The following is a 48,780-nucleotide window of genomic DNA, read 5'->3' on the forward strand; positions in this document are numbered from 1 at the left end:
GGAGCACCGCTTCGACGTGCTGATCGGCGGCGCCCGCCGCGACGAGGAAAAAGCCCGCGCCAAGGAACGCATCTTCTCGCACCGCGACAGCTTCGGCCAATGGCAGCCCAAGGAGCAGCGTCCCGAGCTGTGGACCCTCTTCAACACGCGCATCAAGCCGGGCGAGCACATGCGTGCCTTCCCGATCAGCAACTGGACCGAACTCGACGTCTGGCTCTACATCGCCCGCGAGAACATCCCGCTGCCGCACATCTACTACACGCACCAGCGCGAGGTGATCCGCCGCAAGGGCCTGCTGGTGCCGCTGACCGACGTGACGCCGGTGCAGCCGGGCGAGACGGTCGAGACCGCGCAGGTGCGCTTCCGCACCGTGGGCGACATGACCTGCACCTGCCCGGTGGAGAGCCCGGCCGCAACCCCGGCCGAGATCGTCGCCGAGACGCTCACCGTGACTGTCAGTGAGCGGGGCGCCACGCGCATGGACGACCGCACCTCGGACGCTTCGATGGAGCGCCGCAAGAAAGAAGGATATTTCTGATGTCTGCCGCAGTACAAACCACTCCCCAGGCGGCGCAGCAGGCCGACCACCGCGCCCTGCGTTTCCTCACCGCCGGCAGCGTGGACGACGGCAAGAGCACGCTGATCGGCCGCCTGCTGTTCGACAGCCGCGCCATCCTGGCCGACCAGCTCGACACGCTGGAGAAGCGCGCCGCCGGCCAGCCCATCGACCTGTCGCTGCTGACCGACGGCCTGGAGGCCGAACGTGAACAGGGCATCACGATCGACGTGGCCTACCGCTACTTCGCGACCAAGACGCGCAAGTTCATCATCGCCGACGCCCCCGGTCACGAGCAGTACACCCGCAACATGGTGACGGCGGCCGCCGGCAGCGATGCCGCCGTCGTGCTGGTCGACATCACCAAGCTCGACACCGCCGCGCAGCCGGTGGCGCTGCTGGCGCAGACGCGCCGTCACGCGCTGCTGGCCCACCTGCTGCGCGTGCCCAGCATCGTCTTCGCGGTCAACAAGCTCGACGCCGTCGAGCAGCCCGGCCCCGCCTTCGAGGCGGTGCGCGAGGCCTTGGTGGGCTTTTGCGCACAGGCGGGCATCCAGGTCGCCGGCATCATCCCGGTGTCTGCGCTGCGCGGCGACAACGTCACCGCCCCGCTCGACGCCGACTGGTACGACGGCCCCTCGCTGCTGCAGCTGCTCGAATCGCTGCCCACCACCCAGGAGCGCAAGACCGGCAACCTGCTGCTGCCCGTGCAGTACGTGGCGCGCGAAGGCGAAGGCACCGGCAACCAGCCGCGCACGCTGTGGGGCCGCATAGCCCACGGCAGCGTGAAGGCCGGCGACACCGTGCAGCTGTTCCCGAGCGGACAGATCGCCACGGTCGCCGAGGTGCGCCGGGCCGGCGAAGTGGTCGCCAGCTGCGAAGCCGGCGAATCGGCCGGCATCGTGCTGGACCGCCAGATCGACGTCTCGCGCGGCGACTGGATCGCCACGCCGCAGTCGGTCAAGGAAAGCAACCGCTTCTCGGCCACGCTGGCCTGGCTCGACACCGAGCCGGCCGTGGTGGGCCGCAAGTACTGGGTGCGCCACGGCAACCGCTGGGTGCAGGCGCGCATCGCCAGCATCGAAAGCCGGCTCGACATCCACACGCTGTCGGCCACCGACACGCACGAGCTCGCGGTCAACGACATCGGCAAGGTCGTCGTCGAAACCCAGCAGCCGCTGCCGGTCGAGGCCTACCAGGAGAACCGGGTCGGTGGCTCGCTGATCATCGTCGACCCGAGCAGCAACCGCACCAGCGGCGCGCTGCTGGTAAGCTCGGCGCTCTGAGCCGCCAGGGCGGTCTGCAAAGGAGCAGGGCATGGGCAAGGTCGCGTTCATCGGTGCCGGGCCGGGGGCAGCCGACCTCATCACGCTGCGCGGCGCGCGCCTGCTGGCGCAGGCCGACGTGGTGCTGTTCGACGCCCTGACCGACCCGGCCCTGCGCGAGCTGGCCCCAGGCGCGTGCTGGCTGCATGTCGGCAAGCGCGGTTATTCCGACAGCACCGGCCAGGCGGCCATCAACGCCCTGCTGGTTCGCCATGCGCGCGAGGTCGCCCTGGTGGTGCGCCTCAAGGGCGGCGATCCCAGCGTATTCGGCCGGCTGGAAGAGGAACTCGAAGCAGTCGCCGCCGCCGGCCTCGAGGCCGAAGTGGTGCCCGGCGTCACGGCGGCCCTCGCGGCTGCCGCCGGCTCGCAGCGCCCGCTGACCCGACGCGGCAGCGGCCGCAGCGTCAGCTTCGCCACCGCCATGACACGCAGCGGCGAGCTGCATGCCAGCCGCAGCGCCGACACCGAAGTGTTTTACATGGCCGGCAAGCAGCTGGCCGCGCTGTCGCGCCGCTTGCGTGAGGCCGGCTGGGCCGCCGACACCGCGGTCAGCGTGGTCTCGCGCGCGGGCTGGCCCGACCAGCTGCAAAGCGATCACAGCGTCGCCACCCTGCCCGAGGCCAGCGTGCTGCATGTCGGCCGGCCCACGGTGGTGATCGTCGGCGCCGGGGCCCGCGCGGTGCCGCCAGCGCCGGAACATGGTCCCGACACGCCGGCCGAAGAGGCCGCCTGCGACGTCATGAGACACCAAGGCGACCCCGTGAAATCCCTCAAGCTTTAAAATCGCCGGCTTGCTCGGGCGAATGAACGGCGACCGGCCCAGCCGGCGGCCGCACCGCCTGCGCCCAAGACGCCCCCGAAGGGCGCCGGCAACCCACTGTCAACCACAGACGAGACCCGTATGACCCACGTAGTGACCGAGGCCTGCATCCGCTGCAAGTACACCGATTGTGTGGACGTGTGCCCGGTGGACTGTTTCCGGGAGGGCCCCAACTTCCTGGCGATCGACCCGGACGAGTGCATCGACTGCGCGGTGTGCATCCCCGAGTGCCCCGTCAACGCCATCCTTCCCGAAGAAGACGTCCCCGGCGACCAGCAGCACTTCATCAAGCTCAACGCCGACCTGTCCAAGCAGTGGCCCAGCATCACCAAACGCAAGGCCGCTCTGCCTGACGCCGAGGAGTGGAAGGACAAGACCGGCAAGCTGCCGGAACTGCAGCGCTGATCGAAGGCCGGGGCACCCGCGATGGCGACGCCTGAGGATGCTGCCCTGCCCGTCGCCGCGGCCAGCGCCGCCGGCGCGCCACAGGGCGACCCGGTCGAGACCGACGCCGTCATCGTGGGCGCCGGCCCGGTGGGCCTGTTTCAGGTCTTCGAACTGGGCTTGCTGGAGATCAAGGCCCATGTCATCGACTCGCTGGGCTACCCCGGCGGGCAGTGCATCGAGCTCTACCCCGACAAGCCCATCTACGACATTCCGGCGCTGGCCCGCTGCACCGGCAAGGAGCTGACCGAGCGCCTGCTCGAGCAGATCGAGCCCTTCGGCGCCACCTTCCATCTGGGGCAGGAAGTCACCGGGCTGAACCGGCGCGAGGACGGACGCTTCGACATCGAGACCTCGCGTGGCAGCCGCTTCGTCAGCAAGACGGTGTTCATCGCGGCCGGCGTCGGCGCTTTTCAGCCGCGCACGCTGAAAGTCGAAGGCATCGAGCGCCATGAGGGCTCCCAGCTCTTCTACCGGGTCAGGAACCCGGCGCAGTTCGCCGGCAAGCACCTGGTGATCATCGGCGGCGGCGACTCGGCGCTGGACTGGGCGCTGACCTTCGCGCAGGACGGGCCGCACCGCGCCGCCAGCGTCATCCTGATCCACCGGCGCGACGACTTCCGCGCCGCGCCCGCCTCGGTCTCGCGCATGCGAGCCTTGTGCGAGGCGCACGAGATGCAGCTGATCATCGGCCAGGCCACCGGCCTGCAGGAGCAGGACGGGCGGCTCACAGGACTCAAGATCACCGGCAGTGACGGTGTCACCCGCCTCGTGCCGCTGGACATGCTGCTGGTGTTTTTCGGGCTCAGCCCCAAGCTCGGGCCGATCGCCCAGTGGGGCCTGGCCTTGGAGCGCCGCCAGCTGGTGGTGGACACCGAGAAGTTCGAGACCAGCGTGCCGGGCATCTTCGGTGTCGGCGACATCAACACCTACCCTGGCAAGAAGAAGCTGATCCTCTCGGGCTTCCACGAGGCCGCGCTGGCCGCCTTCGGCGCCGCGCCCTATGTCTTCCCGGACCGGCGCGTGCAGCTGCAGTACACGACCACCAGCCCGAAGCTGCACAAGGTGCTGGGCGTCGAGACCCCGGTCTTCGACGATTGAAGCTCAAAGCTCGGGGAAATCCCGACTGAGAGAACCACGAGCTGCCAGGCAAGACAGGTTCACCCCCCCAGCCCGCCGAGAGCGGGCTTTTTTGCCTTCAGGCGTGGCAGGATGTGCGGCACCACGACGATAATCCGCGCTGCGCCGGCCGCCTCACTAGCGGCCGGCGCACTTTGCTGGGGGTGTTGGGCCTTCGCCTGCGGGCGAACGAGGGTCCGACTGAGAGAGACCCTTCGAACCTGATTGAGGTAATCCTCGCGCAGGGAAGCTGTCTGCACGCGGCCTGAGTGACACCCGGGCGTCTGCCGACGCCGCCCTGCCATCGAACAAGGACTGCACGATGGCATCCCAACCAAGACCGACCTACCGCCTCAGCCCCGTGGCGCTCGTCTGCCTGCTCGGCCCTGCGGCCGCCCTGGCCCAGGAGAGCACGCCGGGCCAGACCGAGTTGCCCGGCGTCACGGTGCGCGGCCAGGCACCCACCTCGCGCTCCGGCGTCGCGGGGTTCGGCGACGTTCCGCTGGTTCGCACGCCGCTGCAGGCGAGGACGGTGCCGCTGGACGAGCTGAAGGACCGCGGCCTGACCCGCCTGTCCGACCTGACCCAGCTCGATGCGAGCGTCAGCGACTCGTACAACTCCGAGGGCTACTGGGACTATCTGAGCGTGCGCGGCTTCGTCCTGGACAACCGCTACAACTACCGCCGCGACGGCCTGCCCATCAGCGGTGAGACCTCGATCCCGCTGCAGAACAAGGCCGCGATCGAGCTGCTCAAGGGCACCAGCGGCATCCAGGCCGGCACCAGCGCCCCGGGCGGCCTGGTCAACTATGTCGTCAAGCGGCCCGAGGGGCGCGTGCGCAGCATCGAGCTCGGGTATGAAAGTCCCGGCACCGTTGGCGTCGCGGCCGACGTCGGCGAGCGTTTCGGCGACAGCCAGCGCTTCGGCCTGCGCGTCAATGCCGCCTTCGAGCGCCTGGACAGCCACCTGCACGACGACCAGGGCCACCGCAAGTTGCTGGCGGTGGCCGGCGACTGGCGCCTCACCCCCGACACCGTGCTCGAAGCCGAGTTCGAGACCAGCAAACGCAGCCAGCCGAGCCAGCCGGGGTTCAGCCTGCTGGGCGACCGGCTGCCCGAGCCGGTGAACCCGCGCATCAACCTGAACAACCAGCCGTGGACGCAGCCGGTGATCATGGAGGGCAACACTGGGTCGCTGCGCTTGCAGCATCGATTCAGTCCGCAATGGCGCTTCACCGCGCACTATGGCGTGCAGCGGCTGGAGACGGACGACCGGCTCGCGTACGCCTTCGGATGCACCAGTGAGGTCGTGTGGCACCGCTACTGCTCCGATGGCAGCTTCGATCTCTATGAGTTCATCAGCGACAACGAAGTGCGGCGCACCGATGCATTGAACTTGTTTACCGACGGTCGCTTCACGACCGGTCCGCTGAAGCATGAACTGGCGACCGGCGTGCTGCTGACTCGCTTCAAGGCCCGCTTCGAACCGCAGATCTATACCCCATCGCGTGATCCGGCGGCACCAGACGACCCGGACATCATCGGCAAGGGCACCGTCGACGGCAACACCATGGTGCTGCCCTCCAACGGCGCGACCTCCCCTAACACCAACCGCACGGAGCGCTCAACCGAGTTCTACGCCCGCGATGCCATTCAGCTCTCGCCCCAGTGGAGCGCATGGCTGGGCCTCCGGCACACGCGTATCCACCGCGAGAGTATCGGCACCGACGGGTCGAACCCCACGGACTACAAGCAGTCCTTTACGACTCCTTGGGCAGCCCTCAGCTACGAGTTCCTGCCGCACCATTTCGGTTATGTCAGCTGGGGCCGCGGCGTTGAGTCCAAGGTGGTACCGAATCGAACAGACCGCTACACCAACCCGGGGCAGTCGCTTCCTCCGATGAAGAGCCGGCAAGTCGAAGTGGGGTTCAAAGCCAGCACGCCCGGTTTCGACTGGGGAGTGAACCTGTTCGATATCGACCGCCCCCGCACCGCGTGCATCGAAGAAGAGGGAGGCTGCGCCGAACGCTTCGACGGCAGCGACCGCCATCGCGGGCTGGAAGCCACCGCCGGTTTGCGCTGGCGTCAGTGGCAATTCGACGGCAGCCTGATGCTGCTCGACGCGGAGATCCAGGGCAGCCAGACAGCCAGACTGAACGGCCGCGAACCGATCAATGTGCCGAAGCGGACCTTCAAGGCCCAGGCGCGCTACCGAGTGCCCGGCGTCAATGGCCTGAGCCTGCTGGCTAGCCTTACCCACGAAGGCAAGCGGCTGGCTGCCGACGATCGGGTTCCGGAGGACCTCCCCGAGATTCACCTCCCCAGCTGGACCCGCTACGACCTCGGCCTGGTGCACGAGCAGAAGTGGCAGGGCCAGCAGCTGCGCTGGCGCGCCGGCATCCAGAACGTGACGGACAAGAAGGCCTGGCGCGAGTCGCCCTTCATGTTCGATCACGTCTACCTCTACCCGATGGCGCCCCGGACGTTTTTTGTTTCGCTGCAAACTGACTTGCAGTGATGAAAACATTCTGTCTATAATCTCGGACTCGATTCCCCGATAGCTCAGTCGGTAGAGCGCCGGACTGTTAATCCGTAGGTCCCTGGTTCGAGCCCAGGTCGGGGAGCCAAACATCGAGAGCCTTGCCAGCCGAAGGCAGGGCTCCAGCACAGGCCTTGCGGCCGCTTCTAACTCAAGCGATCCGCAGGGCTTTTTCTCTCCTGGGGCGGTAGAGCGAGAGAAAGAGCACAGAGCCGGGATTCACGCCTCCTTCCCCGATAGCTCAGTCGGTAGAGCGCCGGACTGTTAATCCGTAGGTCCCTGGTTCGAGCCCAGGTCGGGGAGCCAAGAACAGCTTGGTAAAAAGGCCTCGCAGCGATGCGAGGCCTTTTTACTGGCCGGGCCGGATCCACATCCCTCTGCTGCGAGCAGAGGCTGATCCGGCGTACCATGATGCGAACGAGCGAGCCGCGACTCGGACCGCGGCCACGCCACCGCATCAAGGCCACCTCCCTACGGACACGATCAAGCTCCTGCTCGCCGGCGACGTGATGACCGGCCGCGGCATCGACCAAGTGATGCCCGAGCCGGTGTCGCCCGAACTGTACGAACCCTGGGTGCTCGATGCACGCGGCTATGTGCGGCTGGCCGAGCGGGCCAACGGGCCGATCGCCGCACCGATGAGGCCTCAAGACCCCTGGGGCGATGCCTTGGCCGAGATCGAAGGCCTCGCCCCCGACCTGCGTATCGTCAACCTCGAAACGGCGATCACCGTATCCGGTACGCCGTGGGCAGGCAAGCGCATCCACTACCGCATGAATCCCGCACACATCGCTTGCTTGTCAGCCGCAGGCATCGACGCATGCGCCTTGGCGAACAACCATGTGCTCGACTGGAGTGCCGAAGGATTGAAGGACACCTTGCAGACGCTGCAGGCGGCCGGCATCGCAAGCGCCGGCGCCGGACTGGACGCGCTGCAGGCCCGGGCCCCTGCCGTCCTGCCGCTGCCCCATGGCGAGCGCCTCCTGATGTTCGCCTTCGCCACACCCAGCAGCGGCGTAGCGCCCGAGTGGGAAGCCACGGCCGAGCGCCCCGGCATCGCCTTGTTGCCGCAGTTGAATGAAAGCGACGCACAAGGCGTCCGTGCCTGCGTGGAGCGCCATCGCCGCCGAAACGACCGTGTGCTGGTGTCGCTGCACTGGGGCGAGAACTGGGTCGAGGACCTCCCCGAACTGCACCGCGGCTTCGCACACCGGCTCATCGATCTTGGCGCCGCGGACGTGGTGCATGGGCACTCGTCGCACCATCCGCTGCCGATCGAAGTGCACGCCGGCAAGCTGATCCTCTACGGCTGCGGTGACCTGATCAACGACTACGAAGGCATCGCCCCGCGCGGCCGGCTGCGCTCGGACGTCGGCTGCCTGTATGCCGCGACGCTGTCGGGCGCAGACGGCCGCGTGCAGGGGCTGGAGATCCTGCCGTTCGAGCTGCGCCGCTTCCGGCTGAGGCAGCCGACGGCCGAGACGCTGCAGTGGCTGCACCAGCTGCTGGCGCCCGGCTGCCGGGCCCTCGGCACCCGTCTGGAAACGGCTTCGCAGACGCGCTGGCGTCTCCTGTGGCGCTGAGATGTCGACGCTGCCGCCCTCCCTGTATGCAGGGGCAGCCGCTGCGGTCGTGCTGCTGCACCTCGCCTTCATCGCCTTCGCCGTGGTCGGCGCGGGGTTGCTCTGGCGTTGGCCCCGCCTGGTCTGGATCCACCTGCCGGCCGTGCTCTGGGCCGCCTATGTCGAACTCTGGGGGCAGGGGTGTCCGCTCACGCCGCTGGAGAACCGCTTGCGCCGGCTGGGCGGGGGGCAAGGCTACGGGAGCGACTTCATCGAGCACTACCTGCTGCCTCTCATCTATCCGGCGGCGTTGACCCGGGAGCTGCAGATCGTCCTCGGCGTGACGGTCGCCCTCATCAACCTGGGCCTGTATGCGGCCTGGCTTTTCACGCGCCGGCACGGCCGGCATTGAACGGGAGGCAAGGCGACGCGCACCTGGTACACCCCGTCCCCAGCCGCGAAATAGCCCGAAAGGCGCGCCAGCGGCAACCGCGGTGCAGGCGCCGGCCGGCCGCGCTCACTCCTCCAGCAAGGCGTCCAGGTCCAGCGTCGAGCGTTTGCCCAGATCGTCGCGATGGGCCGTGATGAAGGCGTCGGCCGAGAGGCGGCCCTCGGCATGCAGCAGGGTCAGGAACGGCTGCTCGGCGTTCAGCTGCGAAGAGAAACCCAGCTCGGCGAGTGCCGGGCTGGTGATGCGGTGGATGCGCATCTCGGCCCAGGCCGCCCCCTCGCAGACACCGGGATTGGCCACACCGCGCAGCACGGCGATCATGCGCAACTCCTTCAGCAAGGTGGCGTTGAAGGACACCTCATTGATCCGGTTGGCAATCTCGCGTGCGTCGCGCGGCGTGCCGGGACGCTCCACCGGGTTGATCTGCACGATCACCGTGTCGCGCGCGCCGCACTGGCGCACCAGCGGCGTCAAGGTCGGGTTGCCGGAGTAGCCGCCGTCCCAGTAGGACTCGCCGTCGATCTCCACGGCCTGGAACAGATTGGGCAGGCAGGCCGAGGCCAGCAGCACGTCGGGCGTCAGCTCCGCGTTGCGGAAGATGCGGCCCTGGCCGGTGCGCACATTGGTCGCGGCGATGAACAGCTTGATCGGCCCCCGCATCAGGCGCGCGAAATCGATGGTGCGGTCGAGGATGGCGCGCAGCGGGTTCAGGTTGCCGGGATTGACCTGGTAGGGCGACACCAGGCGCGCCGCGATGTCATAGGCAAGGTAGCCCGGTGAGCTGTCCACGGTCCAGCGGCCCCGCAGGATATCGAGCAGGCCACGGCGGAACGGGCTCAGCAGCGCGGCATGACCGATCTCCAGCCAGAAGGCGTCGAGCGCCGCGCGCGCGCCCGCCGCGCCGCCTTCGGCCCAGCCACTCGCGAGGACCGCCGCATTCATGGCTCCCGCCGAGGTGCCCGAAATGCCTTCGATCTGAAGGTCGGGGTCTTCCAGCAGGCGATCCAGCACGCCCCAGGTGTAGGCCCCGTGCGAACCGCCGCCCTGCAGGGCCAGATCAATCATCAGGGCGGGCATGCAGTTCCCTCGGGTCAGCGGCGTCAGAGCACCGGGTCGGCAAAAAGCCGAAGTTCGAAGTCCTCCGCCCGGGCGGCGTCGGGCGAGGGATCCGCCAGCAGCGCCTCGATCTGCTCGCTGGCACCGAAACCTTCCACATAGCCCATGGTCCAGGCGCCGTAGCGACGCTGTTGCACCGGCTGGGTAAAGACGACCTTCAGCTCGCGATGGCGGGGATCGGCGACGATCGAAGCCATCAGCGTCTCGATCGCATCACGCCGGCCTTCCAGCACCTGCGCGAAATGACGCCCGGACCAGGCCAGCGCACCGGTCACATCGCCGCGTCGATTGCGCATGCGCGACTGCGCCAGCAGGAGCTTCAGCTGCGGTTCCGAGAAACCGGCAGCGACGCGGCTCACGTAGAAGAGGCGCTGTAGATCTTTCATCTGTGTGCAAGGTCTCCCTCGGCACTGGAGAGGGCGCTGTCACGGTGCTGCGGCGGCCCGCGCTCGTGCAGGTCGTCGCGCGATGCGGCGCGGCTCCGTAGCGGAGCAAAGGATGCGCCGGCCCGCGGGGCGCCCCGCCGATACCTGCGGCTGCCCGAGGGGCCTGAGGGGACAGCGCCTTACCAGCTGGCGCCCAAGGTCACCTTCACGGTGCGGGGTGGTCCCGCCAGGGAGCCGTCCGGCCGGCCGAATTCCTCCGCCGTCGTCTTGTAGCGGGCGTAGTTGCGCGCGTTGAAGAGGTTCAGGACATCGGCCCGCAGGCGCAGCTTCATGCCCTCTCGCACCGGAAATTCCTTGCCGAGCGCGACGTCCACCTGTCGGGTGCTGCCGCGCTCCAGCTGGTCGATGAAAAACTGCCCCTCGCCGCGGCTTTCGTTGATGTAGTACTGGGGCCGGCCCGACGCATAGCTCAGCCGCACCGAGCCCTCCAGGCCCCACCACGGCAGGTCCTGGACCAGGGCCGCAACCAGCTTGTGCTTGGACACCGAGGAGGAAGGCTTCCAGCCGTAGCCCTTCAGGTCGGGGTAGTCGAGCGAGTAGTGCTGCTCGAAGTCACGGTTTTCACGCGCATGGGCGTAGGTGTAGGCCACCGTCAGGCCCCAGCCGCTCAAGCGCGTGTAGGGCTTCTGAGCCTGCAGGAACAGGGCGGTGGTGCGGGTTTCGAGGCCGGAGGTGCCGAGGATCAGGGATCCGTAGCCCGGGACGTGATAGGTGGACGGCGCCCCCCAAACGGTACCCGGGTCGAAAAACCGCCCCCCGTCTCGACGGTTGCCCAGCAGGAAAGTGAAGCCGTTTTTGCTGCGCACATGCGAAACGCCGATGTCGGTGTTCCACTCGCCCAGCGCCTTGCGGAAACCCAGGCTGAACTGGTCGGAGTGCGGCACCTTGAGCTTGTTGTGCATCAGCACGATCTCGCGCGCGCCACCAGAGCGGCTGGCCAGCAGCTCGGCCAAGCCCTCTGGGGTGTAGTACTCTGGTTTCCATTCGCCGGGGCCGAACACGATTTCCTGCTTTGCATACGTCCCCTTGGTCCGCTCCAGCTGCAGGAAGTCGAAGATGTTGCGGTCGTAGGCGCGGCCGTACCCGCCATAGAGGACGCTGCGCTGGTCGCCCTCGAAGTCCCAGGAGAACCCCAGCCGCGGCTGGAAAGCCTTCTTGAAGGGCTTGCGCTGCCCTCCGTCGCTGATGTAGTCCTGCACGTTCACGCCGCCGGCAGCGAGATTCGCAGCATACGGGGTCTGTGTCAGCGCGGTGACCACGTCGGCCGGCGTCTTGTAGTCCAGATAGCTCGGGCTGCGCTCGTAGTCCCAGCGCAGGCCCAGGTTGAGCGTCAGGTGCTCGTTGACCTCCCAGTCGTCCTGCACATAGAGGCCCAGCTGCAGGTTGCGCGAGCGTGCCGAGCCGTCGCCCACGCCGGTCAGCGGCATGCCGGCGTGCACCTTGTAGGGATCGCCGTTGCCGTTGACGTCGATGAAGTACTGCGGGTTATAGGGTTGCTGCTCCTGCGCGTCGACGGTGATGGACTTGAGCTTGATGCCCGTCTTCACGATGTGGCGGCCGCGCCATTCGATGTCGGTGAAGGTGAGGTCGTCCTGCAGGGCGTAGCCCTTCTGGCCCTTCTTCTGGAAGTCCTCGCCGCCGCCCACGTTGAGCACCGGCTGCGCGTTGCCCTTGTCCCACCCGGTCGTGAATTGCAGGCCCGGCCCCAGGGTGGCCGCCTTGGGGTTCCAGTAGGAGCGCTCATAGCTGAGGCGCGCCTCGTTGACCCAATCGTCGGCGCTGTACTGGTGTTTCAGCGCCACCCGCGTCTCGTCGTTGTTCTTGTGCGTCGACCAGGGCTCGGTGGCCTGTCCCTTGAGGTTGGTCGTCTCGCGCTCGTCGCGGTACTTGAGCGACAGCTCCAGCTGGTTGGCGTCGTCCACGCTCCAGTCGAGCTTGGCGAACAGCAGGTCCTGTTTGAAAGGCACGTTCACCGGGCCGAGCAATCCGCGGTAGGCCGGCGGCACGTCCTCCACGGTGGCGTGCTCGCCCGGGGTCACCGCCTGCGGATCGCGGTTGTCCTTGCGCTCGAAGGCCATGAAGTAGTGCAGCTTGTCCTTCACGATCGGGCCGCCCAGGGTCAGGCCGGATTGCGTCTGCTTGCTGTCGACCTTCTTGCCGGCCTCCTTCTCGGCTGGCGTCGAGGCGCGCCAGCTGCCCTGGGAGTGATCGACGAACACGTCGCCGTGGAACTCGTTGGTGCCCGACTTGGTCACCGCGGTGATCGCGGCGCTGGTGAGCTGGTCGTACTCGGCCTTGTAGTTCTGCGTCAGGACCTTGTATTCGCTGATCGCCGACTGCGGGAAGGGGTTGCCGCGGCTGGAGTCCTGCCCGCTGATGCCGCCCTGGGTCACGTAGTTCTTCTGGCTCACGCCGTCGATGAACACGTTGACGCCGGTGGCACGCTGCGCCCCGCCCTGCAGCCGCGTGCTGCCGTCGTCGGTGGTCGTGAAGCTGACCCCCGGCGCCAGCTCCGCGAAGCTGAGGAAGTTGCGCGTCACCTGAGGCAGCCGCTCCATCTGGCGCGGCGTGACATAGGTGCCGACCTCCGAGGTCTTGTTCTCGACCAGGCGCGAGCCGGTCACCGTCACCGCCTGCAGCGAGACCGGCTGGGTCGAGACCTGCAGGTTCAGCGACGCCGCCTGTCCCACCTGCAGCACGACCCGCTGCGAGGTGCCGGGGAAGCCGCTGGCCTGCGCCTCGATGCGGTACTCGCCCGGCGCCAGGCCGGTCAGCACGTAGCTGCCGTCACTGCGGCTGGTGGTGCGCGCGGTCTGGCCGGTGGCGAGACGGGTGGCGGTGATGCCCGCCTGGGCCTGCGGTTTGCCGTCGGCGCTGACGACCCCTCGCAAGGTGGCGCTGCTGACCTGGGCAAGGGCCACCGGGGTGGTGCCGCCGCACAGCACGGCAACGCAGGCGGCCACGGCCCGGCCTTGGAATCGGGTGTTGTCTCTCATGGTGCAGCCTCTTCGATCAACCCAATCCGGGCCCATCCTAAAAGTGCACCCTGTCCATCCCGGTTACCTTGTGTGTGCCCCGTGACCCACGGATCCGCCGAGGCGCCTCAGCCGCCCTCCTCCGTCATCGCCTCGATGCGACCGGCCCGGACCGCGGCGACCAGTGCCGCATGGTCGGCCTCGGTCTGGTCGGCATAGGCCAGGGCGTAGGCAACCACCGCGTCGTCGAAGGCCTGGCCTTTGCCGATGTACCCGGCGATCCGGGCCGGATCGCCGGCCTTGGCCTGCGACCGTGCCAGCGCGTAGCCACAGGCGGCCGCGTACTCGCCCAGGTCGCCCGCGTCGAAGTCCTCCAGGTCCAGGCGGCCCTTCATGTCGCGCAGCTGGCGGACGTAAAACTCGGCCCCCAGCGCCTTGCTCGACGCCCAGCCCAGGAAGATGTCGCTGGCCGCCTGGCACAGGCGCTGCCCGAAGACGATACGCCGGCCGTTGTGCGGCTGGGCTGGCGCGCCCAGCCAGGGCGCCAGCGCGGATTCGCGCGCCTCCTTGATCTGCAGGAACAGCGGATGGTGGCCGTCGGCCGCGAACAGCGCGACAAAACACCGGCGCCCCACGCTGCCGACACCCGGCACCCGCACCGCCACGTCCATCAGCTCATAGCGGTCGAACAGCACCCGCCTGTCCTCGGCCAGGCTGCCGCGGTACTGCATCAGGAACTTCTCGATGCCCTGCTCGAAGGCAGAGATTTCGCGCTCGGTGGCACCGGCGTGGTGGTAGACCCAGGGCGGCTCGTCCTTGATGCGCATCTCCGGGCCGGCGGGCCCCGGCACCCAGTCCACCGCTTCCTTCACCAGCTGGCGCGACCCTTTACGCCGTGCCTTGTCAATGGCCTCGCGCTCGTGCCGGTTGACGCCGCCCAGGCGCAGCAGGCTCTCGGCAGTGTCCTGGGTGTACCAGACGTCGAGGGTGTCCATCTCGGCGAAGGCCAGGATGCGCTCGTGGTAGGTGTCGAGCAGCGTGCGCACGATGTCCTCGGCCTGGTCGCGCCGGCAACCGCGCTCCCGCGCCGCCACCACCGCGCTGGCCGCGAGGCGCCTCAGGTCCCAGTCGAAAGGGCCCGGCAAGGTCTCGTCGAAATCGTTCAGCCCGAACAGCAGGCGTCGCTCGGGGCTGGCGAAAAGGCCGAAGTTGCCCAGATGCGCATCGCCGCAGATCTGCTGCTCGATGGGGCAGCGCGGCCCTCGTGCCAGGTCGTGCGCCATCACGCCCGCGGCGCCGCGGAAAAACGCGAACGGGCTCGCCAGCATGCGGCCGTAGCGCAGCGGCAAGAGCTCGGCGACGCGGCCCGGGTCGGCCTGAGCCAGCAGTGCCAGTGCGTCGCGGCCCCCGGCCTCGTGCCGGCCCAGTGCCGAACGCGGGCACTGCTTGCGGGCGGCGCGGCCCTGCTCGCGGCGCTGCTGCAGGCTGCCGCGGCCGATCAGGTGGTCTGTGGTGTGTTTCATCGTGGATACATGGGGGCGGGGTTTGCCCGACCCCCGAGCTTGAAGGACGGGATTTGTCATCAAACAGTGCTAGTCTGCAGCAGGCTCGTTGCCGGGCGCGAATGCCCGGCGCGGACTGACGATCCACAGGCTTACACGAGGGAGGGAAGCCTCTTGAGCAAACCCGAGGTCACGCAGATCGCCGACAGCGGCCTGCGCTATCACTCCAAGTCCGCCGGCTCGCCGTTCAGCGGCCTGGGCCAGATCCGTTCCTGTTTCTTCTGCGGCCGGCACCGGCCACCGGCGGCCTTGATGACCCGCCGGCTGCTGGGGCGCACCGAGCAGGTCTGCAAGCCGCAGTGCGGCGCCGAAAGTTAAGCACCCGCCCACCGCGCGGGCCCGGCCCGCCTGGCCCCTTGCCCCGGCGCCTGCGGGCCCTGGCGGAGGAGCTCGGCATCCCGCCCTCCCTGCCTGCCGAACGCGGCTTGCAGGTTTTCGAGGAAGCGGGCGCCTTGGCCGTGGCCGAGGTCTCGGAGCAAGGCCGGGAGTTCCTGCTGGTACCCGCCGCCGCGGCAGCCTGGCAGCGCATGAAAGCCATGGCCGCGGCCGACGGCGTGGTGCTCTACCTGGTGTCCGCCTTCCGCAGCATCGAGCGCCAGGCCGACATCATCCGGCGCAAGCTGCACGCCGGCGCCTCCATCGAGAGCATCCTGGCGGTCAATGCGCCGCCCGGCTACAGCGAGCACCACAGCGGGCGCGCGGTCGACGTCGCGACGCCGGGCAGCCCGCCACTGGAGACGGCCTTCGAAACCACCGCCGCCTTCGGGTGGCTGGCCCGGCATGCCGAGGTCCACGGCTTCACCTTGTCCTACCCGCGCGGCAACGCCGGGGGCTACCTCTACGAGCCCTGGCACTGGTGTTACGTCGCCTCCGGCGACGGCTGCGCCTGAAACTCGCCCGACAGCAGCTCGGGCAGGCGCGTCACCTCCATCACGAATCCGGTGGCATTGCGGTGGCCGCCGCCGCCCATGCTCTCGGCCAGCGGGATGGTGTCGAACTCACCCACCGAGCGCAGGCCAACCTTGACCTTGCCGCTGCTGGCGATGTTCCAGAGCAGCGCGAAGCTGCCACAGCGCTCGGCCAGCAGGTTGCCGATGTCGCTGTGGAAGACACCCGGCGCGTTGACCATCAAGCCCTCGACCCCGTTGAAGCGGATGGGCAGTGCCGCCGCCGCGATGTCCTCGGCGAGCCGGTTGAACTTCTCGTCCATCGCGCGGCCGCGCTCGGTGAACTCGCGCAGCTGCTGCGGCGTGAAGTCGGCCATCTGCGACCAGCGGGCGAAGTCCTGCGGCTCCATGTCCAGCGCCGCCAGGAAGGCCCGGCTCTCCGGGAACTCCCACTTCCAGATGTCGCGGTCCTCGATGTAGCGCACCAGATCAGGCAGCGGCGTGTCGGGGCAGAAAAACTCCCAGGCCAGCCGCGAGCCCGACTTTTTCATGTCGAAATGGATCGCGCCGCAACGACAGGAAAAACCGCTCAGCTTGTCGGCCGCACTCTTGTGATGGTCCAACATCACCAACTTAGCGGCCTGGGCGTCGAGCTTCAGCATGGCCTCGAGCGGGAAGGAGAAGTCGAGGATGTAGACCGCGCGGCCGCTGACATCGGGCGGCTCCTGGCGGTGCTCGAAGCCCTGGAACTCGGCCTGCCCCTCGAAAAACCGCCATGCGGCGAGCGCCGCGCCGAAGCCGTCGGGACAGCGGCCGTGGTAGATGACGAGGGGGCGGGGGTCCTTGCGGTCGGGTGCCGCGGAAACGGGCAAGGTGTGCGTGAACAGCTTCATCTGTGCATGGTAGCGTCCGGCAGCGGCCTTCGCTGCCCGGCCCCGGCTTTGGTCTCAGCCGACGAAACGCAGCACCGCGACGTAGTGGCAGGCGGTGCCGCCGAGCACGAACAGGTGCCAGATGCCATGGGCATGCCGCCAGGCCTCACTCTTCGCGTAGAAGACCACGCCGATGCTGTAGAGCCCGCCCCCGCCCACCAGCCAGGCCAGCCCGCCGGACGACAGCCGCTCCGCCAGCGGCACCGCCGCGGCCACACCCAGCCAGCCCATCAGCAGGTAGAGCGGCACCCAGGGCTCGGTGTCCGGCCCCTTGCGCAGCTCCTTCACGATGCCGCCCAGGGCGAGCAGCCACACCAGCGCAAACAAGGTCCAGCCCCAGGGCCCGCGCAGCGTGACCAGCGTGAAGGGCGTGTAGGTGCCGGCGATCAGCAGGAAGATCGCGCAGTGGTCGGCCTTGGCGAGCCAGGCCTTGCTGGCGCCGCGCACGCTGTGGTAGAGCGTCGACGCTCCGTAGAGCAGCACCATGGTGGCCGCGAAGACGCTGAAGCTCACGAGCTTCCAGACGTCCCCCTGGTGCGCAGCCGTCTCGACCAGGGGGACGGCGCCGCCGCCGGCCAGCGCCAGGCCGGCCAGGTGGGTGTAGCTGTTGAGTCGTTCACCGGGGTACATCGCTGCTGCTCCTTCGACGGCCAGGGAGGGTCGGTGGGGTTCATTGAAGCGGCTCGAAGACGCCGAGACCATCCCCAAGAAGCAGGGTGCCCATCGTTTGTGTCATCCCTCTGAAGGGGCGGCTTGCGCCAGCGCCGCGGCCGGCGTGCCGCAGGCATGGCAGAACTTCGAGAAGGCGCTCTTGCGGGCGCGGCAATGGCCGCAGTGGTCGTGCAGGCCGATGCCGCAATGCGGGCAGAAGTCGTTGGCGGGATCCTTCAGGTCCACCGCGCGCTCGCAGCCCGGACAGACGCTCTTGGCCAGGCGCGCCAGCGCGAGGTCGTAGGGCAGCTCCTCACGGCGCTGCGAGTCAGGCAGTTGCTCGGCCTGGCGCTGGCGCTCCAGGTAACGCTGCAGCGCCACGATGGCCTGCCGGCCGATCAGCACGGTGACGATGATGCCGACGACGTAGCGGACGAAACCGCCGTAGCTCGGCAGGTAGGGCACCAGCTCGACGAAAAACGCGAAGCCGGCGAAAAACACGAAACCCCAGACGAAGGGCCAGTAGATGCTGCCGCGCTTGCGCGCCAGCAGCCAGCCGGCGACCACCAGCAGCGGCAGGGTCAGCGCCAGGCGGTACAGAAAGACCCGCAGCTCCTGCTGGCGCCAGGCCACCTCCAGCTGCTCGCGAGCGGCGTCTTCCAGGGCCTGCAACGCCTGGCGGGTGCGCTGCTCGGCCTGACGGGCGTCGAGCTGCACCTGCTGCTGCTCCTGCACGCGGGCCTGCGCGCGGCGCTCGGCGGCGCGCAGCTCGTCAAGCTTGCGGGTGCGGGCGAGCAGCTCCGGGTCCTGCTCGGCACGCTCGGTGGCACGCCGCGTCGCGAGCCAGTTGGTGAAGGTCTCGCGGGCGGACTGCACGTCACTGTGCGCCGCCTGGCGTTGCAGCTCCAGCTGCTCCAACTTCTGGCTGGCCTCCTCCTGGGCCGCCTGCGCATTCGCCAGCGCAGCGCGCGCCGCCTTGGCCGCCGCAGCATCGATGAAGTTTTCGGTGGTGTAGGTCTGCTCGACCCTGGGCAGGTTCTCGACCACGGTGCCGCCCAGGCCGATCAGGAAGCCGGCGAAGGCCAGCGCCACCAGCCAGAGGCCGCGACGGAACCACTTTTCGGACAGGCGCAGTGCCTTGCTCATTTTTCTCACCCCTTGCTGTGTGCCCGGGGGATTATGAGTGTGCCGCGACCCGCCCCTCGGTGGCACCGTCGGGGTGCGGCGGTGCCCGTCCGTCGTCCTCGGCCAGCACCTCCTGCATCAGGCGCGCGGTGATCGCGCGGGGCCGGCCCACCACGTCGAGCCTGTCCACCCAGTCGTCGAAGATCGCCGCGTTCAGGCACGGACTGTGGCGGTGGAAAGAGCGATAGGCGATGCCGGCCACCGGGGCGAAGGCCAGCGGATGACGCTGAACCGCGCTCCAGACGCGCCAGGAGACCTGCTGCCACAAGGCGTAGTTGCCGCGCTGGCTCTCGGGGCAGCGGAACAGCAGGGTGTTGTAGAGCGTGTCCAGGTGCACCAGCAGCAAGGGCGCGCGCGTGACCAGGGTGCAGAGCCGGCCGGGCGCGAGCGGCTGGCTCACCTCCAGGCCGTCGCTCAGGCGCGAGTGCACCAGCCGGCGTGCCTCCACACACACGCCCAGCCGGCTGCCGCCGGTGTACAGCACCCCATACCGCTCCTTGCGGCCTGCCGGCGGGTCCAGCCGGCCATCACGCCAGGCAGCGGGAGCGGGCGCCAGTGGCGAGGCGTCGGGGCGGCACACCCGGTGCAGGACGGATCCGGCCGGCAGCCCGACCAAGTCCACCCGGCGCCGCCCCAGCCAGGCCTGCGCTTCAAGCAGGCTGCGGGGGTCGAGGGCATCGGCCGGGGACGCGCGGCGCCGCTTGCTGCTGAGGTCGGCCTTCATGTCCTCAGGTCCGCCAGGTAGGCCCGCGCCGCCGCCAGCACGGCCGCCAGACGCTGCCCGGCCGGGGCCGCCAGCAGTTCGCCCTGGCGCGGTTCCGCGTCACTCAGGCGCAGCGCCTTCGCCGCCAGCACCTCGGCCGGGGACAGCCCCGCCAGGGCGGCATCGGCGGCCCGCAGGAAACTCTCCAGCTGAGGCTCGGCGCCCTGCCCCCGGAACAATGTGACCAGTGCCGATACGGCCTTGCGCGGCACCGCGAGCTCGAACTGGAAACGCGGCAGCTGCACCGACCTGGCACCCCGGCTCGGCCGCCACCCCAGCAGCTCGCCGGAGGCGAGCTGGCGGCGAACCGCCTCCGGACTCGTGCCGAGCGAGCGGGCAGCGTCCTGGGGCGACACCGCTTCGAGCAGCGCAGGCACCGCCTCGGGCACGACCCGGGCTGCCGGCCGCCGCTTCGCAGCCGCCGGGACCGGCAGCACCGCCCGCAGGGCGGCGGGAAACGACCGGCCACTGCCCGCCTCGGAGCCCAGGGCCTGCTGCGCTTCCAGTGCGCAGGCCCGCAGCACCGCCCGCCCGGCAGGAGGCAGGCGGGCGTCGAGGGCCACAAGGAAATCAGACCAGTGCCGCTCGTCGTCCTCGGCGGGTGACGCCGGAGCGGGGGCATTTTTTCGGGAGGAAACGGTCATGCTCGGCCTTTGCAGCCCACAGGCGCGGGCGGTCGGGGAAAGGAGCGCGGGCAGCGGCCCGCGGCACCAGCATGCCTGCCCGGCGAGACGCCGGGCCGTCACTTTGTAAGCGCCTGCCCTCCCCGGGCTTGCAGGCAGCCCTACCTGAGCCGCCCGGTGGTCTCCCGCACCACCAGGCTCAGGCCCGGCAGCTCGACCTCGGGCCGCTGACCCTCGATCAACTGCACCAGCACCCGGGCAGCCAGCCTGCCGATGTCGAACATCGGCTGCCGCACCGTGGTCAGCGGCGGCGTGGTGAACACCGAGGCCGGCAGATCGTCGAAGCCGATCAGCGAGACGTCCTCGGGCACCCGCACGCCGCGCCGGTAGAGCGCCAGCCGGGCGCCGTAGGCGGTCTGGTCGTTGGCGGCGAAAACCGCGGTGAAGCTGTGCCCGCCGTCGAGCAAGCGGTTCATCGCGAGCAGGCCCCCGGTCTCGCTGAAATTGCCCTGCATCACCAGCCGCTTGTCGTAGGGCAGGCCGAATTCCTCCAGGGCACGGCGGTAGCCGGCCACCCGATCGCGGGCATCGACGCTGTCGGCCTGGCCCTGGATGTGCGCGATCTGCCGGTGGCCCAGGTCGAGCAGGTGGCGGGTCGCGAGATAGCCGCCCTGCTCGTTGTCCAGCCGCAGCCCCCAGGCCCGCGGCGAGCGCAGGTGGCGGCCGGTCGCGACGATGGGCACGTCCTCGGCCAGGCGCAGCAACTGCGCATCCGGCAGGCTGCCAACCAGCACCAGCACGCCGTCCACCTTGCGCGCGATCAGCCGGCGGATACGGTCGGCCTCCTGCTTGGGATTCCAGTGCACGCTGGCGATCAGCGGCTCGTAGCCGGTGCCCTCCAGGGCCGACTCGGCGCCGAGCACGGTCTCGGTGAAAAACGGGCTGTTGACGTCCTGCGTCAGCACCCCCACCGTCATCGAGCGGCCGCGCTTGAGGCTGCGCGCCAGCAGGTTGGGCTTGAAGTCGAGCTGGGCGATGGCCGCCTCGATCGCTTCGCGCTTCGCTTCGGACACCGGGTTGGCGCCGCTCAGGAAACGCGACACGGTCGCCACCGAGACGCCCGCAGCCCGGGCCACTTCCACCGTGGTGACGGAGCCGGAGGCGGGGCGCGAGCGCGGGGCTTTGGTGTTCATGGTCGGGTGAGGCGCCGGCCACGAGCCGGTGCGGCGCGATTGTATCGACGGCCGCCGCGGCCCCGGCCCGGCCAGACGGAGTCAGGGCGCCCGGCCCGCTTGTCCACACCGACGAGGAACATGCAGACGTTTACCAGCCCTTCGAGACCCAACATCCGTGGCACTCACTGAATGGAAAGCTTTTGAGGAGGAAGATCTGCAGGTCTGCCGCCGCCTTCGCCTTGGTAGCCTTCGTCGATGTCGAGCCGGTAGCCCACGCCATAAGCGGCCTGGATACGCACCCCGGCGAGACCGGCGCGGGCGAGCTTGCGCCGGAGCTTGTAGACGTGCTGCTCGACGGTGCGCTTGCCCACCTGGGCGGAACGTCCCCACACCTGCGCGCCCAGTGCGGGCAGGCTGACGACCCGGCCGGTATTGGCAAACAGGGTCCATGCCAGTGCGAACTCCCGCCCGGTCAGCCCGACCTCGGCATCCCGGCTCGACAGCACCTGGGTTCGTGCGTCGAGCCGGTAGGTCGCCACCTCCAGGTGCGAGCGCTCGGCGCTGCTGCGCCGCCACAGCAGGTGGGCATGCAGGCGCGAGAGCAGCACGCTGCCGTCGGCATCGACCTCGGCATAGTCGCTCGCGCCGTGTTGCAGCGCACGCGCCAGCCCGTCGCCTCCCGGCGTTCCGACCACGATGGACGGCAGCACGCAGGCGCCCTGCGCACGGAGCATCGCGAGGCACAGCGGCGCCAGCTCCTCATCGTCCTGCAGCAACACGGCGTCGAAAGACTCACGCCGCAACGCGCTCAACAAGGCCGCGGTGTCGGGACAGGGCTCGCCCTGCAGCCCGGCGGAAGCCAAGGCATCCAGCACCAGGGCCTCGAGGGCGCGCTGCCGGAACAACAGGGCGATCCTCATGAGCTGCTGCCGCCGGGCGCCGTCATGGCGCCCCCTGCAGAGACGGCCTTCGGCACCCGTCTGGATGTTCGCTTCCACATCGCTCGTCCTCCGTGTTGCGGTACTCCCACCCGACAAGAATAGAAAACGTTTGCAAGATGGTTGTTGAAGGAAGGTTTCAAGCGTCTCACTGAACCGAAAGCTTTCCAGGAGAAACGTAGGCGGGCGTGACACCGGACGCGCGAGCTGCCGGACGGCCTTCGTCGATGTCCAGCCGGTAGCCGACCCCGTAGGCCGCCTGGATCCGCACGCCGGCCAGGCCCACGGCGCCCAGCTTGCGCCGCAGCTTGTAGACATGCTGCTCGATGGTGCGCTTGCAGACCTCCGCCGAGCGGCCCCAGACCTGGGCCCCCAGTGCCGGCAGGCTGACCGTGCGACCCGAGTTGGCGAACAGCGCCCAAGCGAGCGCGAACTCCCGACCGGTCAGGCCCACCTCGCCGTCCCCGCTGGCGACCACCTGGGTGCGGGCGTCGAGCACGTAGCCGGCCACTTCCAGGCGCGCGCGCTCGGCGCTGCTGCGCCGCAGCAGCAACTGCGCCTGCAGACGCGAGAGCAGTTCCGCGCCGTCGCTCACGACCCCGGCATAGTCGCTCGCGCCGTGCTGCAGCGCGCGTGCCACGCCGTCGCCACCCGACGTCCCGACGACGATGCATGGCAGGCCACAAGCCCCTTGAGCCTGCAGCATCGCCAGGCACAGCGGCGCGTGTTCTTCATCGTCCTGCAGCAGCACCGCGTCATAGGTCTGGTGCCTCAGCGCGCACAGCAAGGCAGGGGTGTCGGCGCAGGGCTCGCCCTGCAGCCCGGCCGAAGCCAGCGCATCCAGCACCAGGGTTTGCAGGGAACGCTGTCTGAACAGCAGGGCGATCCGCACGCCGTCCGCCGGCCCGTCCGCGGCAGTGGCCATCTCGTCCGCATTGGCAGGATTGGAGAAGTACATGGTGGCTCCCGTGATGTTGTTCACGTTAAGGAACCACAGGGCGCCACCGGTTCACCGCCGGGAGGGGTACAGATTAGGGGGAGCGCCGGCGCCGTAGAAGTGGTAGCTCGCGCTGAACGGGATGCGCACCTCCTGCCCCGCATGGGCGACATCGCAGGCCGTCTGCGGCGCGGCACCGCCGTCGATCTGCAGCCGCGCAATCGCGCTGACACCGGCCAGCCTGCCGGCAGGGCTGGCCTGCGTGACCGGCAACCACGCGTATCCGTCCTGGGCGGGCAGTGCGGTGGCGACGACCGCGCTGCCATCGGCCCACTGCCAGGTCGGTTGCCAGCCCGGCCCGGCATACAAGGTGCCGACGTGGGCGCCCCGCTCGTTGAAGAGCAGCGCCTCTGGCGCAACCCGCACCCAGGCGGGCTCCACCCTGCCGCGCGCTTCGGCGGCGCACTGGTAGACGCGCACGCCGACCGCCTGCAGCTTCAGTAGCGGGCGCAGCCCTTCGCCGGCGCTCTGCGTACGCGCCACGCCCTCGCCGGCGACCCAGACGCTGGCCAACAGCCCGGCCCCCAGCAGCCCGGCCCAGCGCGTCGGCAGCCGCCAGGCAACGCGGCCTGGCAAGGCCGGGAAGCTGGCCCCGACACCGGCACCCACCGGCTGCTGATGCTGTTTCGTCTCCATCCTCACCACCTCCGCCATCGGCGCCCCCGCAGGCGCACACGGCTTGGTCACGGCGGCATCGAAACTGTTCAATGCCCGTGTATCGGGATGCAAGAGCAAGCGGCCGCGCGCCTCGCGTGCCGATAATGGGCCGCACCAGAACAGCCCGCCGCGAGCTTGTATGTCCTTTGCTCCAGAGCCCGGGCAGGCCGGCACTGCCTGCCCCGCCCTGCCCCCCGAGGGCTGCCACGTGCTGCTGGCCGAGGACGACAAGGACTTCTCGCGCATCCTGTCGGAGTCGCTGAGCGACGAAGGTTTCAAGGTCTCCGCCTTCCGCCAGCCGCGCGAGGCGGTAGCCCGGCTGACCCTGCTGCAGCCCGACGTGGTGCTGACCGACATGATGATGCCCGGCATGTCGGGCCTGGAGGTCCTGGCCGAGTGCCAGTCCCAGGACCCTGAGCTGCCGGTCATCGTCCTGAGCGCACGCGGCAACATCCCGATCGCGATCGAGGCGATCCGCAAGGGCGCCTACGACTTCCTTGAAAAACCATTCCCGATCGAGAAGCTGGTCAGCCTGCTGCGGCGCGCCTGGCAGCAGCGCCGCCTGGCCACCGAAAACCGCTGCCTCAAGGGCCGGCTGGCCGAGGCGCTGGGCATCGCCAGCGTGATCCGCGGCGAGAGTCCCGCGGTGCGTGAGCTGCGCGAGGCCATCCTGCGCATCGCGCCGGCGCCGGTCGACGTGCTGGTGCTCGGCGAAACCGGCACCGGCAAGGAGCTGGTCGCCCGCTCGCTGCACCAGTTCGGCACCCGCAAGGGCCCCTTCGTCGCGATCAACTGCGCCGCCATCCCCGACACCCTGTTCGAGAGCGAGCTGTTCGGCCACGAAGCAGGCGCCTACACCGGCGCCACCAAGGCGCGCGTCGGCAAGATCGAATACGCCAGCGGCGGCACCCTCTTCCTCGACGAGATCGAGGCGCTGCCGCTGCAACTGCAGGCCAAGCTGCTGCGTGTCCTGCAGGAGCGCCAGGTCGAGCGGCTGGGCTCCAACCGCTCCATCCCGGTGGACTTGCGGGTGGTGGCGGCGACCAAGGTCGACCTCAAGGCCCTCAGCGAAGCAGGCCGCTTCCGGCTCGACCTGGTCTACCGGCTCAACGTCGCGCCGCTGCGCAACCCGGCGCTGCGGGAGCGCCGCGAGGACATCCCGGCCCTGTTCGCGCATTTCCTGCAGGAGGCGGCCTTGCGCTTCGACCAGCCGGTGGCCGGCTGCGGGCCCGAGCTGATGCAGGCGCTGTTCGCCTATGACTGGCCCGGCAACGTGCGCGAGCTGCGCAACGTCGCCGAGCAGGTGCAGCTGGGCATCCAGCCGGCGCTGGGCCAGCCGCTGGCCGGCGGCGGCGAGCGCCTGCTCGACAACACCCTGTCCTCGGTCGAAAAAGGCCTGATCGAGGACGCACTGCGCCGCGCCGGCGGCTCGGCCGGCGAGGCCTGCAAGGCACTGGGCATCAACTACTCGGCGCTCTACCGCAAGATGAAGGCGCACAACATCGACCTGGCGCGTTTCCGCCGGAGCGGGTGAAATCGACCGGTCACACACCTCATCACAATCCTTGCCGCTGCAGACCCTAAGATCGCTGCGCGCAAGCTGTCCGGGCGATGCCCCTTCGCGATGGACCGCTGCAGCCAGGGAGGAGTTGTCGATGAGGAAGTGGCTGGGGGCCCGGGGGAAGGCACGTCCTTCCCGCAACAAGGTGCTGGTGCTGCTCGGCGTGTTGCTGCTGCTGGGCATCGGCCACTACGCCATCCTGCTGCGTTCGCAGGAGCAGATCATCGAGCACGAAGCCGTCCAGGTGGCGCGCATCGTCGCCAACCAGGCCATGGTCGCGCGCAGCGTCTATTCGCGCGAAGTGGTCGCCAAGCTCGCCAGCGACGGTTTCGGCAGCACGCCCGACTACAAGGCGCACACCGGCTTCGCGCCCATCCCGGCGCAATTCTTCAAGTATGTCGGCCGCGAGATCACGCAGCACAACAGCGGCCTCTACAGCTATCGCCCGCTGAGCCGCTGGAACCTCGAGCCCGGCCAGGGCCTGCAGGACGACTTCCAGCGCTGGGCCTGGCAGGCCCTGCAGGCCCAGGACCAGCCCAGCCCGATGCGACCCATCGAGTGGAAACCGGCCTGGCGTTTCGAGAGCGTCGGCGAGCGCCGCGTGCTGCGCTACATGCAGGCCGACCCGGCCTCGGAGCAGGCCTGCGTGGCCTGCCACAACGGCATGGAGCGCACCCAGGAAGTCCGCTTGCGCCGCCTGGCCGACGGGGTCGAGCCCGGGCGGGTGTTCCGGCTGCACCAGCTGCTCGGCGCGGTCGAGGTGACGGTGCCGGTGGACCGGGTCGACGCGCTGGCGGAGTCGCAGGCGCGCCTGACCTTGCTGTTTGTGGTCGCGACCTCCTTTGCAGGTGTGATGCTGGTGGGCTACTGGCTCTGGCGCGACGCCCGCAGCGCGCGGCGCAACGCCGACCACAGCCACGCCTCGCTGTCGCTGCAGGCCAGCGCCATGCAGAACGCGCTGGGCAACGCCGGCGAAGCCGTCCGGCTGGCCTTGCAGGCGCTCGGCGCCGCGCGCCGCTCACGCCTTCCCAGGCACGTCGCCGCCGCGCACGAATGCCTGGGCGACATCCGGCACAGCCAGGGCCGCGACGACAAGGGCCGGGTGCACTGGGAACGCTCGCTGGCGCGCTATACCGAAGGCGGCATGTACGAGGAGGCCCGCCGCGTCTGCCACAAGCTCGCGCGCGCCTGCGAAGGGCTGGGCGAGACCGCCCGCAGCCGCGACCTGCACTGGCTGGCGCGCTCGCTGGCGGAACGCGCCCAAGGCACGCCGGTGGAGCGGCGGGTGCGCCAGCTGAACGCCGAGCTGGATGTCGAAACCGAACACCGGCGCAATGCCGAGGCGGCCTTCCAGACCGGCAAGATGGCCGCGCTCGGGCGCATGGTGGCCGGGGTCAACCACGAGGTGAAGCGCCCGCTCGCGAGCATGCGGCTGCTCGCCGAGCTGAGCGGCAAGCTGGTTGAACGCGGCGAGCTCGAGCGCGTCCAGCGCAACATGAAGCAGATGGTGGAGCTGGCCGACCAGCTGACGGAGCTGACGCGCTCGCTGGAGGACTTCGCCCGCAAGCAGCCCTACCACCCGCTGCCCGAGCGGCTGCGCGACTGCCTGCGGCAGGCGCTGCGCGTGCTGGAACCCCAGCTCGCCGCCCGGACCCACCGCATCCTGGTGCACGGCAACGATCCCTGGGCGATGGTCGATGCGCAACGGGTGCGGCTGATCCTGGTGAACCTGCTGAGCAATGCGATCGAGGCCACCGCCGACAGCGCCGACCGCCGCATCCATGTCTCGCTGCGCGAGCAGGACCAGCGTTCGGTGGTGGTGCGGGTGCGCGACCACGGGCCGGGGCTGAACGAGGAGGCCCGCGCCCACCTGTTCGAGATTTTCGTCACCACGAAGGCGGCCGGGCATGGCCTGGGGCTGGGCCTGGCGCTGTCCGCCAAGATGGCGCGCGAGATGGGCGGCGAGCTGAGCGGGCGCAACCATCCCGACGGCGGCGCGGAGTTCACCTTGCGACTGCCGGTCGCCCGGCGCCGCACCGGGTTGCAGACCGAGCCCTCGCGGTCAAGACAGCGCGGCTGAGGACGCCTTGACCGAGGCCGCGTGTCGAAGCGGCGGCCTCAGCAAGCCTGGGCCGTCACGCCCTCCTCGGACAGGCAGGCGCGCAGCATCGAGCGCGCCCGCGAGACGCGGCTGCGCACCGTCCCGACCGGCACCGAGAAGGCCTCGGCCGCTTCCGCATAGGAACTGTCCTCCAGCGTCACGCACAGCAGCGTGGCGCGCATCTCCGCGGGCAGCTGGCGCAGCCCACGCTGCAAGGCGCACACGGCTTGGCGCGCCTCCAGTCGCTCGATGGGATCGGCGTGCTCGGCAGCGCACTCGGCCAGTCTCTCGTCGCCGTCGAACTGGTAGCGCCGACCCGGCGAACGCGACAGGTGGTTGCGAGTCAGGTTGAGCGCAATGCTGTAGAGCCAGGTATGCAGCTCCGACTCGCCGCGGAAGTTGTCATACGCGTCCAGCGCCTCCGCAAACGCCTGCTGGGCGATCTCGGCCGCATCGTCGGCGTCGCGCACGCGGCCCAGCACAAAGCCGTAGAGGCGCTGCCAGCGCTCGTTGAACAGCGAGCCCAGGACCTGGTTGCGTCGGTCGGTGGAGGAGGTGTCTTCACGGCGGCAGGAGATGGTCGTCATGCAAATGCTCTCTTCAAGCGCGGTGCAGCAGGCTGCGATATCGGAGACCCCGTCCGGGCCTGGCAGACCGCCAAACCCGTCAGGCGCTTGGGAGCAGCCATAGCGAAGCCTGTACCAACGCACAGCCCTGGCACCAAGTCCTTGAAAGACAAGGACTTTTCGAGCGCCGCCCGAGCAGCCGACGAGTCCGGGATGGCAGCATTGCAAGGCGACGAGCCGAGGAATCTTTCATTTTTGAAAGGTCGCATCGGGCCATCGCGCGCGAAGGACGCCGGCATCGGGGCGTCGGGGCCGCCTGTCCAGCGCGAGCGGAAGAAGCTGGCGCAGGACTGCTTGCGCGACGAGCAGAGGCAGCGGGCCGCCCGGGCAAGCCTTCACGATTCAGTCGGACGCAGCGGAAGCACCGCGGTCGGCCAGAAAGCGCTCGAACTCACCGATGAAGGTGTTCCACGGGGCTGCCTTCCGCTCGGCGGCGAGTTGAGCAATCTGGTCTTTCCAGATGGCTACGTGTTCAAGTCCGTATTCGTTTTTCAGCCAGGGATAGAAGCCGCCCGCGAACCACTCGTCTTGCGCGTCCAGCCCTCCATGGAGGCTGCGAGCAAAGTGAAAACCCTGGATGATTCGGCACCGGTCTGCTTGAACACACGCCGCCCCAGGGGGTCGTACCCGTAAGTCGTTACCGACCCATTGATCTCGCTTCGCGCCAGCCGATGATGGGCATCCCAAGTCAGCATGACGGTCTTTGAGCTTTCAGGGAACCACCCCGCCCTGCCCTGCTCACCGCGCTCGACCAGGCGGCCTGCCCGGTCGAAGCGATAGAAGAGGCCCTCGCACGCCCCCTCGCGGATCCACCCGCCCGCCTCCTGGTGCCGGTCCTGCAGTGCGGGTGTCTCCATCACTCGGCCGACCAGTCGATCGCCCGCCGGATCGTGGAAAAAGCGCTTGAGCCGGCCCTGCTGATCGATGTGCTCGACGATCTGTCCCAGGGGGTCGTAGCGGTAGCGATCGATGCCGTACTGGCTATCGTGGCGCTGCGTCAGCTGACCGGCGGGGTCGTACGAGTACTGGGTATGGAACAACCACTCGCCCGTACGCCTCACACCCTGAGCGGTCAGCCGGCCTTCGATGTCGTACTAGAAGTGCCGCTCCAGCACGTCCACCAGCGTTTCCTTGAGCACCTGCCCGGCGGCATCGCGCTCAATCACGATCGGCAGGTGTCAGTAGAAAACAACCCGGCGGGCGTTAACTCGCGCGCCTCCATGCCTGACGGTGCACCGCGCCCATGAACGCCCCGCCTCCGCCACCGACCATGGCGTGACGCAGGGGTCCCCTCGGGGACGCCGCCGCCCGGAGGCCCTCGGGCAGGATGGCCCGGTGCCCGGTGTCGATCCGGTCACAGACCGCCTGCCCGACCAGGGCCTGTTCACACAACGGATGGCTGAAAGCGCGCCGGGCAAGCCCGGCGAGGCATCACTGCTGCGGCGTCGCGGCCGGCGCGGCGGGGGTCACGGTGGTGCCGGACGCTGGCGGGGCGGCCGGGATCTCGCGGGTCACGGTTTCCTTGTAGATGCCGCCCGACTCGACACTGCCGCGCACCGTGCCTTCACCGCGCACACGCGCCTCGCAGTCGGCGCGGTCCGCGGCAGGCAGCGGGGCGCAACGCGCCAGCGCGTTGCGCTCGTAGGCGGCGCCCTTGCTTTCCAGGCGGCCGCGGCGCGCCTCGCCGCGCGCCGCGCCGGCCTCCTTGAGGCAGGTGGCCTTGTCCTGGTGCGACCAGCCGCTCTCGCAGGCGGCACGTTCGGCGCGGTAGCGCTCCTCGGACGTCGGATCGGCGGCCCAGGCCGAGGCCAGCGCCAGGGCGGCGGCGCCCACCGACACGGTGCGGCAAAAACGGTTGCAAGCGTTCATGCGAGGCTCCTTGAAGTACGACTTGTCCCCAGTCTAGGCCGCCGCCGCACAGGGGGCTGTCGGACGACCGCGGGCACGCGTCGCCCGGCCGCCGAAGCCGGCGTAGGACCGGGCCTACGCCGGCTGGTTCATCTGTTCGGCCGGCACGCGCGCGCTGCGCCCGGCCAGGCGCTCGAACTCCAGCAGGTCGTGCGCGCAGCAGATCGCCACCTGGTCGCCATGCCCGCGACGCAGCGCGCGCAGGCGCGCCTGGTTCGCGAGCCGGGCGTGGCGGTCCTTCTCCATCAAGACCTGGTAGGCACGCAGGCCCGGGGTGCAGCTGGCATGGTCGAGATCCATCTCGCGGTGGTAGAAGTAGGCGTCGCCGGCCTGCAGCAGCCAGCGGCCCTCCAACTGCACCGCCACGCCGGCATGCCCGTGGGTGTGGCCGGGCAGCGGCACCAGCAGCAACCCCGGCGGCACGCCCTCGAGTTCGCGCACGCAATCGAAGCCGAACCAGCGCTCGCCCTCGCCGCCCTCATACACCCGCCAGCCGGCACGGCCAGACCATTGCTGCGGCCGGAAGCGCTGGCGGTCCAGCCAGGTCTTCTGCAGCAGCGCATGGTCGCGCTCGGGGCGCAGCAGGTGCACGCGCGCCTGGGGAAAGTCGTCGAGCCCGCCGGCATGGTCGAAGTCCAGGTGGGTCAGCAGGATGTGGCGCACGTCGTCGGCGCGAAAACCCAGGCGCTCGATCTGCCGGATGGCGGTCATCTCCTCGCGGAACTCCGGCTTGACGAGGGCCAGGAAAAACCGGCTCAGCCGGCCGCGCGGGTCGGCCACGTCGCGCAGGCCCAGGCCGGTGTCCACCAGCACCAGGCCCTGCGAGGTCTCCACCAGGAGGCAGTGGCAGGTGAGATGGCCACGGCACACCAGGGAACGGGTATGGCCGTCCATGAGACGACCGCCCAGCGGGCAGGTCGAGATGCAGTTCAGGTGATGGATGCGCATGGACGTCGGCGTGCGGTGGGGGCAGCCAGCCACCGGCAACTGGCAGGCCCGCAGGCCGTGCCCCGGCGGACTCACCCTTGCGGCCGGGCCAGCAGCTGGTCGAACACGGCCAGCAGCCGCTCGATCGACACCGGCTTGACCAAGTGCTCGTCGAAACGCGCCTGCAGCGCGCGTGCGCGGTCGGGCTCGCGCCCATAACCCGTGAGGGCCACCAGGCGCAGGCCGGCACGGCGCGGATCCGCGCGCAAACGTCGCGCCAGTTCGTAGCCGTCGATCTCGGGCAGGCCGATGTCGAGCACCGCCAGCTGCGCGTCGAAGACGTCCAGGGCCAGCAGTGCCGCGGCGGCATCGGCCTCGGTCCTGACCTCGTAGCCGGCATCGCGCAGCGCAAGCGCCAGCGACTCGGCGGCATCGAGGTTGTCATCCACCACCAGGATGCGGCCGGCCGCGGGCCCGGCCGCAGCCGGCTGAAGCTCCGACGCGGCGGCCGGCAACTCGGCCTGCAGCGCCGGCAAGCGCACCACAAAACAACTGCCCTGCCCCGGCCCGTCGCTACAAGCCGCGACCGTGCCGCCATGCATCGTGACCAGGGTCTTGACGATGGCCAGGCCCAGGCCCAGGCCGCCGGTGCGCCGATCCAGCGCCTGCTCACCCTGCACGAACAGGTCGAAGACATGCGGCAGCAGCTCCGGCGCGATGCCGGCGCCCTGGTCCTCGACCGCCACCTCGACCCAGCCGTCGACGGCCGCGAGGCGCAGCTCGATCGCGCCGTCGGGCGGCGTGAACTTCAGGGCGTTGGTGAGCAGGTTGCTGACCACCTGGGCCAGCCGCACCGCGTCGCCGCTGACGCGCGCCGGCTGCGGCGTCAGCACCAGCTCGACCGGGCGCTGGCGGCCCTGCAGCGCGGGCTGCACCAGCTCCATGGCCCGCTCCACGACCGCCTTCATGTCCAGCGGGCTGCGCTCGATCTGCACCTTGCCTCGGGTGATGCGGGAGACATCGAGCAGGTCGTCCACCAGGCGCGACAGATGCGCCACCTGCCGCTCGATCACGCCGCGCTCGAAGGCGCTGGCGGGGTCGGCCCGGCGCGCCATCAGGTGCAGCGCGGTCACGATGGGCGCGAGCGGATTGCGCAGCTCGTGGCCCAGCATCGCCAGGAATTCGTCCTTGGCACGGCTGGCCTGCTCGGCCTGCTCGCGCGCGGCCTGGGCATCGACATACAGCCGGGCGTTGTCCAGTGCCAGCGCGGCGCGGCGCGCCAGCTCCGAGATCAGCGCGCGGTCGTCGGCGCCCAGCTTGCGGCCGGACTCCGCCTGCACCGCCGCCAGCGCACCCAGGATGCGGCCGCGCGCCACCAGCGGCACGACCAGGTGGGCCCGCATGCCGAGCGCCGCGGCGAACTCACGCAGCTGCGGGTCGTCGATCTCGTCGAGCTCGGCGGCCGCGCCGAAGTGGGCATGGTAGGAGCGGCCGGTCCGCACCGCCCAGGCCAGCGAGCCCGGCGTCTCCGCTGCGCCGCGCAGCCGCTGGCCCAGCTCGGCAGCCTGGCGGCGGCGCTCGGGGTCGGCATGGTAGGCGATGCCGCGCTGCAGCTGCCCCTCGGCGTCGAGCAGATCGATGCAGCACCAGTCGGCAACGCCGGGCACGATGATGGAGGCAACCGCCTCCAGGGTGTCCTCAGGCTCCAGCGAGCGCGACAGGAGACTGCCCGACGACGCCAGCTGCTCGAGGCGCTGCCGGGCCTGCTCTGCCGCGGAGCGCGCCACGCGCTCCGCATCCAGCAGCCGCTCGCGCTCGGCCTCGTGGCGGGCGCGTTGCTCGGCCGAGGCACCCAGTGCGTCGGCCACCGCCTGCACTTCGATGATGTCGCTGGCGGCCAGCCGCAGCGGCTCGCCACGGCCCAGCGCCGTGGCCGCCTCGCGCAGGGCAACGATAGGGCGACTGATGCGTCGCGCGACGGTGAGGGCGACGGCACCGCCCAGCAGCAGTGACAGCAGAAAGCCGCCCGCATAGGCGGCGAGCGCGCGCCGGGCCTCGGCCTCGACCGCCCCGGTGGGCCGCCCGACCGCCACCGTCCAACCGGTCTCGGGCAAACGCACGTAGGTCGTGTAGACACGGTCGCCCTCCACCGCCCGGGTCACACCCACCCCCTCGTTCGCCGACGAGGCCATCAGCTGCAGCAAGGTCGGCGAGGGCGGCGCGCCGACCGTCTGGTTGCCCTGCCGCGAACGCGCCACGCGGCGGTTGGCCGCATCGAACACCGCCACCACGCCGTCGGGGGGGACGTTCTGCCGCTGCACCACGGCCAGGAAGATTTCCGGCTTGAGCACACCCGTCAGCACATACTTGAGGCGCCCGCCGCGCCGCACCGGCACGCGCACCGGCACGCCCCAGTCGCCGTGCGGCCCCGGGGACAGGTGGCCGACCGAGGGCTGCCCGGTGTGCATCGCGTGCTCCAGGCTGGTGATCTCCATCCCCTGGGCCTGCGGCATGCCCCCGTGGGGAAAGCCGGTATGCACCAGCACCTGCCCGGCGGCGTTGGAGAGGATCATCGCGCGCCAGTCGGGCAGGGTCTCCATCACGCGGCGCGCCAAGGCGTCGTAGCCCTGGCTGTCGTCAGCGTCGAGCAGCGGCGAGGCGGCCAGGGTGTCGAGCACGGCGATCGAGCGGCGCAACTCGCCGTGCACCGCGGTCGCCAGGGCCCGCGTGACCTCCAGCCCCGCCTGCTCGGCCTGGCTGCGCTGTTCCCTCAGCAAGGCGCCGAGCGCCAGCCCGGTGCTCAGCGCCAGCGGGAAGATGCCCGCCAGAGCAAGCAGCAGCAGGCGTTTTTGCAGGGGCACGGTGCGCATCGGAGGGGGTGGACTCGAACGTTGCAGGGCAGGCGTGCGCAGTCTAGCCGGCGATGCACCGGGGCGCGCCGTCCGGGTTGGAGAAAGCGACCGGCCGGTGCGAGAGGCGCGCACCACAAGGCCGGTCCCCGTGTCTCCGACCCGGGATGGGAACGCCAGCTGCTAAAGGCCCTCGGCGAGCGGCACGCGCCGATCGAGCCCGAAGCACACGCATCTTTCTCTTACAAATGGATTCCACACGGCTGCAAGAATCGCCGCGAACGCCGGGATGGCACATCCCGGCTCCTGCCTTTGCCCGACACATGCCCGCTGCCGATTCGCGACATCGCTTCACCTACCTGCTGCTCGGCGCCCTGACGCTGGGCGTGTTCGGCGTCGACACCGTGACCCGGCTCGGCCTGGCCGAGTGGTTGCTCTACCTGGTGCCGCTCGCACTGTGTCTGTTCCAGCCCCACCCGGCGCTGCCGGTAGCGCTGGCCACCGTCTCCACCGTGCTGACCCTGCTGGGCTGGGTGCTCTCGCCCGGCGGCATGAACCAGGACATGGCGCTCATCAACCGCAGTGTCGGGGTGGTCGCGATGTGGACCGTCGGGCTGCTGGTCGCGCGCGTCGTGCGGCTGCGGGGCGAGGAGCAGGTGCAGGCCTGGATCGGCGCCGGCGAGACGGCCGTGTCGCAGGCCCTGGTCGGCGAGCAGACGCGCAGCGAGGTCGCCGCCAATGGGCTGGCCACCCTGGCCCGCTACGTCGGCGCCCAGGTCGGGGTGCTCTACCGGCTGGAAGGCCAGGCCCTGCTGCGTACCGGCTGTTTCGCCTGCGATCCGTCGGCCGGACCGCCGGAACGGCTGGAGGCCGGCCAGGGGCTGGCCGGCCAGGCGGTGCGCGAGACCCAGCCCCAGCTGATCGCCGGGTTGCCGGAGCACTACCTGCAGCTCAGCTCGGCACTCGGTCGTGCCGGCCCGCGCGCCCTGCTGTTGCTGCCCATCGGCACCGACCGACGCACCCTGGGTGTGCTGGAGCTGGGTTTCGTCGCGCCGCCGAGCGACCCGGCCTCACTGCTCGCGCTGGCCCGCCGGGTGAGCGAACCGATCGCGCAGGCGCTGCGCTCGGCCGCCTACCGCGAGCGCCTGGTCGAACTGCTCGAGGAGACCCAGCGCCAGAGCGAGGAACTGCAAACCCAGCAGGAAGAACTGCGGGTCTCCAACGAGGAGCTGGAGGCCCAGTCGCGCGCGCTGCAGGACTCGCAGGCACGCCTGGAGCAACAGCAGACCGAACTGGAGCAGAGCAATGTGCAGCTGGAGGAGCAGACCCAGCGGCTGGAGCGCCAGAAGCAGGACCTGCTGGTCATCCAGCGTGCGATGGAGCTCAATGCCCAGCAGCTGGAAGCGGCCAACCGGCACAAGTCCGAGTTCCTCGCCAACATGTCGCATGAGCTGCGCACCCCGCTCAACAGCGCGCTGATCCTGTCCAAGCTGCTGGCCGACAACAAGGACGGGACCCTCAGCAGCGAGCAGGTGCGTTACGCTGCGTCCATCCACTCGGCCAACAACGACCTGCTGACCCTGATCAACGACATCCTCGACTTGTCCCGCATCGAAGCCGGCCATGTCGAGGTGAACCCGGAGGCGCTGCCGCTGGACACCCTGCTGCAGCGACTGAAGGACACCTTCGCGCCGATCGCGCAGAACCGCGGCCTGCACTTCGGCATCGAGGTCGCCTCCAACGCGCCCTCCACCCTGCTGAGCGACCCGCAACGCCTGCAGCAGGTGCTGAAGAACCTGCTGTCCAACGCCTTCAAGTTCACGGAGCAGGGGGAGGTGGTGCTCTCGGTCGCACCGGCCGGCGCCGGGCGCGTCAAGTTCGCGGTGCGCGACACCGGCATCGGCATCGCCGAGCAACAGCACGACGTGATCTTCGAGGCCTTCCGGCAGGCCGACGGCTCGACCAGCCGCAAGTACGGCGGCACCGGCCTGGGCCTGTCGATCTCGAAAGAGCTGGCCGAGCTGCTGGGCGGCGGCATCACGCTGCAAAGCACCCCGGGCCAGGGCAGCACTTTCACCTTCGAGCTGCCGGTATCGTGGCAGCCGGCCGCCCCCGCGGCAGCGCCGGCCGCGACAGCCGCAGCGCCGGCACCCGCGCCGGTCGCGGCCGTCGCACCCGCGCCGCGCAGCCCCGCGCCTGCACCCGCCGCCCCGGCCCCTCGCGCGGCCGCCTTCCAGGACGACCGCGGACAACGCTCGCGCCCGCAGCGGCTGATCCTCGTGATCGAGGACGACGCGCGTTTCGCGCGCGTGCTCTACGACCTGGCCCACGAACAGGATTTCGACTGCGTGGTAGCCGGCATGGGCGGCGAAGGCCTGGAGCTGGCGCGCGAGCTGCAGCCCAGCGGCATCCTGCTCGACATCGGCCTGCCGGACCAGTCGGGCCTGGCTGTGCTCGAGCAGCTCAAGCGCGACTCGGCGACCCGGCACATCCCCGTGCACATGATCTCGCTGCACGACCGCGCGCACACGGCGCTCGAGCTCGGCGCGATCGGTTATGCCCTCAAGCCGGTCGGGCGCGAGCAGCTGATCGGCGCCATCGCCAAGATCGAGGACAAGCTGCAGCAGCAGGTGCGCCAGGTGCTGGTGGTCGAGGACGACGAGCAGCTGCGCCACAACATCGGCCTGCTGCTGAGCACGGGCCAGGCCCGCATCACCGCGGTCGGCACGGTCCAGGAGGCGCTGGCGCAGCTGGCGGCGCAGACCTTCGACTGCATGGTGACCGACCTGTCGCTGCCCGACGGCTCGGGCTTCGAGCTGCTGGAGCGGATGGCCGAGGGCGGCGACTACTCCTTCCCGCCGGTGATCGTCTACACCGGCCGCCAGCTCACCGGCGACGAGGAGCAGCGCCTGCGCCGCTACTCGCGCTCCATCATCATCAAGGGCGCCCGCTCGCCCGACCGCCTGCTCGACGAGGTGACCTTGTTCCTGCACAGCGTCGAGTCGGCGCTGCCGCCCGACCAGCAGCGCCTGCTCAAGCAGGCCCGCCAGCGCGACGTGGTGCTGGACGGCCGGCGTATCCTGCTGGCCGAGGACGACGTGCGCAACGTCTTCGCACTCTCCAGCGTGCTGGAGCCGCTCGGCGCCACCCTGGAGATCGCGCGCAACGGCCGTGAGGCCCTGCAGCGCCTAGAAGCCAAGGCCGGCGAGATCGACCTGGTGCTGATGGACATCATGATGCCCGAGATGGACGGCCTGAGCGCCATCCGCGAGCTGCGCACCCGGACCGAACTGGCCAAGCTGCCGGTGATCGCGCTGACCGCCAAGGCCATGCCGGAAGACCGTACGCGCTGCATCGAGGCGGGCGCCGACGACTACATCTCCAAGCCCATCGACGTGGACCGGCTGGTCTCGCTGTGCCGGGTCTGGGTGCGCAAGTGAGGTGACGATGCTGCCCGAGGAAGAAGACCCGCGGCTGTTCGACATCGGCATCCAGCTGCTGCTGCAGGGCATCTACCTGACCTACCAGCACGACTTCCGCGACTACGCGGTGGCTTCGCTGCGGCGCCGCGTGCGCCAGGCCATGGACCGCTTCGGCTGCACCCGACTGTCGCAGCTGCAGGAGCGCATCCTCCATGAGCCCGAGGTGTTCGCCCAGGCGCTGCAGTACTTCACGGTTCAGCTGTCGGACTTCTTCCGTGACCCGGACTACTTCAAGGCCCTGCGGGAGGAGGTACTGCCGGTGCTCAAGACCTACCCGTCGGTAAAGGTCTGGGTGGCCGGCTGCAGCAGCGGCGAGGAGCTGTGGTCGCTGGCCATCCTGTTCCACGAGGAAGGGCTGCTGGCACGCACTGTCTTCTACGCCACCGACATCAATCCGGAGGCGCTGCGGCAGGCCGAGGCGGGCGTCTACCCCCTGGACCGGGTGGCGCGCTTCAGCACCAACTACCGGCTGGCCGGCGGCAAGGCCTCGCTGAGCGACTACTATGTGGTCGGCTACGACGCCGCGGCCTTCGATCGCAAGCTGCGGTCACAGGTGGTGTTCGCCGACCACAGCCTCGCCACCGACCACGTCTTCTCCGAGGTCCACCTGGTGTCCTGCCGCAACGTGCTCATCTACTTCAACCGCACGCTGCAGCAGCGCGCCATCGGCCTCTTCAAGGACGCGCTGGTGCGGCGCGGCTTCCTCGGCCTGGGCTCCAAGGAGACGCTGCGCTTCACCGCGCACGAGGCCGACTTCGAGGAACTGCTGCCCCAGCAGCGCATCTACCGGCGGCGTTGAGCACATGGCGCTGCAGCCCCTCCGCCCTCCCCTGCCCCCCGACATCGAGGCGGTCGTCATCGGCGGCTCGGCCGGCGGCGTGGACGCCATCACGACCCTGCTCGCCGCGCTGCCGGCCGACTTCGGTGCGCCGCTTCTGGTGGTGCTGCACATTCCGGCCAACCGGCCCAGCCACCTGACGCAGCTGTTCGCCGCGCGCTGCGCGCTGCCCGTGCGCGAGGCCGAGGACAAGGAGCCACTGAAAAACGGCGTCGTCTACCTGGCGCCGCCCGACTACCACCTGCTGGTCGAGCCCGACCGCAGCATCGCCTTGTCCATCGATGCGCCGGTGAACTACTCGCGGCCGGCCATCGATCCCCTCTTCGAGTCGGCCGCGGCGGCCTATGGGCCGGCGCTGCTCGCCATCCTGCTCACCGGTGCCAGCAGCGACGGCAGCGTCGGACTGCGGGCGGTGCGCCAGGCCGGCGGCTGCGCCTGGGTGCAGGACCCGGACACCGCCGTCGCGGCCACCATGCCGAGGGCCGGCCTGAGTGTTGCCGGCGCCGACGCCATCCTCTCCATCGAAGCCACCGCCCGGGGCCTGGCGGCCCTGGTGCCCGCCTCCCGGGCCAAACATTTGCCTAGCACTCCATCATGAATGCACATCAGACGCGGGTCCTGGTCGTCGACGACGTAGAGCAGAACCTCACGGCGATGCAGGCCCTGCTCGCGCGCCCGGGGCTGGAAGTGCTGACCGCGCGCAGCGGCCCCGACGCGCTCGAGCTGCTGCTGGTCCACGAGGTCGCCGTCGCGCTGGTGGACGTGCGCATGCCCGGCATGGACGGCTTCGAGCTGGCCGAGCTGATGCGCGGCGCACCGCGCACCCGCCACGTGCCACTGATCTTCCTGACCGCCGCCCCGCAGGACCAGCAGCGCTCCTTCCGCGGTTACGAGGCCGGCGCGGTCGACTTCCTGCACAAGCCGGTGGACCCGCAGGTGATCCTCAGCAAGGTCAAGGTGTTCGTCGATCTGGACTCGCAGAAGCGCCAGCTCGCCGAGCAGATGGCCGAGCTGCGCCAGGCCCTGCAGATCAACGAGATGTTCACCGCCGTGCTGAGCCACGACCTGCGCACCCCCTTGTCGGCGGTGCGGCTCGGGGCCGAATTGCTGCTGCGCTTGAGCACGGACGAAACAGCGCGTGCCGCGGCCGCCCGCATCAAGTCCAGCGGCGCCCGCATGTCGCGCATGATCGAGCAGTTGCTCGACGTCTCGCGGCTGCGCTCCGGTGCGATGAAGCTGCGCTACCAGCAGGCCGACCTGGCCGAGGTGTGCGCGCAGATCGCCGCCGAGTTCACCGAGAACCCGCGCCAGACCCCCCTGCGCATCGAACCGCTCGGCGACCTGAACGGCAGCTTCGACGTCGATCGCATGTCGCAGGTGCTCTCCAATGTGCTCGGCAATGCATTGGAGCATGGCGACGCCGGCGGCGAGGTGCTGGTGACGCTGGACGGGCGCGACGAGGACACGCTGAAGGTCAAGGTCAACAACCCCGGCGTGATCCCCGAGGAGGTCATCGACCTCGTGTTCGAGCCCTTCCGCGGCAGCAACGAATCGGCCGCCGGCCTCGGGCTGGGCCTGTATATCGTCGACCAGTTCGTGCGCGCGCACCGCGGTGTGGTGCGCGCCAGCTCGAGTGCCGAGCACGGCACCTCGGTGTTGATCACCTTCCCGCGCAACGGCGCCGGCCTCGAGGCCCCCGGCACAGCGCCCGCTCCGCTGCCGCAACTGAGCGTGCCGCCTTCGCTGTTCAGCTGAACGCGTCCGATTCGGCCACCCCGGCCTCCGCATCGCAGCCCAGCCGGCAGCTGGAAGTTTTTACCGCCGCCCGCAAGTTTTGCCGCGCCACGCCGCCCGCTGTGCCGGTGCCGGCGCGGGCCTGCCGGTTGCCGCAAAGCAGGCAGCAGGCCCGCCGGGGCCTGCCCAAGCAAGGAGAGAGTGCCATGTCCCATGTGCTGGTCGGCGTGTTCGAGGAAGCGACAGGCGCGCAGCAGGCGCGCGACGATCTGCGACGCAGTGGTTTCGCCGACGAAACGATGCGACTGCTCGCCTCCGGATCGGTGCGGCTGGACGATGGAGCGCCGCAAGCCGAGCACTCCATCGCCGAGACGATAGGCGACATGTTCCGCTCGCTGTTCGGCGCCAGCGAACATGCCGACCTCTATCACGAGGCGATCGATCGCGGCAGCCTGGTGCTGATGGTGCAGGCCGACACCGAGCAGTCCTGCGGCACGGCGCTCGACATCCTGCACCGCCGGCATGCGGCCGACATCCATGTCCGCAACCCGCAGCGCGCACCCGGCCGGCGCGCCGACGACGACCGCCTGGAGCATGCGCAGCCGCTCGACGAGCGAGTGGTCAGCGACATCCCGGTGCTGGGCGAGGCCCCCGAGGACGGCGCTGCCCTGCCGCCGCCGGGGGTCCGAACGGTGCGCGCGCACACCGCCGGTCAGAAGCTGGAGCGTCAGTGAGTGAGCCGCTGCCCCCCCGGCCGGGGGCTCACGTCAGGGGTTTGCGCCAGAACTCGAAGCGGTGACGATTGTCCGTTTCCAGCTGCCAGACGCAGGCCCCGGTCTGCGCGAACGGCACCGGCTCCAGCGCCCCGAGGGCCTGCAACTCGCCGAAGGGGAACGGCCGGTAGCGCGGCACGTCGTTCCAGCCGACCACCAGTTCACCGCCGGCACGCAGCAGCAGCGTGAAGCCCTCGATGGCTGCCTCGACCTCGTCGCGGCGGTCCAGCCCCCAGCCGAACACGCCATTGAAGAGGATCAGGTCGAAGCTGGCGGGCGGGAAGTGGTCGGCAGCGCGCGAGGCCGAGTCGGTGACGTGGCGCTGCCGGCTGCCGTACCGCGCCGCGCGCGGGTCGATGTCCAGGGTCGCGTAGAAGGCGTGCATGAACAGCGCTTCATAGGCTTCGGTGTACCAGCGCGTGCCGATGGACAGCACGCGCTGGATGTCGGCACGCGAGGCATAGTGCGGCAGGATGCGCTGTTCCAGCAGGCAACGGTCGGCGCTGTCCATCGTCACCGGCAGGCCCAGTGCGCGCCGCACCGACCGCGTCGCGATACGCCAGGCCCAGCGCCATCTACGGCGCCAGGCGGGCTGGAGCGGGGACGGGTTCTCGAGGACGGACAGGCCGTGCGGTTCCATGGCGGTTTCGAAGTAGAGATCCGCTTGCGGTGGCAAGAAGGATGCGCAGGCGCCGGCGACCGAGACCCGAAAACGACTCAGGCCGGCAAAAGCCGGCCTGGTGGCAAGGGCCGACGACCGCCGGCCCGGGTCAGACGCGCAACGCCGGCCGATTACTTCTTGCCCGACTTGGCGAAGTTGGCGATGCCCGAGCGCACTTCCTCGATCGCGGACTCGGTGCCTTCCCAGCCCTTGACCTTGACCCACTTGCCGGGCTCCAGGTCCTTGTAGTGCTCGAAGAAATGCTGGATGCGGTTGAGGTGCAGTTCGTTCATGTCTTCGGGCTTCTGCCAGTGCTTGTAGATCGGCAGGATCTTGTCGATGGGCACGGCCAGCAACTTGGAGTCGCCGCCCGCCTCGTCTTCCATCTTCAGGATGCCGATCGGGCGGCAGGTCACGACCACGCCGGGGATCAGCGGGAAGGGGGTGATCACCAGCACGTCCACCGGGTCGCCGTCATCAGCCAGGGTCTGGGGGATGTAGCCGTAGTTGCACGGGTAGTGCATTGCCGTGCCCATGAACCGGTCGACGAACAGCGCGCCGCTGTCTTCGTCGACTTCGTACTTGATCGGATCCGCATTCATCGGGATCTCGATGATCACGTTGAACTGCTCGGGCGCCTTGGCGCCGGGGGTGACGTTGTGAAGGCTCATGGTGCTGCGGCTAGGTTGCAGGGGAAAACCCGCAGTGTACCGGCTCCTCTGACAGGTCCCCGGGGGCCGTCCTCGCACAAAACCAGCAGCCGACTGCGCGTAAACACAGGGACGGTGCGATTGCGGGGCTTCGGGGCTTCCCTTAGCATCAGCTCGCGACCGGGCATAGACCCAGGCGCGTCGCTGATTTCCATGTAGATCATCTCTAGGAAGGAGACCGCCTCATGTCGACCTCTTTGGCGCTTTATTTTGCGCTCGTCTGCGGCCTTGCCGCAGTGCTGTACGGCTTCGTGTCGCGCAGTTGGATCCTCAGACAGGACGCGGGCAACGCCCGCATGCAGGAGATCGCAGCGGCCGTGCAGCAGGGGGCGGCGGCTTACCTGGCGCGGCAGTACCGCACCATCGCCATCGTCGGGGTCATGCTGGCCCTGCTTCTCGGCGTTTTCATCGACCTCACCACCGCCATCGCCTTTGTCATCGGCGCCCTGCTCTCGGGGGCCTGCGGCTTCATCGGCATGAACGTTTCCGTGCGCGCCAACGTGCGCACCGCGCAAGCCGCCACGCGCGGCATCAAGGAGGCACTCAACGTCGCCTTCAAGGGCGGCGCCATCACCGGCATGCTGGTGGTGGGCCTGGGCCTGCTCGGCGTGGGCGGGCTGTTCTGGTTCCTCACCGTGAACGCTGCGCCGGACAGCCCGCTGTCCGGCGTGCTGAAGCCGCTGATGGGCCTGGCTTTCGGCGCCTCGCTGATCTCGATCTTCGCGCGCCTCGGCGGCGGCATCTTCACCAAAGGGGCCGACGTCGGGGCCGACCTGGTCGGCAAGGTCGAGGCCGGCATTCCGGAGGACGATCCGCGCAACCCGGCGGTCATCGCCGACAACGTGGGCGACAACGTCGGCGACTGCGCCGGCATGGCGGCCGACCTGTTCGAGACCTATGCCGTGACGCTGATCGCCACCATGGTGCTGGGGGCCCTGATGGTCACCAAGGCGCCGATGGAGGCGGCGGTCTATCCGCTCGCGCTGGGCGGCTTCTCCATCATCGCCTCCATCGTCGGCTGCGCCTTCGTGAAGGCCACGCCGGGCATGAAAAACGTCATGGCGGCGCTCTACCGCGGGCTGATCGTCTCGGGCGTCATCGCGCTGGTCGGCTTCTGGTTCATCACCGGCTGGGTGATGCCGGACACCGCCCTCTACGAAGGCGGCACCCAACTGCGCCTGTTCGGCTCGGCGGTCGTCGGCCTGCTGCTGACGGCGCTGCTGGTCTGGATCACCGAGTACTACACCGGCACCGACTATGCACCGGTGAAGCATGTCGCCAGCGCCTCGACCACCGGGCATGGCACCAACATCATTGCCGGCCTGGGCGTCAGCATGAAGTCGACCGCCTGGCCGGTGCTGTTCGTGTGCATGGCCATCATCGCCTCCTTCATGCTCAGCGGGCTCTACGGCATCGCGATCGCGGCCACCGCGATGCTGAGCCTGGCGGGCATCGTGGTCGCGCTCGATGCCTACGGGCCCATCACCGACAACGCCGGCGGCATCGCCGAGATGGCCGACATGCCGGACAGCGTGCGCGCGATCACCGACCCTCTGGACGCAGTCGGCAACACCACCAAGGCCGTCACCAAGGGCTATGCGATCGGCTCCGCCGGACTGGCCGCGCTGGTGCTGTTCGCCGACTACACCCATGCGCTGGAGGCACGCGGCATGGCGGTCAGCTTCGACCTGTCCAACCACATGGTGATCGTCGGCCTTTTCATCGGCGGCCTGATCCCCTACCTGTTCGGCGCGATGGCGATGGAAGCGGTCGGCCGTGCCGCGGGCGCCGTGGTCGAGGAGGTGCGCCGGCAGTTCAAGACCATCCCCGGCATCATGGAAGGCCGCGCCAAGCCCGAGTACGGCACCGCGGTCGACATGCTGACCAGCGCCGCGATCCGCGAGATGATCGTGCCCTCGCTGCTGCCGGTGGTGGTGCCCATCCTGGTCGGCATGTTGCTCGGCCCGGCCGCGCTGGGCGGGCTGCTGATGGGCACCATCGTCACGGGCCTCTTCGTCGCGATCTCGATGTGCACCGGGGGCGGTGCCTGGGACAACGCGAAAAAGTACATCGAGGAGGGCCACCACGGCGGCAAGGGCTCGGACGCGCACAAGGCGGCGGTCACCGGCGACACCGTGGGCGACCCCTACAAGGACACCGCCGGGCCGGCCGTGAACCCCTTGATCAAGATCATCAACATCGTCGCGCTGCTGATCGTGCCGCTGCTGCCCGCGGGCCTGGTCGCCAGCCGGGCCGAGGCGCCGGCGGCGAGCCATGTGGTAGCGGCCCCGCCGGCTGCGACGCCGGGGGCCGCCACGGTCCGGAAGCCCGACGGCAGCGCCGCGGCGACCCTGTCAGACAAGCCGACAGCAATCTCGCCGCCCTGAGCGAGCAGAGCCGGCCCGGCGGGCTCAGGCCGGCGGCTGGCGCTCGTTCAGGCGCAGCTGCATCCAGGTGAGGTCCAGCCAGCGGCCGAACTTGGTGCCGACCTCACTCATGTGCCCGCCGTGCTCGAAGCCGAGCCGCTCGTGCAGTCGGATCGAACCCGCGTTGCCCGACTCGATGGCCGCGACCATCTGGTGCTTGCCGAGGCTGCGGGCCTCCTCGATCAGGCGCGTCATCAAGGCCATCGCGACCCCGCCGCGGCGGGCGTCGCTTTTCACGTAGACCGAGTTCTCCACGGTGTAGCGGTAGCCGTCGAAGGCGCGGAAGTCGCCGAAGGAGGCATACCCCAGCACCTTTTCGTCAGGGCCGACCGCCACCAGCACCGGATAGCCGATGCTGCGGCGCTGCGCCAGCCAGGCGGCTCGGTTTTCGAGGTCCACCACCTGGTCGTTCCAGATCGCGGTGGTGTTCAACACCGCATCGTTGTAAATCGTGGTGATGCCGGGAAGATGGACTTCGGTGGCAGCGAGGATGCGGGGGGCCATGAGGCTGGATATCTGGAGTGAAATGAGGCTCAGTGTATGCGGGCGGGATCCCGCCGAGGCCGAACTCCGGCGCAAGCGCTAAGATGTAGACGCCCCTCGGTGGCTGTCCGGAGGGAGCGGGTGAGCTGTTCGGTGTGCTGCCGTGACGGCAGCCTGGTCTGGACGATCGAAAGGATGGCCGTGATGGGATTGCCTCTGCACAAGATGACGCTTGCCGAATTCCTGGCTTGGGATGAAACGCAGGCCGGCCGACACGAGTTCTTCCGTGGCGAGGTGTTCGCGATGGTGGGCGGCACGCGCGGCCATGCGCGTGTCATCGCGAACCTGATGCGGCATATCGGCAACCATCTTGAAGGCAGCGCCTGCCAAGTGTTCAGCGAAGCCTTGCGGGTGGTCGTGGACGACGAGGCCGCCTTCTACCCTGACGTGTTCGTGAGCTGCGACCGGCAGTTCAGCGCGAACGAGAAGGCCAGCACGACGCCGGTGCTCGTCATCGAGGTCCTGTCGCCGAGTACCGAGAGCTTCGATCGCGGCAAGAAGTTCGGCATGTACCGCCGTCTGAGCACCTTGCAGGAATACGTGTTGATCGACCCCAACTCGCGCCGCGTCGAGGTCTACACCGTCCATCGCGACGGCACCTGCCTGTTCGAAGACCAGACCGAGGAAGGCCGGCTGAGGCTCTCCAGCATTGCGCTGGACCTGCCGCTCAAGAAGGTGTTTGCGGGCATGGACCCCAGCGAGGAGGCCCCGGCGGCGAGCACCTGAGCCGCCGTCGCCACTCAAGAAGAAACGCCGGGCGACAAGCCCGGCGTTTGCGTTTGCGTCGGCGGCGAGCCGCGGCCCGCCGGGTCTCTGATGGGCGCGGCTACTTCCGCTGCGGCGGCACGTCCGTGCAGGTACCGTGCGCGATCTCGGCGGCCATGCCGATGCTCTCGCCCAGGGTGGGATGCGGGTGGATGGTCTTGCCGATGTCGATCTCGTCGGCCCCCATCTCGATCGCCAGCGCCAGCTCGCCGATCATGTCGCCGGCATGCGTGCCGACGATGCCACCACCGACGATGCGGTGGGTCTCCTCGTCGAACAGCAGCTTGGTGAAACCTTCGTCGCGGCCGTTGGCGATGGCGCGGCCCGAGGCGGTCCAGGGGAACAGGCCTTTCTTGACCTTGCGGCCCTCGGCGCGTGCCTGGTCCTCGGTCAGGCCCACCCAGGCGACCTCGGGGTCGGTGTAGGCCACGCTCGGGATCACGCGCGCGTCGAAAGCCGACTTCTCGCCGGCCGCGGCCTCGGCCGCCACATGCGCCTCGTGCACCGCCTTGTGGGCCAGCATGGGCTGGCCGACGATGTCGCCGATCGCGAAGATGTGCGGCACGTTGGTGCGCATCTGGATGTCGACCGGGATGAAACCGCGCTCGTTCACGACCACGCCGGCCTTCTCGGCGCCGATCTTCTTGCCGTTGGGCGTGCGACCCACCGCCTGCAGCACCAGGTCGTAGAGCTGCGGCTCCTTGGGCGCGCCTTCGCCCTCGAAGCGGACCAGGATGCCGTCGGCGGTCGCCTCGGCCCCCACGGTCTTGGTCTTGAGCAGGATGTTGTCGAAGCGCGGCGCGTTCATCTTCTGCCACACCCTGACCAGGTCGCGGTCGGCGCCCTGCATCAGGCCGTCCAGCATCTCGACCACGTCGAGCCGGGCGCCCAGGGTCGAATAGACCGTGCCCATCTCCAGGCCGATGATGCCGCCACCGACGATCAGCATGCGCTTGGGCACCGCTCGCAGCTGCAGCGCGCCGGTCGAGTCGACGATACGCTCGTCCTGCGGCAGGAAGGGCAGGCGCACCGCTTGCGAGCCGGCCGCGATGATGGCGTGCCTGAAGCGGATGGTCTGGGTCTTGCCGGTCTTGTCCTGGGCCTCGCCGCCGGTCTCCTCGACCTGGACGTGGTGCGGGTCGAGGAAACTGCCGTAGCCGCGCACCACGGTGACCTTGCGCATCCTGGCCATGGCCGTCAGGCCGCCGGTGAGCTTGCCCACGACCTTGGATTTGTGCGCGCGCAGCTTGTCCAGGTCCACGCCCGGCTCGCCATAGCGGATGCCGAGCTCGGCGAAGTGCCTGACCTCGTCCATGACCGCTGCCACGTGCAGCAGCGCCTTGGACGGGATGCAGCCGACGTTGAGGCAGACGCCGCCCAGGGTCGCGTAGCGCTCGACCAGCACCACCTTCATGCCGAGGTCGGCGGCGCGGAAGGCGGCCGAATAGCCGCCGGGGCCGGCGCCCAGCACCAGCATGTCGCAGTCGAGTTCGACGCCGCCGGAATAGCTGCTCGCGGCGGGGGCCGGCGTCGGCGCTGCCGCCGCTGCGGGAGCGGGAGCCGGCGCCTGCGATTCGGCCCCCCGGGCCTGGGCGGGCGCCGCGGGTGCGCTCGCGGGCGCCGCCGCGCCTTCGGTCTCCAGGCTCAGCAGCAGCGAGCCCTCGTTGACCGTGTCGCCGACCTTGACCTTGAGCTCCTTGACCACGCCGCCGTGCGAGGCGGGAATCTCCATCGACGCCTTGTCGCTCTCGACCGTCACCAGGCTCTGCTCGGCCTGGATGATGTCGCCGGGCTGCACCAGCACCTCGATGACCGCGACGTCCTTGAAGTCGCCGATGTCGGGGACCTTGATATCGATCACTGCCACAGGCGGCTCCTTACAGCATCACGCGGCGGAAATCCGCCAGCACGTTGGCCAGGTAGGTGTTGAAGCGGGCCGCCGAGGCGCCGTCGATCACGCGGTGGTCCCAGCTCAGGCTGAGCGGCAGGATCAGGCGCGGCTGGAAGGCCTGGCCGTCCCAGACCGGCTTCAGCGTGGACTTGCAGACCCCCAGGATGGCCACCTCCGGCGCGTTGATGATGGGCGTGAAGTAGGTGCCGCCGATGCCGCCCAGCGAGGAGATCGAGAAGCAGCCCCCGGTCATCTCGGCCGGACCCAGCTTGCCCTCGCGGGCCTTGGCGGCCAGCTCGCTCATCTCCTTGGCGATCGCGACGATGCCCTTCTTGTCGGCGTCACGGATCACCGGGACCACCAGGCCGTTGGGCGTGTCGGCCGCGAAGCCGATGTGGAAGTACTGCTTGAGCACCAGCTGCTCGCCGTCGAGCGAGGCGTTGAACTCGGGGAACTTCTTCAGCGCCGCGACGCAGGCCTTGATCAGGAAAGCCAGCATGGTGACCTTGACGCCCGACTTCTCGTACTCCTTGTTGAGCTGGACCCGGAAGGCCTCCAGCTCGGTGATGTCGGCGTCCTCGTGGTTGGTGACGTGCGGAATCATCACCCAGTTGCGATGCAGGTTGGCGCCCGAGATCTTCTTGATGCGCGAGAGGTCCTTGCGCTCGACCGGGCCGAACTTGGTGAAGTCGACCTGCGGCCAGGGCAGCAGGCCCGGCAGCGAGCCGCCGGCGGCCGCCGCGGCGCCGGCCGGTGCCTTGGCCTTCTGGGCCTGGGTCTGGACCTGGCCCGCCATCACGCCCTTGACGAAACCCTGCACATCGTCCTGGGTGATGCGGCCCTTGGGGCCGCTGCCCGGCACCTCGGCCAGCGGCACACCCAGCTCGCGCGCCAGCTTGCGGATGCTGGGCGAGGCGTGCGGCAGCTTGCCCTGGGGCGCGGTCGGTTCGTGGGCGGGCAAGGCCAGGGTCGGCGGCACGCGCTCGACCGGCGCGCTGGCCAGCTCGGCCGGGCTTGCGGCCGCGGCGCTCGCCGGGGCGGCTGCGGCCTGCGCGGGCACCGCGGCCGATGCGCCGCCGGCGGCCTCGACCACCGCGATCACGCTGCCCTTCCTGACCTTGTCGCCCAGCTGGACCTTGAGCGCCTTGACCACGCCCGCATGCGAGGACGGGATCTCCATCGAGGCCTTGTCGCTCTCGACGGTGATCAGGCTCTGCTCGGCCTTGATGGTGTCGCCGGGCTTGACCAGCACCTCGATCACC

43 protein-coding genes, 2 tRNA genes and 1 riboswitch are annotated in these 48,780 nt (G+C 69.5%); of the genes, 23 read left to right on the top strand and 22 right to left on the bottom strand.

Annotated elements, in window-relative coordinates; genetic code table 11:
• The 10 genes from cysD to OOT46_RS27450 form a co-directional block, all read left to right on the top strand.
• The coding region (gene cysD, locus OOT46_RS27405) for a sulfate adenylyltransferase subunit CysD (RefSeq protein WP_265406806.1) at positions 1-538 on the top strand (538 nt) is incomplete at its 5' end.
• Positions 538-1,842: a sulfate adenylyltransferase subunit 1 gene (locus OOT46_RS27410; RefSeq protein ID WP_265406807.1), complete on the top strand. Its 1,305-nt coding sequence runs from the start codon at positions 538-540 to the stop codon at positions 1,840-1,842. The genes cysD and OOT46_RS27410, both read left to right, overlap by 1 nt.
• Positions 1,843-1,873: 31 nt before the next feature.
• Positions 1,874-2,662 carry a uroporphyrinogen-III C-methyltransferase gene (gene cobA, locus OOT46_RS27415; RefSeq protein ID WP_265406808.1) on the top strand — a complete coding sequence of 263 codons (789 nt, stop codon included), beginning with the start codon at positions 1,874-1,876 and terminating at the stop codon, positions 2,660-2,662.
• Positions 2,663-2,782: 120 nt separating this feature from the next.
• A complete protein-coding gene (gene fdxA, locus OOT46_RS27420; RefSeq protein ID WP_265406809.1) occupies positions 2,783-3,106 on the top strand; it encodes a ferredoxin FdxA in 324 nt (107 codons plus the stop codon).
• Positions 3,107-3,127: 21 nt separating this feature from the next.
• Entirely contained in the window at positions 3,128-4,246 is a 1,119-nt protein-coding gene (locus tag OOT46_RS27425; RefSeq protein WP_265406810.1) for an NAD(P)/FAD-dependent oxidoreductase, read from the top strand.
• A gap of 168 nt (positions 4,247-4,414) precedes the next feature.
• Positions 4,415-4,529: riboswitch (TPP riboswitch) on the top strand.
• A gap of 57 nt (positions 4,530-4,586) precedes the next feature.
• The gene (locus OOT46_RS27430) at positions 4,587-6,782 is read left to right on the top strand and encodes a TonB-dependent siderophore receptor (protein ID WP_265406811.1); all 2,196 of its coding nucleotides are present in this window, start codon (positions 4,587-4,589) and stop codon (positions 6,780-6,782) included.
• Positions 6,783-6,815: 33 nt separating this feature from the next.
• Positions 6,816-6,891, top strand: a tRNA-Asn gene (locus tag OOT46_RS27435).
• Positions 6,892-7,033: 142 nt separating this feature from the next.
• Positions 7,034-7,109, top strand: a tRNA-Asn gene (locus OOT46_RS27440).
• Positions 7,110-7,294: 185 nt separating this feature from the next.
• Complete coding sequence (locus tag OOT46_RS27445) at positions 7,295-8,386, top strand: CapA family protein (protein ID WP_265406848.1); 1,092 nt, start codon at positions 7,295-7,297, stop codon at positions 8,384-8,386.
• Position 8,387: 1 nt separating this feature from the next.
• Positions 8,388-8,777 carry a DUF2784 domain-containing protein gene (locus tag OOT46_RS27450; RefSeq protein ID WP_265406812.1) on the top strand — a complete coding sequence of 130 codons (390 nt, stop codon included), beginning with the start codon at positions 8,388-8,390 and terminating at the stop codon, positions 8,775-8,777.
• A gap of 105 nt (positions 8,778-8,882) precedes the next feature.
• On the opposite strand, the gene OOT46_RS27455 is transcribed toward OOT46_RS27450, so the two are convergent.
• The 4 genes from OOT46_RS27455 to OOT46_RS27470 form a co-directional block, all read right to left on the bottom strand.
• Positions 8,883-9,881: a patatin-like phospholipase family protein gene (locus OOT46_RS27455; RefSeq protein WP_265406813.1), complete on the bottom strand. Its 999-nt coding sequence runs from the start codon at positions 9,879-9,881 to the stop codon at positions 8,883-8,885.
• Positions 9,882-9,916: 35 nt separating this feature from the next.
• The gene (locus OOT46_RS27460; RefSeq protein ID WP_265406814.1) at positions 9,917-10,318 is read right to left on the bottom strand and encodes a BLUF domain-containing protein; all 402 of its coding nucleotides are present in this window, start codon (positions 10,316-10,318) and stop codon (positions 9,917-9,919) included.
• A gap of 179 nt (positions 10,319-10,497) precedes the next feature.
• Positions 10,498-13,374 (bottom strand): TonB-dependent receptor, encoded by a 2,877-nt coding sequence (locus OOT46_RS27465; RefSeq protein WP_265406815.1) that lies wholly within the window; start codon positions 13,372-13,374, stop codon positions 10,498-10,500.
• Between the two features lie 107 nt (positions 13,375-13,481).
• Complete coding sequence (locus tag OOT46_RS27470; protein WP_265406816.1) at positions 13,482-14,876, bottom strand: DUF2252 domain-containing protein; 1,395 nt, start codon at positions 14,874-14,876, stop codon at positions 13,482-13,484.
• 153 nt (positions 14,877-15,029) lie between these two features.
• Between OOT46_RS27470 and OOT46_RS27475 the strand changes: the two genes are divergently transcribed.
• Positions 15,030-15,233, top strand: coding sequence for a hypothetical protein (locus tag OOT46_RS27475; protein WP_265406817.1), 204 nt, complete (start codon positions 15,030-15,032; stop codon positions 15,231-15,233).
• A 38-nt stretch (positions 15,234-15,271) separates the two neighbouring features.
• Positions 15,272-15,805, top strand: a complete 534-nt coding sequence (locus tag OOT46_RS27480; RefSeq protein ID WP_265406818.1) for a M15 family metallopeptidase — start codon at positions 15,272-15,274, stop codon at positions 15,803-15,805.
• Here OOT46_RS27480 and OOT46_RS27485 read toward each other — a convergent pair.
• From OOT46_RS27485 to OOT46_RS27525, 9 genes are all read right to left on the bottom strand, one after another.
• Positions 15,775-16,695 (bottom strand): DHH family phosphoesterase, encoded by a 921-nt coding sequence (locus OOT46_RS27485; protein WP_265406819.1) that lies wholly within the window; start codon positions 16,693-16,695, stop codon positions 15,775-15,777. The two genes, OOT46_RS27480 and OOT46_RS27485, sit on opposite strands and share 31 nt — an antisense overlap.
• Before the next feature lie 54 nt (positions 16,696-16,749).
• Entirely contained in the window at positions 16,750-17,364 is a 615-nt protein-coding gene (trhA, locus tag OOT46_RS27490; protein ID WP_265406820.1) for a PAQR family membrane homeostasis protein TrhA, read from the bottom strand.
• Positions 17,365-17,466: 102 nt separating this feature from the next.
• Positions 17,467-18,531: a zinc ribbon domain-containing protein gene (locus OOT46_RS27495; protein ID WP_265406821.1), complete on the bottom strand. Its 1,065-nt coding sequence runs from the start codon at positions 18,529-18,531 to the stop codon at positions 17,467-17,469.
• A gap of 31 nt (positions 18,532-18,562) precedes the next feature.
• Positions 18,563-19,294, bottom strand: a complete 732-nt coding sequence (locus tag OOT46_RS27500; RefSeq protein WP_265406822.1) for an RES domain-containing protein — start codon at positions 19,292-19,294, stop codon at positions 18,563-18,565.
• Complete coding sequence (locus tag OOT46_RS27505) at positions 19,291-19,977, bottom strand: hypothetical protein (RefSeq protein ID WP_265406823.1); 687 nt, start codon at positions 19,975-19,977, stop codon at positions 19,291-19,293. The genes OOT46_RS27500 and OOT46_RS27505 overlap by 4 nt, the downstream gene beginning before the upstream one ends.
• A 140-nt stretch (positions 19,978-20,117) precedes the next feature.
• A complete protein-coding gene (locus OOT46_RS27510) occupies positions 20,118-21,149 on the bottom strand; it encodes a LacI family DNA-binding transcriptional regulator (protein WP_265406824.1) in 1,032 nt (343 codons plus the stop codon).
• 164 nt (positions 21,150-21,313) lie between these two features.
• The gene (locus OOT46_RS27515) at positions 21,314-22,051 is read right to left on the bottom strand and encodes a winged helix-turn-helix transcriptional regulator (protein ID WP_265406825.1); all 738 of its coding nucleotides are present in this window, start codon (positions 22,049-22,051) and stop codon (positions 21,314-21,316) included.
• A 166-nt stretch (positions 22,052-22,217) separates the two neighbouring features.
• Positions 22,218-23,027: a winged helix-turn-helix transcriptional regulator gene (locus OOT46_RS27520; RefSeq protein WP_265406826.1), complete on the bottom strand. Its 810-nt coding sequence runs from the start codon at positions 23,025-23,027 to the stop codon at positions 22,218-22,220.
• Between the two features lie 51 nt (positions 23,028-23,078).
• On the bottom strand, positions 23,079-23,702 hold the full coding sequence (locus tag OOT46_RS27525; protein WP_265406827.1) for a DUF3455 domain-containing protein: 624 nt from the start codon (positions 23,700-23,702) through the stop codon (positions 23,079-23,081).
• A 160-nt stretch (positions 23,703-23,862) separates the two neighbouring features.
• Between OOT46_RS27525 and OOT46_RS27530 the strand changes: the two genes are divergently transcribed.
• Both OOT46_RS27530 and OOT46_RS27535 read left to right on the top strand, forming a co-directional pair.
• Positions 23,863-25,257, top strand: coding sequence for a sigma-54-dependent transcriptional regulator (locus OOT46_RS27530; RefSeq protein WP_265406828.1), 1,395 nt, complete (start codon positions 23,863-23,865; stop codon positions 25,255-25,257).
• A 121-nt stretch (positions 25,258-25,378) separates the two neighbouring features.
• The gene (locus OOT46_RS27535) at positions 25,379-27,364 is read left to right on the top strand and encodes an ATP-binding protein (RefSeq protein ID WP_265406829.1); all 1,986 of its coding nucleotides are present in this window, start codon (positions 25,379-25,381) and stop codon (positions 27,362-27,364) included.
• 38 nt (positions 27,365-27,402) lie between these two features.
• Here OOT46_RS27535 and OOT46_RS27540 read toward each other — a convergent pair whose 3' ends face one another.
• Positions 27,403-27,972: an RNA polymerase sigma factor gene (locus OOT46_RS27540; RefSeq protein ID WP_265406830.1), complete on the bottom strand. Its 570-nt coding sequence runs from the start codon at positions 27,970-27,972 to the stop codon at positions 27,403-27,405.
• 141 nt (positions 27,973-28,113) lie between these two features.
• Between OOT46_RS27540 and OOT46_RS27545 the strand changes: the two genes are divergently transcribed.
• Both OOT46_RS27545 and OOT46_RS27550 read left to right on the top strand, forming a co-directional pair.
• Positions 28,114-28,644 (top strand): hypothetical protein, encoded by a 531-nt coding sequence (locus OOT46_RS27545; protein WP_265406831.1) that lies wholly within the window; start codon positions 28,114-28,116, stop codon positions 28,642-28,644.
• Positions 28,645-28,901: 257 nt separating this feature from the next.
• On the top strand, positions 28,902-29,258 hold the full coding sequence (locus OOT46_RS27550) for a hypothetical protein (RefSeq protein WP_265406832.1): 357 nt from the start codon (positions 28,902-28,904) through the stop codon (positions 29,256-29,258).
• 184 nt (positions 29,259-29,442) lie between these two features.
• Here the strand turns inward: OOT46_RS27550 and OOT46_RS27555 are convergent, their stop codons facing one another.
• The 3 genes from OOT46_RS27555 to OOT46_RS27565 form a co-directional block, all read right to left on the bottom strand.
• Positions 29,443-29,880, bottom strand: coding sequence for a hypothetical protein (locus tag OOT46_RS27555; RefSeq protein WP_265406833.1), 438 nt, complete (start codon positions 29,878-29,880; stop codon positions 29,443-29,445).
• A gap of 114 nt (positions 29,881-29,994) precedes the next feature.
• On the bottom strand, positions 29,995-30,867 hold the full coding sequence (locus OOT46_RS27560) for an MBL fold metallo-hydrolase (protein ID WP_265406834.1): 873 nt from the start codon (positions 30,865-30,867) through the stop codon (positions 29,995-29,997).
• Positions 30,868-30,938: 71 nt separating this feature from the next.
• The gene (locus OOT46_RS27565; RefSeq protein ID WP_265406835.1) at positions 30,939-33,716 is read right to left on the bottom strand and encodes an ATP-binding protein; all 2,778 of its coding nucleotides are present in this window, start codon (positions 33,714-33,716) and stop codon (positions 30,939-30,941) included.
• A gap of 302 nt (positions 33,717-34,018) precedes the next feature.
• Between OOT46_RS27565 and OOT46_RS27570 the strand changes: the two genes are divergently transcribed.
• From OOT46_RS27570 to OOT46_RS27590, 5 genes are all read left to right on the top strand, one after another.
• The gene (locus OOT46_RS27570) at positions 34,019-37,135 is read left to right on the top strand and encodes a response regulator (RefSeq protein WP_265406836.1); all 3,117 of its coding nucleotides are present in this window, start codon (positions 34,019-34,021) and stop codon (positions 37,133-37,135) included.
• A 7-nt stretch (positions 37,136-37,142) separates the two neighbouring features.
• On the top strand, positions 37,143-37,976 hold the full coding sequence (locus OOT46_RS27575; RefSeq protein WP_265406837.1) for a CheR family methyltransferase: 834 nt from the start codon (positions 37,143-37,145) through the stop codon (positions 37,974-37,976).
• Positions 37,977-37,980: 4 nt separating this feature from the next.
• A complete protein-coding gene (locus OOT46_RS27580; RefSeq protein ID WP_265406838.1) occupies positions 37,981-38,613 on the top strand; it encodes a chemotaxis protein CheB in 633 nt (210 codons plus the stop codon).
• Complete coding sequence (locus tag OOT46_RS27585; RefSeq protein WP_265406839.1) at positions 38,610-39,770, top strand: hybrid sensor histidine kinase/response regulator; 1,161 nt, start codon at positions 38,610-38,612, stop codon at positions 39,768-39,770. The genes OOT46_RS27580 and OOT46_RS27585 overlap by 4 nt, the downstream gene beginning before the upstream one ends.
• A gap of 185 nt (positions 39,771-39,955) precedes the next feature.
• Positions 39,956-40,483 (top strand): hypothetical protein, encoded by a 528-nt coding sequence (locus OOT46_RS27590; RefSeq protein ID WP_265406840.1) that lies wholly within the window; start codon positions 39,956-39,958, stop codon positions 40,481-40,483.
• 28 nt (positions 40,484-40,511) lie between these two features.
• On the opposite strand, the gene OOT46_RS27595 is transcribed toward OOT46_RS27590, so the two are convergent.
• Complete coding sequence (locus OOT46_RS27595) at positions 40,512-41,162, bottom strand: hypothetical protein (protein WP_265406841.1); 651 nt, start codon at positions 41,160-41,162, stop codon at positions 40,512-40,514.
• 152 nt (positions 41,163-41,314) lie between these two features.
• Positions 41,315-41,854 carry an inorganic diphosphatase gene (gene ppa, locus OOT46_RS27600; RefSeq protein ID WP_265406842.1) on the bottom strand — a complete coding sequence of 180 codons (540 nt, stop codon included), beginning with the start codon at positions 41,852-41,854 and terminating at the stop codon, positions 41,315-41,317.
• A gap of 224 nt (positions 41,855-42,078) precedes the next feature.
• On the opposite strand from ppa, the gene OOT46_RS27605 reads away from it, so the two are divergent.
• Positions 42,079-44,280 carry a sodium-translocating pyrophosphatase gene (locus tag OOT46_RS27605; protein ID WP_265406843.1) on the top strand — a complete coding sequence of 734 codons (2,202 nt, stop codon included), beginning with the start codon at positions 42,079-42,081 and terminating at the stop codon, positions 44,278-44,280.
• Positions 44,281-44,304: 24 nt separating this feature from the next.
• Here the strand turns inward: OOT46_RS27605 and OOT46_RS27610 are convergent, their stop codons facing one another.
• Positions 44,305-44,823: a GNAT family N-acetyltransferase gene (locus tag OOT46_RS27610; RefSeq protein ID WP_265406844.1), complete on the bottom strand. Its 519-nt coding sequence runs from the start codon at positions 44,821-44,823 to the stop codon at positions 44,305-44,307.
• A 183-nt stretch (positions 44,824-45,006) separates the two neighbouring features.
• On the opposite strand from OOT46_RS27610, the gene OOT46_RS27615 reads away from it, so the two are divergent.
• Complete coding sequence (locus tag OOT46_RS27615) at positions 45,007-45,588, top strand: Uma2 family endonuclease (RefSeq protein WP_265406845.1); 582 nt, start codon at positions 45,007-45,009, stop codon at positions 45,586-45,588.
• A 100-nt stretch (positions 45,589-45,688) separates the two neighbouring features.
• Here OOT46_RS27615 and lpdA read toward each other — a convergent pair whose 3' ends face one another.
• Complete coding sequence (gene lpdA / locus OOT46_RS27620) at positions 45,689-47,494, bottom strand: dihydrolipoyl dehydrogenase (protein ID WP_265406846.1); 1,806 nt, start codon at positions 47,492-47,494, stop codon at positions 45,689-45,691.
• Between the two features lie 10 nt (positions 47,495-47,504).
• Positions 47,505-48,779, bottom strand: coding sequence for a dihydrolipoyllysine-residue acetyltransferase (gene aceF, locus OOT46_RS27625; protein WP_265406847.1), 1,275 nt, complete (start codon positions 48,777-48,779; stop codon positions 47,505-47,507).
• Between the last annotated feature and the right edge of the window lies 1 nt (position 48,780).

This window comes from Aquabacterium sp. A7-Y, assembly GCF_026153205.1.
Classification (GTDB): domain Bacteria; phylum Pseudomonadota; class Gammaproteobacteria; order Burkholderiales; family Burkholderiaceae_C; genus Caldimonas.

Bases quoted from the DNA above. Each gene is read 5' to 3' on its own strand.
- OOT46_RS27410 (WP_265406807.1), top strand. From the start codon at position 538: ATGTCTGCCGCAGTACAAACCACTCCCCAGGCGGCGCAGCAGGCCGAC.
- cobA (WP_265406808.1), top strand. From the start codon at position 1,874: ATGGGCAAGGTCGCGTTCATCGGTGCCGGGCCGGGGGCAGCCGACCTC.
- fdxA (WP_265406809.1), top strand. From the start codon at position 2,783: ATGACCCACGTAGTGACCGAGGCCTGCATCCGCTGCAAGTACACCGAT.
- OOT46_RS27425 (WP_265406810.1), top strand. From the start codon at position 3,128: ATGGCGACGCCTGAGGATGCTGCCCTGCCCGTCGCCGCGGCCAGCGCC.
- OOT46_RS27430 (WP_265406811.1), top strand. From the start codon at position 4,587: ATGGCATCCCAACCAAGACCGACCTACCGCCTCAGCCCCGTGGCGCTC.
- OOT46_RS27450 (WP_265406812.1), top strand. From the start codon at position 8,388: ATGTCGACGCTGCCGCCCTCCCTGTATGCAGGGGCAGCCGCTGCGGTC.
- OOT46_RS27455 (WP_265406813.1), bottom strand. From the start codon at position 9,881: ATGATTGATCTGGCCCTGCAGGGCGGCGGTTCGCACGGGGCCTACACC.
- OOT46_RS27460 (WP_265406814.1), bottom strand. From the start codon at position 10,318: ATGAAAGATCTACAGCGCCTCTTCTACGTGAGCCGCGTCGCTGCCGGT.
- OOT46_RS27465 (WP_265406815.1), bottom strand. From the start codon at position 13,374: ATGAGAGACAACACCCGATTCCAAGGCCGGGCCGTGGCCGCCTGCGTT.
- OOT46_RS27470 (WP_265406816.1), bottom strand. From the start codon at position 14,876: ATGAAACACACCACAGACCACCTGATCGGCCGCGGCAGCCTGCAGCAG.
- OOT46_RS27485 (WP_265406819.1), bottom strand. From the start codon at position 16,695: ATGAAGCTGTTCACGCACACCTTGCCCGTTTCCGCGGCACCCGACCGC.
- trhA (WP_265406820.1), bottom strand. From the start codon at position 17,364: ATGTACCCCGGTGAACGACTCAACAGCTACACCCACCTGGCCGGCCTG.
- OOT46_RS27495 (WP_265406821.1), bottom strand. From the start codon at position 18,531: ATGAGCAAGGCACTGCGCCTGTCCGAAAAGTGGTTCCGTCGCGGCCTC.
- OOT46_RS27500 (WP_265406822.1), bottom strand. From the start codon at position 19,294: ATGAAGGCCGACCTCAGCAGCAAGCGGCGCCGCGCGTCCCCGGCCGAT.
- OOT46_RS27505 (WP_265406823.1), bottom strand. From the start codon at position 19,977: ATGACCGTTTCCTCCCGAAAAAATGCCCCCGCTCCGGCGTCACCCGCC.
- OOT46_RS27510 (WP_265406824.1), bottom strand. From the start codon at position 21,149: ATGAACACCAAAGCCCCGCGCTCGCGCCCCGCCTCCGGCTCCGTCACC.
- OOT46_RS27515 (WP_265406825.1), bottom strand. From the start codon at position 22,051: ATGAGGATCGCCCTGTTGTTCCGGCAGCGCGCCCTCGAGGCCCTGGTG.
- OOT46_RS27520 (WP_265406826.1), bottom strand. From the start codon at position 23,027: ATGTACTTCTCCAATCCTGCCAATGCGGACGAGATGGCCACTGCCGCG.
- OOT46_RS27525 (WP_265406827.1), bottom strand. From the start codon at position 23,702: ATGGAGACGAAACAGCATCAGCAGCCGGTGGGTGCCGGTGTCGGGGCC.
- OOT46_RS27530 (WP_265406828.1), top strand. From the start codon at position 23,863: ATGTCCTTTGCTCCAGAGCCCGGGCAGGCCGGCACTGCCTGCCCCGCC.
- OOT46_RS27535 (WP_265406829.1), top strand. From the start codon at position 25,379: ATGAGGAAGTGGCTGGGGGCCCGGGGGAAGGCACGTCCTTCCCGCAAC.
- OOT46_RS27540 (WP_265406830.1), bottom strand. From the start codon at position 27,972: ATGACGACCATCTCCTGCCGCCGTGAAGACACCTCCTCCACCGACCGA.
- OOT46_RS27555 (WP_265406833.1), bottom strand. From the start codon at position 29,880: ATGAACGCTTGCAACCGTTTTTGCCGCACCGTGTCGGTGGGCGCCGCC.
- OOT46_RS27560 (WP_265406834.1), bottom strand. From the start codon at position 30,867: ATGCGCATCCATCACCTGAACTGCATCTCGACCTGCCCGCTGGGCGGT.
- OOT46_RS27565 (WP_265406835.1), bottom strand. From the start codon at position 33,716: ATGCGCACCGTGCCCCTGCAAAAACGCCTGCTGCTGCTTGCTCTGGCG.
- OOT46_RS27570 (WP_265406836.1), top strand. From the start codon at position 34,019: ATGCCCGCTGCCGATTCGCGACATCGCTTCACCTACCTGCTGCTCGGC.
- OOT46_RS27575 (WP_265406837.1), top strand. From the start codon at position 37,143: ATGCTGCCCGAGGAAGAAGACCCGCGGCTGTTCGACATCGGCATCCAG.
- OOT46_RS27580 (WP_265406838.1), top strand. From the start codon at position 37,981: ATGGCGCTGCAGCCCCTCCGCCCTCCCCTGCCCCCCGACATCGAGGCG.
- OOT46_RS27585 (WP_265406839.1), top strand. From the start codon at position 38,610: ATGAATGCACATCAGACGCGGGTCCTGGTCGTCGACGACGTAGAGCAG.
- OOT46_RS27590 (WP_265406840.1), top strand. From the start codon at position 39,956: ATGTCCCATGTGCTGGTCGGCGTGTTCGAGGAAGCGACAGGCGCGCAG.
- OOT46_RS27595 (WP_265406841.1), bottom strand. From the start codon at position 41,162: ATGGAACCGCACGGCCTGTCCGTCCTCGAGAACCCGTCCCCGCTCCAG.
- ppa (WP_265406842.1), bottom strand. From the start codon at position 41,854: ATGAGCCTTCACAACGTCACCCCCGGCGCCAAGGCGCCCGAGCAGTTC.
- OOT46_RS27605 (WP_265406843.1), top strand. From the start codon at position 42,079: ATGTCGACCTCTTTGGCGCTTTATTTTGCGCTCGTCTGCGGCCTTGCC.
- OOT46_RS27610 (WP_265406844.1), bottom strand. From the start codon at position 44,823: ATGGCCCCCCGCATCCTCGCTGCCACCGAAGTCCATCTTCCCGGCATC.
- OOT46_RS27615 (WP_265406845.1), top strand. From the start codon at position 45,007: ATGGGATTGCCTCTGCACAAGATGACGCTTGCCGAATTCCTGGCTTGG.